General features: G+C 63.0%; 50 protein-coding genes and 3 pseudogenes. 26 read left to right on the top strand and 27 right to left on the bottom strand.

What is annotated here, in order from left to right; genetic code table 11:
* Window positions 1–783: 783 nt before the first annotated feature.
* From EAX62_RS16130 to EAX62_RS16780, 4 genes are all read right to left on the bottom strand, one after another.
* Window positions 784–1,572: a hypothetical protein gene (locus EAX62_RS16130; RefSeq protein WP_147454153.1), complete on the bottom strand. Its 789-nt coding sequence runs from the start codon at window positions 1,570–1,572 to the stop codon at window positions 784–786.
* On the bottom strand, window positions 1,556–2,446 hold the full coding sequence (locus EAX62_RS16125) for a hypothetical protein (protein WP_121902760.1): 891 nt from the start codon (window positions 2,444–2,446) through the stop codon (window positions 1,556–1,558). The genes EAX62_RS16130 and EAX62_RS16125 overlap by 17 nt, the downstream gene beginning before the upstream one ends.
* Window positions 2,443–2,829 carry a hypothetical protein gene (locus EAX62_RS16120; protein ID WP_121902759.1) on the bottom strand — a complete coding sequence of 129 codons (387 nt, stop codon included), beginning with the start codon at window positions 2,827–2,829 and terminating at the stop codon, window positions 2,443–2,445. Before EAX62_RS16120 ends, EAX62_RS16125 begins: the two co-directional genes overlap by 4 nt.
* 414 nt (window positions 2,830–3,243) lie before the next feature.
* Window positions 3,244–3,945: a DNA-processing protein DprA gene (locus tag EAX62_RS16780; RefSeq protein ID WP_158600713.1), complete on the bottom strand. Its 702-nt coding sequence runs from the start codon at window positions 3,943–3,945 to the stop codon at window positions 3,244–3,246.
* A gap of 1,180 nt (window positions 3,946–5,125) precedes the next feature.
* Between EAX62_RS16780 and EAX62_RS16110 the strand changes: the two genes are divergently transcribed.
* From EAX62_RS16110 to EAX62_RS16100, 3 genes are all read left to right on the top strand, one after another.
* A complete protein-coding gene (locus EAX62_RS16110; RefSeq protein ID WP_121902757.1) occupies window positions 5,126–5,656 on the top strand; it encodes a TetR/AcrR family transcriptional regulator in 531 nt (176 codons plus the stop codon).
* Window positions 5,657–5,751: 95 nt separating this feature from the next.
* Window positions 5,752–7,335, top strand: a complete 1,584-nt coding sequence (locus EAX62_RS16105) for an MFS transporter (RefSeq protein ID WP_121902756.1) — start codon at window positions 5,752–5,754, stop codon at window positions 7,333–7,335.
* Window positions 7,336–7,666: 331 nt separating this feature from the next.
* Entirely contained in the window at window positions 7,667–7,915 is a 249-nt protein-coding gene (locus EAX62_RS16100; protein ID WP_147454151.1) for a hypothetical protein, read from the top strand.
* Between the two features lie 45 nt (window positions 7,916–7,960).
* On the opposite strand, the gene EAX62_RS16095 is transcribed toward EAX62_RS16100, so the two are convergent.
* The 3 genes from EAX62_RS16095 to EAX62_RS16085 all read right to left on the bottom strand — a co-directional run bounded on the left by EAX62_RS16095 (window position 7,961) and on the right by EAX62_RS16085 (window position 8,906).
* A complete protein-coding gene (locus EAX62_RS16095) occupies window positions 7,961–8,227 on the bottom strand; it encodes a Txe/YoeB family addiction module toxin (RefSeq protein WP_199711352.1) in 267 nt (88 codons plus the stop codon).
* A complete protein-coding gene (locus EAX62_RS16090) occupies window positions 8,224–8,466 on the bottom strand; it encodes a type II toxin-antitoxin system Phd/YefM family antitoxin (RefSeq protein WP_121902772.1) in 243 nt (80 codons plus the stop codon). Before EAX62_RS16090 ends, EAX62_RS16095 begins: the two co-directional genes overlap by 4 nt.
* 158 nt (window positions 8,467–8,624) lie before the next feature.
* Window positions 8,625–8,906, bottom strand: coding sequence for a HigA family addiction module antitoxin (locus EAX62_RS16085; RefSeq protein WP_199711351.1), 282 nt, complete (start codon window positions 8,904–8,906; stop codon window positions 8,625–8,627).
* 307 nt (window positions 8,907–9,213) lie between these two features.
* Here EAX62_RS16085 and EAX62_RS16075 point away from each other — a divergent pair, with 307 nt between their 5' ends.
* From EAX62_RS16075 to EAX62_RS16040, 8 genes and pseudogenes are all read left to right on the top strand, one after another.
* Window positions 9,214–10,950 (top strand): ABC transporter substrate-binding protein, encoded by a 1,737-nt coding sequence (locus tag EAX62_RS16075; RefSeq protein WP_121902753.1) that lies wholly within the window; start codon window positions 9,214–9,216, stop codon window positions 10,948–10,950.
* A gap of 80 nt (window positions 10,951–11,030) precedes the next feature.
* Window positions 11,031–11,855, top strand: a complete 825-nt coding sequence (locus EAX62_RS16070; RefSeq protein ID WP_121902752.1) for an ABC transporter ATP-binding protein — start codon at window positions 11,031–11,033, stop codon at window positions 11,853–11,855.
* Window positions 11,852–12,679, top strand: coding sequence for an ABC transporter ATP-binding protein (locus tag EAX62_RS16065; protein ID WP_121902751.1), 828 nt, complete (start codon window positions 11,852–11,854; stop codon window positions 12,677–12,679). Before EAX62_RS16070 ends, EAX62_RS16065 begins: the two co-directional genes overlap by 4 nt.
* 77 nt (window positions 12,680–12,756) lie before the next feature.
* Window positions 12,757–13,785 (top strand): ABC transporter permease, encoded by a 1,029-nt coding sequence (locus EAX62_RS16060; protein WP_121902750.1) that lies wholly within the window; start codon window positions 12,757–12,759, stop codon window positions 13,783–13,785.
* A gap of 3 nt (window positions 13,786–13,788) precedes the next feature.
* Window positions 13,789–14,802 carry an ABC transporter permease gene (locus EAX62_RS16055; protein ID WP_121902749.1) on the top strand — a complete coding sequence of 338 codons (1,014 nt, stop codon included), beginning with the start codon at window positions 13,789–13,791 and terminating at the stop codon, window positions 14,800–14,802.
* A gap of 83 nt (window positions 14,803–14,885) precedes the next feature.
* Window positions 14,886–17,123: a glycoside hydrolase family 3 N-terminal domain-containing protein gene (locus tag EAX62_RS16050; RefSeq protein ID WP_121902748.1), complete on the top strand. Its 2,238-nt coding sequence runs from the start codon at window positions 14,886–14,888 to the stop codon at window positions 17,121–17,123.
* 465 nt (window positions 17,124–17,588) lie between these two features.
* On the top strand, window positions 17,589–18,221 hold the full coding sequence (locus EAX62_RS16045; RefSeq protein ID WP_121902770.1) for a TetR/AcrR family transcriptional regulator: 633 nt from the start codon (window positions 17,589–17,591) through the stop codon (window positions 18,219–18,221).
* A 108-nt stretch (window positions 18,222–18,329) separates the two neighbouring features.
* Window positions 18,330–18,479, top strand: a pseudogene (locus EAX62_RS16040) (transposase); the annotation flags it as partial.
* A 279-nt stretch (window positions 18,480–18,758) separates the two neighbouring features.
* Here the strand turns inward: EAX62_RS16040 and EAX62_RS16035 are convergent.
* Window positions 18,759–19,115, bottom strand: a complete 357-nt coding sequence (locus tag EAX62_RS16035) for a MarR family winged helix-turn-helix transcriptional regulator (protein ID WP_158600712.1) — start codon at window positions 19,113–19,115, stop codon at window positions 18,759–18,761.
* A gap of 136 nt (window positions 19,116–19,251) precedes the next feature.
* Here EAX62_RS16035 and EAX62_RS16030 point away from each other — a divergent pair, with 136 nt between their 5' ends.
* From EAX62_RS16030 to EAX62_RS16015, 3 genes are all read left to right on the top strand, one after another.
* Complete coding sequence (locus tag EAX62_RS16030) at window positions 19,252–20,109, top strand: NmrA family NAD(P)-binding protein (protein WP_199711350.1); 858 nt, start codon at window positions 19,252–19,254, stop codon at window positions 20,107–20,109.
* Between the two features lie 266 nt (window positions 20,110–20,375).
* Window positions 20,376–21,434 carry a leucine-rich repeat domain-containing protein gene (locus EAX62_RS16025; protein ID WP_121902746.1) on the top strand — a complete coding sequence of 353 codons (1,059 nt, stop codon included), beginning with the start codon at window positions 20,376–20,378 and terminating at the stop codon, window positions 21,432–21,434.
* A 1,077-nt stretch (window positions 21,435–22,511) separates the two neighbouring features.
* Entirely contained in the window at window positions 22,512–22,835 is a 324-nt protein-coding gene (locus EAX62_RS16015; RefSeq protein WP_121902744.1) for a hypothetical protein, read from the top strand.
* A gap of 450 nt (window positions 22,836–23,285) precedes the next feature.
* Here EAX62_RS16015 and EAX62_RS16010 read toward each other — a convergent pair whose 3' ends face one another.
* The 12 genes from EAX62_RS16010 to EAX62_RS15955 form a co-directional block, all read right to left on the bottom strand.
* Window positions 23,286–23,855, bottom strand: coding sequence for a hypothetical protein (locus EAX62_RS16010; protein WP_147454150.1), 570 nt, complete (start codon window positions 23,853–23,855; stop codon window positions 23,286–23,288).
* Window positions 23,852–25,309, bottom strand: a complete 1,458-nt coding sequence (locus EAX62_RS16005) for a type IV secretory system conjugative DNA transfer family protein (protein ID WP_121902742.1) — start codon at window positions 25,307–25,309, stop codon at window positions 23,852–23,854. Before EAX62_RS16005 ends, EAX62_RS16010 begins: the two co-directional genes overlap by 4 nt.
* Entirely contained in the window at window positions 25,306–25,746 is a 441-nt protein-coding gene (locus EAX62_RS16000) for a hypothetical protein (RefSeq protein ID WP_121902741.1), read from the bottom strand. Before EAX62_RS16000 ends, EAX62_RS16005 begins: the two co-directional genes overlap by 4 nt.
* A 123-nt stretch (window positions 25,747–25,869) precedes the next feature.
* Window positions 25,870–27,348, bottom strand: a complete 1,479-nt coding sequence (locus tag EAX62_RS16985) for a M23 family metallopeptidase (RefSeq protein ID WP_199711349.1) — start codon at window positions 27,346–27,348, stop codon at window positions 25,870–25,872.
* Window positions 27,345–28,652 carry an ATP-binding protein gene (locus EAX62_RS15990; RefSeq protein WP_233558021.1) on the bottom strand — a complete coding sequence of 436 codons (1,308 nt, stop codon included), beginning with the start codon at window positions 28,650–28,652 and terminating at the stop codon, window positions 27,345–27,347. The genes EAX62_RS16985 and EAX62_RS15990 overlap by 4 nt, the downstream gene beginning before the upstream one ends.
* Before the next feature lie 176 nt (window positions 28,653–28,828).
* Window positions 28,829–30,337 carry an SCO6880 family protein gene (locus EAX62_RS15985; RefSeq protein ID WP_121902739.1) on the bottom strand — a complete coding sequence of 503 codons (1,509 nt, stop codon included), beginning with the start codon at window positions 30,335–30,337 and terminating at the stop codon, window positions 28,829–28,831.
* Window positions 30,318–31,790: a type IV secretion system protein gene (locus EAX62_RS15980; RefSeq protein ID WP_158600711.1), complete on the bottom strand. Its 1,473-nt coding sequence runs from the start codon at window positions 31,788–31,790 to the stop codon at window positions 30,318–30,320. The genes EAX62_RS15985 and EAX62_RS15980 overlap by 20 nt, the downstream gene beginning before the upstream one ends.
* Window positions 31,791–31,819: 29 nt before the next feature.
* Window positions 31,820–32,605, bottom strand: a complete 786-nt coding sequence (locus EAX62_RS15975) for a hypothetical protein (RefSeq protein WP_147454149.1) — start codon at window positions 32,603–32,605, stop codon at window positions 31,820–31,822.
* Between the two features lie 17 nt (window positions 32,606–32,622).
* Window positions 32,623–32,997 carry a hypothetical protein gene (locus EAX62_RS15970; RefSeq protein ID WP_121902736.1) on the bottom strand — a complete coding sequence of 125 codons (375 nt, stop codon included), beginning with the start codon at window positions 32,995–32,997 and terminating at the stop codon, window positions 32,623–32,625.
* Window positions 32,994–33,728, bottom strand: a complete 735-nt coding sequence (locus tag EAX62_RS15965) for a hypothetical protein (RefSeq protein WP_121902735.1) — start codon at window positions 33,726–33,728, stop codon at window positions 32,994–32,996. The genes EAX62_RS15970 and EAX62_RS15965 overlap by 4 nt, the downstream gene beginning before the upstream one ends.
* Window positions 33,725–33,898, bottom strand: coding sequence for a hypothetical protein (locus EAX62_RS16775; protein ID WP_158600710.1), 174 nt, complete (start codon window positions 33,896–33,898; stop codon window positions 33,725–33,727). Before EAX62_RS16775 ends, EAX62_RS15965 begins: the two co-directional genes overlap by 4 nt.
* A 59-nt stretch (window positions 33,899–33,957) precedes the next feature.
* Window positions 33,958–34,731, bottom strand: coding sequence for a hypothetical protein (locus EAX62_RS15955; protein WP_121902733.1), 774 nt, complete (start codon window positions 34,729–34,731; stop codon window positions 33,958–33,960).
* A 948-nt stretch (window positions 34,732–35,679) separates the two neighbouring features.
* Here EAX62_RS15955 and EAX62_RS15950 point away from each other — a divergent pair.
* The 3 genes from EAX62_RS15950 to EAX62_RS17255 are packed head-to-tail and all read left to right on the top strand — an operon-like array spanning window position 35,680 to window position 40,846.
* Window positions 35,680–38,148, top strand: a complete 2,469-nt coding sequence (locus EAX62_RS15950) for an AAA family ATPase (RefSeq protein ID WP_121902732.1) — start codon at window positions 35,680–35,682, stop codon at window positions 38,146–38,148.
* Window positions 38,145–38,489, top strand: coding sequence for a hypothetical protein (locus EAX62_RS15945; RefSeq protein ID WP_121902731.1), 345 nt, complete (start codon window positions 38,145–38,147; stop codon window positions 38,487–38,489). Before EAX62_RS15950 ends, EAX62_RS15945 begins: the two co-directional genes overlap by 4 nt.
* The gene (locus EAX62_RS17255; RefSeq protein ID WP_233558020.1) at window positions 38,486–40,846 is read left to right on the top strand and encodes a hypothetical protein; all 2,361 of its coding nucleotides are present in this window, start codon (window positions 38,486–38,488) and stop codon (window positions 40,844–40,846) included. Before EAX62_RS15945 ends, EAX62_RS17255 begins: the two co-directional genes overlap by 4 nt.
* Window positions 40,847–41,051: 205 nt before the next feature.
* Here the strand turns inward: EAX62_RS17255 and EAX62_RS17250 are convergent, their stop codons facing one another.
* Window positions 41,052–41,405 (bottom strand): hypothetical protein, encoded by a 354-nt coding sequence (locus EAX62_RS17250; RefSeq protein WP_233558019.1) that lies wholly within the window; start codon window positions 41,403–41,405, stop codon window positions 41,052–41,054.
* On the opposite strand from EAX62_RS17250, the pseudogene EAX62_RS17585 reads away from it, so the two are divergent.
* Both EAX62_RS17585 and EAX62_RS17245 read left to right on the top strand, forming a co-directional pair.
* Window positions 41,367–41,444, top strand: a pseudogene (locus tag EAX62_RS17585) (hypothetical protein); the annotation flags it as partial. The gene EAX62_RS17250 and the pseudogene EAX62_RS17585 sit on opposite strands and share 39 nt — an antisense overlap.
* Window positions 41,445–41,519: 75 nt before the next feature.
* Window positions 41,520–41,714 (top strand): hypothetical protein, encoded by a 195-nt coding sequence (locus EAX62_RS17245; protein WP_233558018.1) that lies wholly within the window; start codon window positions 41,520–41,522, stop codon window positions 41,712–41,714.
* 95 nt (window positions 41,715–41,809) lie between these two features.
* Here the strand turns inward: EAX62_RS17245 and EAX62_RS15930 are convergent, their stop codons facing one another.
* From EAX62_RS15930 to EAX62_RS17240, 5 genes and pseudogenes are all read right to left on the bottom strand, one after another.
* Entirely contained in the window at window positions 41,810–43,672 is a 1,863-nt protein-coding gene (locus EAX62_RS15930; RefSeq protein WP_147454148.1) for a hypothetical protein, read from the bottom strand.
* Window positions 43,669–43,989: a hypothetical protein gene (locus tag EAX62_RS15925; RefSeq protein WP_121902728.1), complete on the bottom strand. Its 321-nt coding sequence runs from the start codon at window positions 43,987–43,989 to the stop codon at window positions 43,669–43,671. The genes EAX62_RS15930 and EAX62_RS15925 overlap by 4 nt, the downstream gene beginning before the upstream one ends.
* A 763-nt stretch (window positions 43,990–44,752) precedes the next feature.
* Window positions 44,753–45,103, bottom strand: a complete 351-nt coding sequence (locus EAX62_RS16980) for an exonuclease/endonuclease/phosphatase family protein (protein WP_199711348.1) — start codon at window positions 45,101–45,103, stop codon at window positions 44,753–44,755.
* 111 nt (window positions 45,104–45,214) lie between these two features.
* A complete protein-coding gene (locus tag EAX62_RS16975) occupies window positions 45,215–45,703 on the bottom strand; it encodes an exonuclease/endonuclease/phosphatase family protein (RefSeq protein WP_199711347.1) in 489 nt (162 codons plus the stop codon).
* Window positions 45,704–46,847: 1,144 nt separating this feature from the next.
* A pseudogene (locus EAX62_RS17240) lies at window positions 46,848–47,165 on the bottom strand (IS630 family transposase); the annotation flags it as partial.
* 404 nt (window positions 47,166–47,569) lie between these two features.
* Between EAX62_RS17240 and EAX62_RS15910 the strand changes: the two are divergent.
* The 7 genes from EAX62_RS15910 (at window position 47,570) to EAX62_RS15880 (ending at window position 55,638) form a co-directional block, all read left to right on the top strand.
* A complete protein-coding gene (locus tag EAX62_RS15910; RefSeq protein ID WP_121902727.1) occupies window positions 47,570–48,577 on the top strand; it encodes a substrate-binding domain-containing protein in 1,008 nt (335 codons plus the stop codon).
* A 77-nt stretch (window positions 48,578–48,654) separates the two neighbouring features.
* Window positions 48,655–50,019, top strand: coding sequence for an extracellular solute-binding protein (locus EAX62_RS15905; protein WP_121902726.1), 1,365 nt, complete (start codon window positions 48,655–48,657; stop codon window positions 50,017–50,019).
* Entirely contained in the window at window positions 50,016–50,900 is an 885-nt protein-coding gene (locus tag EAX62_RS15900; protein ID WP_121902725.1) for a carbohydrate ABC transporter permease, read from the top strand. The genes EAX62_RS15905 and EAX62_RS15900 overlap by 4 nt, the downstream gene beginning before the upstream one ends.
* A complete protein-coding gene (locus tag EAX62_RS15895) occupies window positions 50,897–51,712 on the top strand; it encodes a carbohydrate ABC transporter permease (RefSeq protein WP_121902724.1) in 816 nt (271 codons plus the stop codon). The genes EAX62_RS15900 and EAX62_RS15895 overlap by 4 nt, the downstream gene beginning before the upstream one ends.
* A 2-nt stretch (window positions 51,713–51,714) precedes the next feature.
* Window positions 51,715–52,995, top strand: a complete 1,281-nt coding sequence (locus EAX62_RS15890; protein WP_121902723.1) for a sulfatase family protein — start codon at window positions 51,715–51,717, stop codon at window positions 52,993–52,995.
* Window positions 52,992–54,512: a PHP domain-containing protein gene (locus EAX62_RS15885; protein WP_121902722.1), complete on the top strand. Its 1,521-nt coding sequence runs from the start codon at window positions 52,992–52,994 to the stop codon at window positions 54,510–54,512. The genes EAX62_RS15890 and EAX62_RS15885 overlap by 4 nt, the downstream gene beginning before the upstream one ends.
* A gap of 271 nt (window positions 54,513–54,783) precedes the next feature.
* Window positions 54,784–55,638 carry an ROK family protein gene (locus EAX62_RS15880; protein WP_158600708.1) on the top strand — a complete coding sequence of 285 codons (855 nt, stop codon included), beginning with the start codon at window positions 54,784–54,786 and terminating at the stop codon, window positions 55,636–55,638.
* A 310-nt stretch (window positions 55,639–55,948) separates the two neighbouring features.
* Here the strand turns inward: EAX62_RS15880 and EAX62_RS15875 are convergent, their stop codons facing one another.
* Window positions 55,949–57,163 (bottom strand): tyrosine-type recombinase/integrase, encoded by a 1,215-nt coding sequence (locus EAX62_RS15875; protein WP_121902720.1) that lies wholly within the window; start codon window positions 57,161–57,163, stop codon window positions 55,949–55,951.
* Between the last annotated feature and the right edge of the window lie 508 nt (window positions 57,164–57,671).

Genomic DNA, 57,671 nt, shown 5'->3' with positions numbered 1-57,671 from the left:
TGCCGGTGCTGGTGAGTGCCCGACTTTTGTTTTGCCCTTCTGGGCGATGAGGAATCTGACCGGCCTGAGCGGTCGGGGCACCACCCGGTAACTCCCTGGGGCCGGAGCAAAGTTTTTCGGCGTGCCGAAAACCCGGCAGGGGCGCGTAGCGCAGTGTGTGAGGACCGGTAAGGGACACGAGCGCAGCGAGTGGGGTGGTGCCCCGGACGCGGCCGGTCATGATGGAACCGCCAGAAGGGAGAACCTTCAATGGGATGTGCGGCCCGTCAGGGTCGCTCCGTCCACCACGAAGGTGGTGGACGCCGGCGGGCCGGCACCAAGTCGGCGGCGCCCGCGGGCGTCTCCGCTGGTTCCTCGATCCGGAGTTGTCGCAGCCTTGCCGGGGGTGTGGCCGATTCCCCGCGGCGCGTATGCAGTGTGGCTAGCGGGGTTAGCTAGGGGGTGGCGTGTTGGCTCCCTGACCACCTGTGGACAGCACGAGCAATATTCCTTCGGGCTCGTCCAGCCCACAGGGGGACAGCGAAAACCGTGCGCCTAGCGCAGGTAGTGCGATGGGAATGGAGGTAGGGTCCGGACCGCGTGGTCGATCGGGGCCCTACCTTCTCCAAGAAACCGCTCCGGTATCCAACGAGGGAGGGAAGCGCAGCCCAAAGGGCGCGCGAGCGTTCCCTAGTGTGTCTTGTTGGTTGAGAGAAAATGATCTGATCGTCATATCGACTGACCATCAAGAGCTGGTGGGGGCAGTGTGTCGATCTGGTGAGTGCGCCCCGCGTGTGGAGTCTTTTAGGCTGGCTCTTTGTACCATTTCGCGTAGAAGTCGATGCCGTCTTTGCCTGGGTTCTCGAGCGTGACGAAGACGCGGTCGAGATCGGGAACGATCGGGACGATGGCGATGGACCCTGGCCCATGTAGTGCCTCAGTGGTCACGGTTACCTTCAGTGGGGTGACCAGCGGTGGGCGAAGGATTCGATAGCGTGCTTGGCACGTCTCGGTTCCGACGGTGAGCCCGGAGATTTCACCAGCCCTGAGGGGTTCGAGGACTTCACGTACACCACCGAGAGGGCCCTGCAACGGGATCTCACTGCGCCGATTCAGCACAATCTGAAACACTCCGGCCAAAGCCGCGGACTCACCGGAAACCGGCCGGAACCAGTTCGTTGGCCAAGTGATTGTTCCGGTGACGGCCGCTTTCGATTGTAAAACAGTCAGCACCACTTGATAGGAGAACCGGCTCAAGGTTGAGTCACCCGCCAGGGCGGCGTCGACCAACAAAAACAGTTCACCGTTCTCGATCTCGAGAACGGCTTGGTCAGTGCCAAAGGCGAAGTTGGTGTCGTCGTTGCCGATACTGGCAAGCCCCACCGCCACACTCCATTGCTCAAGGCCCTCTGACGCGTGACGTAGGCGCAGCCGGATCTGTTCCCGTCGCACGTTCTCATCGCGACTCTTCCACTCAGGGCACGCGATCCCCGAAAGTACTTGCAGGGAACGGTCTTGAACGGCAAGGTTTGAAACGATCACACTGTGACCAGAGACCTGGGCCATGTCGGCAACATCAAGATTGATTGCCATCAGCGGCTCCTGCACTGTGAGAAGGCCCTGTCTCGGGACCCAGCAGGGCTTCAAAACTAGTTACTGCTGTGCCGTGACGGTTATTTGAGCCCTCCAAAAGGCTGGCCTTCAGCGTGTCCAGCACGACGTCGTCGATCGCGATCGGCGTCGAGGCGCGTTCCTCGTAGTTGAAGACGATGACGTCGAGGAAGACCGGTCTAGCGAGGTGGCGTGCACTCAGTAAGGTCAACAGGGCCTGAGAAATGGCAGGGTACGGCGTCTCCGGATCACCCAGCCAGTCCTCCAAATCCGAGGCAGCGACACTGTGGTCAACACCAACGGTGGCCAGCGACATGATCATCTGGGCTGGTGTTCCGACTGGTAGGCCCGTGGCGGGGGTGGGCGGCTCGTAGCAAAGGATCCAACTACTAATTTGGGCGTGACGAGTGCCGAACTGATTGTCCGACTTCGATGCCCACTCGACCGTGATTTGGACTCGCCCGCTGGGTTCAATTAGCAACTCTGGGCTTATTCGGTCGACCGCAATCACGAAATTGTCTCCCGCGTCCTCGAATGGTTTCTGCGTATGCGAAATCTGCATCATCGAGATGGTGGCGGTGCTGGAGTGTTGCAGTTGCTGTTGCGCTGGGTTCTCGCGGTCGTAGTTTCTCAGGTAGAGCGGTGTGGAAAACGTGCCCGTGTGCCGGTGCAGCTTGTCGTCGGAGTGGGTGTACTCCTCGATCCACGCCAGCGTGCGGACGAAGGCAAGAGTGTTGAACGGTGCTGGACCTAGTATCGGAATACGCACGACAGTTGATTCAGGTGGCCATTTGTTGAACTGATAAGGCATTACGGAATAGCACTCGTCAGGGGTTGGGATGGCATACACGCTCATGCTGGCACCACTTCCACGACGACTTCGAACAAGAACCGGTGCAGGAACGACGGCTCGCCCATCACCGCGAGCCAAAGCCCCAAGTACAATTCACCATTTCTCACACTTACAACGGCACGGTCGGTGCAGAACACCCAGGCGCTGTCACCGTTGCTGATACTGGCAAGCCCGACGTACGCGGCAGACGAACGAAGGACACCCACTGCCTGCCCCAGTCGGACATCTACGGCGATCTCCGCGTTCGTTGTTGAATCAACTGTCTGCTCCACCACGCCCGTGCCCGACACCACGATCAACTCAAGCCCGCGCGCGTCCAACGGGGTACGCAAGGCGGCGTGGCCGACCACCTGCCGGTCGTTGCGAACATCCAGCGACACGCTCACCACACTCACCTCCCGCTCAGCTGGGAACCAGGGGACAGGACCCGGACAACGAATCGAATATTGGGACTTATTATTTTGGTGTCTACTCCCCACTACTGCTCTCTGTCAATAGCTTCAGCGAGCACTGCAAGGAGACGCAGACGACATCCACACACACCATCACCGATGACGGAAAGTTTTAGTGAAAGGAAATAGGGCCCCGGTCGCCGAAGCGCCGGGGCCCTGACCTTCTCCAGGAAACCGCTCCGGTAACCAGCCGGTGCGGGGAACCGCGCTGCCTGTGAGGGCGCGCGACCGTTTCTAAGTGTGGCGTGGATCTCTGACACTGTGCTACCAGGGCCGGCCTTTTGGGGTGGGGGACCGGGGTGCCGGTGGTGGCCCTAGTCCGTTGGACGGGGCCACCGCCGGCGCCGATCAGTTGCCGTATTCCTCCATGATGTCGGCGGCGGAGGTGATCAGGGCGGCGCGGCCGTCGCGGATCAGCTCGTGGGGGTAGTGGCTCACGCTGCTGGTGACCGGGCCGGGGACCGCGAACACGGGTGCCCCAATGGCTTCGGCGGCGTGCACGGTTGCCTTGCTGCCGGTCCGCTGGGCTGCCTCGACCATGACAACTCCGCCGGTGAGGACACCGAGCAACTGGCTGCGGCGCTGGTGGGCTGCCTTGACCGGGCGGGCATCGGGGTCATATTCCGAGACGATGAGGCCACCAGCTGCCAGCACACCGGCATACAGGTTGGCGTGGGCGGTGGGGTGGATGATGTTGAGTCCGCAGGGGGCCACGATCACGGTGGGGGCGTTGCGGGCGCTGAGTGCTCCACGGGTGGCGGCGGCGTCGATGCCGAAGCTGCCTCCGATTGCCACGGTCCATCCCTCCTCAGCCAGATCGTGGGCAATCTGTGTGGTGACGTGGTTGCCGTAGCTGGTGGAAGCTCTGGCACCGCAGATGGTGATGCTGGTGGTCAGGACGTCGTGGAGGTTCGCAGTTCCGGTGACCCACAGCTGCGTCACGGGCGGCTCCAACTGGTCCAACTGGTCGGGCCATTCCGGGTCGCCGGGGACGATACGGCGTGCGTCGTAGAGGGCGGCGCTCACGCTGGTGATCTGGCTGGTGGTCATGGTGTTTCCTCCTGGGAAGGGTGGGGTGCCTGCGAAACGCGACCCCGTGGTCTGCCGGTGCTGGTGAGTGCCCGACTTTGTTCTTGTCCTTCTGGGCGATGAGGAATCTGATCGGCCTGAGCGGTTGGGGTGGCCACCCCCGGAACCCCGTGGACCGCAAGAGAATCCGGTGGCGGAATTAGCGCAGCGCGTCGCCGGATTGTCGAGGACCGGTAAGGGCGGAGCGCAGCGACGGGGGGTTGCACCACGGCCGCGGCCGATCATGATGGAACCGCCAGAAGGGAAAACCCTCAACCAGGGTGTGCGACCCGTCAGGGACGCTCGACTCCCACCACCGATGTGGTGGACGCCGGCGGCCGCCGGCACCAGGACGTTGACGCATCGCGGTGGGTTCGCGACGGTGATCCCATCGACGAGATCGACGTGAGTCACAGGAATGCTGCCCGAGTCAGCCGAAGGGCTGAGATACAGACGGCGCCCAAGGAACACGAATCACTAGGATTCTTGGAAAGAAAAACACAAGAGGAGAGACGAAGTTCAATCCATGAGTAGCGAGGGCCAGGTGTTTGATTCGGTGCTCGACATCGTCCGTACCGAACTCGATGACGACTACGTCGGACTGTGGACGCTCCCCGTGCACATCCGGCGAGCGAATCCGAGTGCCGACGATGCCAATGTTCGCAGACTGGCCGCTGCTATTCTGCGCGCTCTACTGAAGGATGGAGCCCGGCTCGGACGTCTCGACCGATGGACTGGCCAATTCCGACCTTGGCCAGCCGACGGATCCGTTGACTTTGTTATGACGCTTTGGCGAACATGGGGACGTGACCCAAATCTCAACGATGACATCTGGATAGACGCAATGGAAAGCCCGGCCCCGCCCCGTTGATGGCTACCGGAAGCAAGGACGTGTGAGCTGCTGCTTCAGGAAGGCTGTGGTCTAGAGGTTGGTGGCCACGGCTGCGGCGGCGTGAAGGCACGCGCGTCGGATGTTGCGGTCAGCAGGGTCCCGACCCGCTCTCGCCTGCTCGGGACGGCCGACGGGGGTGGTCATCCGACTTCTCGACCAATTCGTCGGGTGGCGGGGGAGGGGTGGCGCGAGCGCGAGCAGTTGGTGAAGCGTGCGCCGACAAAATCACCGGCGATTGCCAACCGTCCAGACGGACTGTACCCTCGGTTGATGCTCTCCGACGCTCGCTCTTCGATCCTGCAGGCGGCCTACGATCTCACTGTTGGTCGGCACGCTGTGCCGTCACTCGACGCCGTGGTGCGTGCCTCCGGTGTGTCCAAAGGTGGCCTGCTCCACCATTTCCCGACGCGGGTCGCGCTCCTGCAGGGGCTGGTCCGGTGGCTGAGTACCAAGTCGATCTCCTCATTCGACGAACTCTGTGAGAAGGGCTCAGCCGTCGACGCGTGGTTGAGGGCCTCAACGCCAGAGTCGGAGGAAATGAATGAGGTGTTCGTGCTCCTGACTGCGTTGCAGGCGTTGCGGGCAGCGGATGCGCTAGAGGACTGCGGACATGAGGAGTTCATCGCCCATGTCGACCGCAGACTCGCGGCTGAACTCGAAGGCCCCGATGCCAAGCAGCGGGCATTGCTGATTCGCGTGGTGGGAGACGGATTGTTCGTCAGTGCGCTACTTGGAGGCGGTCTTTCGCCATCGTCACGAGCGGATCTGCTTGCCACCCTGACCAGGGTGCAGCTCAGCTAGCCTCAGCACCCCCCACCACCTGTCTCTTCCCGCCGACCCATCCCGCAGCCACGGCCCCGCTTGACCCCCTGCTTCATCCACGAAGGACTATTTGCATGTCATTTTTCACCCAGCACACCTCCGCTGCGGAGATGTCGCACCGGCGGCAGTGGGCTGCACTAGCCGTCCTGATGCTGCCGGTGCTGCTGATCTCGGTGGACAACACTGTGCTGAGTTTTGCGCTGCCACTGATCACCGAAGACCTGGGTCCGAGCGCCTCAACACAGCTGTGGATCATGGACATCTACGCGCTCGTCCTGGCAGCACTGCTCATCACCATGGGCAGTCTGAGCGACCGCTTCGGCCGACGCCGTCTGCTGATCATCGGTGCCGTCGGTTTCGCTCTGGTGTCGGTTGCGGCGGCGTTCGCGTCGACTCCGGGACAGCTCGTGGCTGCTCGCGCCGCCCTGGGAGGTTTCGGGGCCATGTTGATGCCCTCCACCCTTTCCCTGTTGCGCAACATCTTCATCGACCCCATGCGCCGCCGCAAGGCGATCGCGATCTGGGCGACCGGCTTCGCGGCTGGCTCCAGCCTCGGTCCCATCCTCGGTGGCGTGCTGCTGGAGCATTTCCATTGGGGAGCGGTGTTCTTGATCTCGGTTCCCATTTTGTTTCCACTGTTGCTGCTGTACCGTTTCCTGCTGCCCGAGTCCAAGGACCCCAGCCCAGGACCCGTGGACCTGCTCAGCGTGGCGCTGTCCTTCGCAGGCATGTTCCTGGTGGTGTGGTCCATCAAGACCCTCGCCCACGAGGCCACCACAATCTGGCCCGTCGTCGCCGCCATGGCTGGCGCATTCTTCATTGCATGGTTCATCCGGAGACAGCTGCGCGCCACCACCCCTCTGCTCGACGTACGACTCTTCACGTACCTACCCTTCACCGCGTCGGTACTGGCCAACTTCCTCTCCGTCGTCAGTTTGATCTCGTTCATCTTCTTCATCTCCCAGCACCTGCAGCTCGTGCTCGAGTTGAGCCCCCTCAAGGCAGGACTGGTACTGCTGCCCGGCGCCATCCTTTCCGTGATAGCCGGCATCGGGGTAGTGGGGTTGAGCAAGCGCTGGGCTCCGAAATGGCTCATGGCCGTGGGACTGGTACTCATCGCGATCGGCTACGCCTCCGTCGTGGTGTTCCGTGGCGACTTCACCGTCGCAGCAATCCTCCTCGCGTTCGGTCTCATCGAGATCGGCATCGGCATGTCTCAAACACTCTCCAGCGACACCATCATCGGCTCCGTCCCCCCCGAGAAAGCAGGCTCAGCATCGGCCATTTCCGAGACCGCCTACGAACTCGGCGCCGTGGTGGGAACCGCAACGCTCGGCACCATGATCACCGCTTTCTACCGCGCCAACATCTCATTGCCGGCCGGGCTGACGGCTCAGCAGATGTCCGCGGCGGCTGAAACCCTCGGCGGCGCTGCGGCCGTGGCTGATGAGGTATCAGCAAGCACCGCCGACGCCCTGATGACATCTGCCCGCCTGGCCTTCGACTCAGGCGTGGGCTGGTTAGGTGTTCTGGGAACCCTGCTCTCACTGAGCGCCGCCGCCATCGTGCTGATCGGGTTCAAAGAACGCCGGCTCGCGGACGAGCCAACCGAGCAACCAACTCGCGAACAGCGACACAATGCCGTGACGGTCACATGAGGAAGTTCGATCACCAGTCAGCGGCTTATGGGGCCTGTATCACTAGAAGTACCTCCCCGGTGATGAGGTAGCGGAACCCATTGAAATCAGCGGGCGTCCCTATGGGAGGCTCGGGTGTAGCAGCGGCTGGTGGGTCAGGTCACACTGTCACCTGATCGTGCAGCAGACCCACCACGATGCAGGTGGGTCCCGGTTAGATTGCCCGTGACACCCGAAACTGCTGAAGTGGGTCCCGCTTAAACTGCCCTGGTGGGTCCAACCGACGCTGCCATAGTCATACGCCGTACCGCCGGTGCAACAAAGTGACGGAACCACGCTCGGGGTAGGCGGCATGCGTGACCCGGCGAAAGAGAACCCCGATCTGTGGGCCGGTCGTCAACCTGTGGACGGGTACATGCTGGCTCCCGGGACCGATGTCTTCCTCACCCTGGCTCTGTCGAGGGACGCGGCCGAAACTGGCCGAGTCCGCAGCCAGGTCATCACGTATCGGGTCGACGGAGAACTCTCCGACCGTCAAGCGACGTCCCGGCTGAGAATCATCCTCACACAGGACTGTCAAACCCTCAACGAAGACGCGTAGCCTCATCCCCACCCGATGCGGCAGAAGTGCGTGTTCGGTATGTGACTACTCGTAGTGGGTCCACATCCGAAGGATGTGGACGACGTGGCGATCAGGGAGCACTTCATAGACAAGTCGGTGTTGGATGTTGATGCGCCGTGAGTAGCAGCCGGCAAGGTCTCCGACCAACTTCTCGTACTTCGGTGGCGTGGTGAACGGGTCTTGGGCCAGAACCTCCAGAAGGTGCTGCGCCTTCGTCTTCAGCCCTGAGGAAGCCAGCTTCTTAGCGTCCTTCTGCGCCTGACGCGAGTACACCAGCATCCAAGGACTCACCAGTCCAGCTCAGTCGAGCCAGCGTCGACGCCCTCCGCGCGGGCGTGACGGATCGACTCGGCCAACCCCGGTACCGACTCAAGGAACAGCGTCTCCTGGATGGCCAACCAGTCCTCCTCGCCGACGAGCACGGCGTTGCCCCGCTGACTGGTGATGGTCAACGGTTCGGATTCCACGTTGACTTGGTCTATCAACCGGTACAGGTTCGCCCGGGCTGACGTTGCGCTCACAGCGGTCATGGATCCCACCTCCACCACGAGCGTACGTTAAGACGTACGCCCGCACAAACAATACTGGAGGCTCATGCCTGGGCCTCTACCATCGACGCGATTCAATACGGCCATCAATAGCCGACCAGATCACCCGCGAACGTCACAGAAGCGGCAGATGCGGATGCTCAGGCGGCGTCGTCCAGGCGACGGACCGTTGGCCGTCCAGCAGCACGTTCGGCAGCTAGGTCGTAGGCCGTCTGCATGGCCAACCACGCCCGGGCGCTTCCCACGCCGGCCTCCTCCAAACGAACCGCGAGGTTCGGACTGACCCGGGCATGCCCGTGCAGCACCCGACTCAACGCCACCCGAGAAATCCCCAACCGGGACGCGGCATCACCCACACCCAAGCCCAGCTCAGCGAGCACGTCCACCCGCAGAATCTCCCCGGGATGCACCGGTGTCTTCATCACCATCACCCTCACCTCCCTCAGTGGTAGTCCTGATAGTCGACCAACTCGACGTCTGCATCGATGAACCGGAACGTGACACGCCAGTTCCCATTCACCCAAATAAGCGAAACCAGAACACCGCCACTTACCGCAGACACTCGCACCGTGAAGCAACGCGATCGCCTCGGGGCCTGCCAGGACTCTGACCATCGTCAACAACCGTGATCAAATCGTTACACAGGATCACGAGTAGCTTACCAACTGATCGGTAAGCTAATCGTGTCATGGCCCCCATGGCAACCGGCGTTTACATAGGAGTAGGCCCATGAAGCTAACCCTCGTCCCTGTTGGGTGGAAGTCAAAGAAGATTTCCGTGTTCGCGGCTGCGGTCGCGGCCAGCGCACTGCTGATGTCCGGATGCTCGGGCGGCAACGACCCGGCCACTGACCCCTCTAGTACGGCTGGTTCGACCCAGTCCGGGGGAACCGTCCAGGGCACGGCCGCACTGACCATCGCGAAACCGGACGGCGCGATCACGACGCAGTCCAACAACCCCTACCTCGGCGACTCGTCCGCGTCGACGTACAGCTACCGCATGGTGATCTTTGAGCCCCTCGCCCTGGTGAACCCCACTGGCGCCCTGGAAACCACCCCGTGGCTCGCCGAATCTGTGGAGTGGAGCGATGACTTCACCTCTCTCACGGTGGTCCCCCGTTCGGGCGTCACGTGGAGTGATGGTGAGCCGTTTACCGGTGACGACATCGTCTACACCTTCGGCCAGTACCTCGACGGTCGCCTCACCGACACCTCCGGTCTCAATTACACCGGCGCGGACGTCGACGGCGACAAGATCACGTTGAACTTCAAAGACTCCATGTTTGTTCGCCAGGCGGCAGTGCTCCACACCCCCATCGTGCCCAAACACATCTGGGAGAAAATCGAGGACCCCGGCACGGACCCGCTCACGGGTGAAGGCCAAGTCGTCGGCACCGGCCCCTACGTCTTGTCCAACTGGTCGACCGAGTCCGTGACGCTGACGGCGCGCGACGACTGGTGGGGCGGCGCGTTGGCAGTGCCCACGTTGAACTACATCTCCTACGGCGACAATGCGGCTCTCACCACAGCCCTGGTCTCCGGGGATGCCGACTGGGCGCAGGCATTCCTGCCGCAAATCGAGGCCAGTTTCCTGGCCGCTGATGCTGAGCACAACAAGTACTTCGTTGCTCCCACCTCCGGCGCAGCGACCCTCTTCATGAACCTGCAACAACCACCGTTCAACGACAAGGCCTTCCGTGAGGCGATGGCGTACACAATTGACCGCCAAGCCTACGTAGATATCGCTCGCGAGGGTGCGAGCGAGGCGATCTGGAATAAAACGGGCCTGTCTGAACTACTGGCATCGGAGATCCTTCCCGAATTCGCCAGCGAGAAGTATTCGGTCGACAAGGACAAGGCTCGCCAAATCCTCACGGATGCTGGCTACTCGTGGAACGGTGACGACGAGCTCGTCAATCCTGGGGGTGACGTCGTCAGTTTCAAGCTTTCCGTCCCCGCCGGCTGGAGCGATTGGAACACCGAGCAACAGCTGATCTCCGAAGAGGTGAACGACATCCTCGGTGTCGAAGTCAAGATCGACCAGCCCGACTGGGGTGGCTGGGATGAGGCCCGAACGAAGGGCACGTTCGATGCCATCATCCACTGGCTCGAAGCCACGAACAACGCCTACGGTCTCTACACCTCAACGATGGACACGCGCTGGATCGGCGAGGACGGCAACGCCGGGTTCAACTTCGGTCGCTATGACAATCCCAAGGTCACCGAAGCGCTGAACGCCTACGCCTCATCCTCCACAGAGGAAGAGCGCACCACGGCGCTGGGGGTCATGCAGACTGCCTTCGTCGAAGACATTCCAGCTATCCCGCTGGGTGCGCACCCATTGCTCGGCGAGTACAACACTCGGAACTACGTGGGCTGGCCCGACGCCGACAACCCCTATGCCTCCGGTGATCCGACGCAGCCGACCATTGTTCAGATTCTGCAAAAGCTGAAGCCAGCGAACTGACGTATGTGTCCCGAGGGGGGTGGTGGCTGCGCCTCCACCCCCCCACTCAACGCTTCGACGACGAAAGCCGAGACATACCGATGAGCAACACACTTCTTTCCGTACGAGACTTCTCAGTGGTCTACGACGTGGACCCGCCGGTGCGAGCTGTCACAGAGGTCAGCCTGGATTTGCAGCGCGGCGAGATATTTGGCCTCGCTGGGGAGAGCGGTTGCGGGAAAACCACACTCGCCTACGGCATCCAGAGGCTACTCAAGCCCCCCGCCGTCATCACCGGCGGTGAAGTGATCCTGCACGACGTATCGGGCACCGACATCGATATCAACAGCCTCGACGCCGCGCAGATGCAGAGCTTTCGGTGGGACAAGATCTCCATGGTGTTCCAGGGTGCGATGAACGCCCTGAACCCTGTCGCACCCATCGGTAGACAGTTGGAAGATGTGTTCATCGTCCACCGCCCCGATTTGTCAAAGAAGGAGCGCCGCACCGAGGTTTCCGAGCTCCTTGAAATAGTCAAGGTGGGTGCGGAGCGTGCGCGGTCCTTCCCCCATGAACTCTCCGGCGGCATGCGTCAGCGTGTCATGATCGCGATGGCTCTCGCCCTGCGTCCCCAGTTGATGATCATGGATGAGCCCACCACCGCTCTCGATGTTCTGGTGCAGCGCGAGATCCTCAAACAGATTTCAACGCTGCGTCACGAGTTCGGTTTCACAGTGGTCTTCATCACACACGATCTACCACTCCTGCTGGAAATCTCAGACCGCATAGCGATCATGAAGGGAGGTGAGATCGTCGAAATGGGTACGTCCGAGCAGCTGTGGAGAAACCCCCAGAACGACTACACCAAGACGCTCCTGGCGTCGTTTCCTCGACTCACGGGTGCGAAGGGAGTGGTGTCCCGATGACCACGCTGGAGTTCAAGCACGTCACCAAAATTTATAATGTTCGCGGCGCAGGCCAGATCAAGGCTTTGGACAACGTGAGCTTCACGCTCGCGTCGCACCAGACGATCGGGCTTGTTGGGCAGTCCGGCAGCGGCAAGTCCACGATCGCCAAGATTCTCACGCAGCTCGAAACGCACACCTCCGGCGAAGTCCTTCTCGATGGTGCGCCCATACCAATCCGAGGCAAGGGCCTCCGGAAGTACCGTCAGCAGTTGCGCATGGTGTTCCAGGATCCGTTCGCCTCGCTGAATCCTTACCACACGATCCGTCACCACATTGAGCGCCCGCTGCTCCTCGACAACGTGGTTCCGAGAGCGGAAGTGGATGGTGAAGTTCGACGGCTTCTCGAGCGCGTACGACTCGTGCCAGGCGAAACCATCGACCGGCGGCCGCACGAGCTCTCCGGGGGACAGAGACAGCGCGTTGCCATAGCCCGAGCACTCGCATCGCGTCCGTCGTTACTCATCGCCGACGAACCGGTGTCCATGTTGGACGTGTCCATCCGGTTGGGGGTGCTGAACCTGCTTGCCGATCTTCAAAAGGAAGAAGGTCTGGGAGTCCTCTACATCACCCATGACCTCGCCACCGCGCGTCACTTCAGCGACGACATCATGGTGCTGAATCAAGGAAGGGTTGTCGAACACGGCAGCGCCGACTCCGTCATCCTCCACCCCCAAGACCCATACACGAAGAGCCTCCGCGACGCATCCCCGGACCCGGACAAGCACTTCGCTCAACTTCAGACCTTCACCCCATTTCAACCCAGTGTGGGAGGTGCACAGTGAACTCCGATGTGGCAGGCGCACCAACGGGTGTAGGCACAGTTGGCCCAGTCAGCCCCGAACCGTCAGACCCTCTGGAAATGGGGACGACGGCGACGAAAATCCACAACAAGAGGGCTCGTATTCCATGGCGCTTCCTCGGTAAGAGGGCATTGTTCTACACGTTCACCTTGTGGGCGGCACTGACCATCAACTTTTTCCTTCCCCGCATGATGAAAGGTGACGCCGTCAGCGCCTACCTTGCGCGGAACCAGAACATCAGCCAGGAAGCGGCAGACGCGCTGCGCGCACTGCTGGGTCTCGATACAGACAAGACCCTGTGGCAGCAGTACATGGACTACTGGGCACTCCTGCTGCGGGGCGACCTCGGAATCTCCATCTCCCACGGTCTTCGCCCTGTGATCGAGGTGATTTCTGGGGCGCTTCCCTGGACCATTGGGCTCGTGGGGGTCGCGACGGTCATCGCTTTCACCGTCGGCACGCTCGGTGGGGCTTTCATTGGTTGGAGGCGTGGCAGCCGTTTGGACCTGTTCATCCCGCTGACCACGTTCCTCAGCACCATCCCGTACTTCTGGCTCGGGCTCCTCGCGATCACGGTGTTTTCCGTGAACCTCCGGTTGCTTCCTATCGGCAAGGCGTTTGGAGTGGGATTGTCGCCCACATGGTCGTGGGACTTCATCTCCTCCGTGATTGAGCACGGCGTTCTGCCTGCAAGCACCATCGTCCTTGCATCGCTGGGAGGCTGGATGCTCGGTATGCGCAACATGATGCTGACGGTGCTTGACGAGGACTACATCACCGTCGCCCAGGCCAAGGGCATGCCCAATCGTCGCGTGTTGTGGCGCTACGCCGCGCGCAATGCCGTTTTGCCGCAAATCCAGAGCTTCGCGTTGTCACTGGGATTCATCGTCGGCGGCACGATCGTCATGGAGATGGTGTTCAGCTACCCGGGCGTTGGAAAAATGCTGCTCGACGCCACCAACGCGAAGGACTACGCCCTGATGCAAGGAGTGTTCCTCATCATCACCCTGTCTGTCCTGGTTGCCAACATCGCCGCCGATGTGGCCTACGCCTTTCTCGACCCACGTACCCGCCAAACGGAGTCCTGAGCAATGAGCACACAACAGGTTATCGACGCAAGTACCGCCATCCCAACCGATCCGCCCCCACCGCCGGTCTCGGTATCCAGCAGGCTTGGATCCGCCTTTGCAATGTTTCGCAATAAGAAATCCATTGCGGGACTCGTCATCCTAGGATTTTTCCTGCTGGTAGCAATTTTTGCGCCGTGGCTCGCCCCGTACCCGGCTACCCAAATCAACGCCAAGGCGAGGCTGCAACCTCCATCGACACTCAACTGGCTGGGCACCACGCATCTGGGCGAAGACGTGTTCAGCCAGATCATCTGGGGAACACGCGGTGTCATGGTCGTCGGCATTCTCGCCACCGTGATCGCCATCACCATCGCCGTGGTCGTCGGCGTGGTCTCCGGATACACGACTGGGTGGAAAAGCGAGTCATTGTCAGCGCTGGCCAACGTGTTCCTCGTCATCCCCGGCCTGCCGCTGATCATCATCGTTGCGTCGCTCTTCGAGGATCCCCCGCTCTGGGTCATTGCCACCGTTCTCGGCCTGACTGGTTGGGCTTGGGGCGCACGCGTGCTCCGGGCACAAACAATGTCACTGCGGAACAGGGATTTTGTTCTCGCCGCCAAGGCCAACGGTGAGCCGCTACACCGAATCATTGCGGTCGAGATGCTGCCCAACCTGTTGGGCCTCATCGCCGCGAGCGTCGTCGGTACCATGACTGCGGCGGTGATCGGCTTGACGACCCTGTCCTTCATCGGTGTCATCCCCGTCAGCAACTACAACTGGGGAACCATCCTTAACTGGGCGTCGGCGCAAGGCGCGTTCAGACAGAATCAATGGTGGTGGTACGTCCCGCCAGGCCTATGCATCGCCGCCATCGGCGTGGCCCTTTCGCTACTCAACTTCGGAATCGACGAGTACATCAACCCTCGTTTGCGCTCGGCGGGGGAGCGCGCCCGAGCGTTGAAGAAGCGCGGCATGGACGTCAACGATCCCCTCACCCAGGTCCGCAGCATCACACCCAGCGGGAAGAGTGATTGATCCCTGACTCCCATCCCTGCCCTGCAGATCCTTCCCCTGGCGTTCGTGGCCAACTGCGCCGCGCGATTCGTAAAGGTTTCACCATGTCTTCCAACCCGACACTTCCCTACCTTGACCCCGAGCTGTCCGTCCACGACAGGGTTCTGGACCTCCTTGGGCGTATGACGGTGCCCGAAAAGATTGGGCAGATGATGCAAGTAGATGCGCGAGGGGACCTCGATGCGTTGGTTCGGGAGCGCACTGTCGGATCAATCCTGCACACGTCGCCGCAGCGCATTACGCAGGCGTATGAACTCACTCAGCAAACCCGGTTACGTATTCCGCTGCTCGTGGGTGAGGACTGCATCCATGGCCACTCGTTCTGGCCCGGCGCGACGATCTTCCCCACACAGCTGGGCATGGCCGCATCCTTCAACCCGGAGCTGGTGCGGCAGGTCGCGCGCGCGACTGCCATCGAGGTGGCGGCCACGGGTACACATTGGACGTTTAGCCCGGTGCTATGCGTCGCCCGCGATCTTCGATGGGGGCGGGTCAATGAGACCTTCGGGGAAGACCTGCACCTCATTGCCGAGCTCGCCGTGGCCATGGTGGAGGGCTACCAGGGCGCTGGCCTGGATGACCCCACGGCGATTCTGGCCACCGCCAAACACTTTGCTGGGTACAGCGAGACGCAGGGAGGACGCGACGCCTCAGAGGCCGACATCTCACACCGCAAAATGCGTTCGTGGTTTTTGCCCCCGTTCGAGGCGGTGGCGCGGGCCGGCTGCGCCACTTTCATGCTCGGCTACCAAAGCACTGACGGTGTGCCCGTGACCTTAAACGAGTGGCTGCTGTCAGAGGTGCTGCGCGGCGAGTGGGGCTATACGGGGACATTGATCACAGACTGGGACAACGTTGGCCGGATGGTGTGGGAGCAGCAGATACAGCCAGACATTGCCCACGCGGCGGCCGCCGCCACCAAAGCCGGCAACGACATGATCATGACCACACCCTCGTTCTTCGAGGGTGCGCAGAAGGCCCTGGAGCTAGGGCTTCTCGAGCCTGACGCCTTTGACCGCGCTGTCGCCCGCATCCTCACGCTGAAGTTCGAGTTCGGGCTCTTCGAGAACCCCCGGCTTCCCTGTGAGGAACGGATCTCCACGGTGGTTGGAACGCATCAGGACCTGAATCTGCAGGTGGCACGTGAGTCGCTTGTCCTGCTGGAGAACGACGGAACCCTTCCCCTCTCGGCGCCGTTGAAGGTCGCCGTCGTCGGCCCTGTGGCCGATGACGTGGATTGCCTCCTTGGCGACTGGGCGGGGGCCTCCGGTCAAGCCGACATGCCCAACGGGCAGCCGCGTGACATGTCGATAACGCCGCTGGAGGGCATCCGCGCAATCGTCGCCGAACTGGGTGGCGCAGTCACGTACGCGCGCGGCGCCGACATTGTCAACGTCGAGCCGCACCCCGACGGCCCCCACCACCCCGACGGTCAGCCACGCATGCCGGTCATCACGTCGTCACCGCTCGACCAGTCGCAACTCGACGACGCGGTCACGATCGCCGAGGAAGCCGACGTCGTCGTCGCTGTCGTGGGCGACAACATCTACCTGGTGGGCGAGGGACGCTCCACGGCAACGTTGAACCTCATGGGCGGACAAAACGCTCTGCTCGACGCCATGGTGGCCTCCGGCAAGCCCGTGGTGATTGTGCTGCTCGCGTCGAAGCCGTTGGTGCTGCCGGCCTCAGCAGAAAAGGCTGCTGCCATCATCTGGGCTGCCAACCCGGGCATGCGGGGAGGCCAGGCTCTCGCAGAGCTGCTCTTCGGCAGGATCGAACCGGTGGGCCGGCTCCCGATCTCGTTTGCGCGCCACGTTGGCCAGCAGCCGACCTACTATGCCCAGATTCGCGGTCAGCATGGTGACCGATACGCCGACCTCTCCCAGGATCCGGCGTGGGTCTTCGGTGAGGGCAAGTCGTACACCACCATCACCTACAGCAACTTGACGCTCGACTCCAGCGCCCCGGGACGAGAGGACTCGGTCGTGGGCCGGGTGAGGTTGACGAACACCGGATCGCGGCCAAGCCGCGAAACCGTGCAGGCATATATTCGCGACAAGATGACGAGCGCCAGCTGGGCGGACAGGGAACTCAAAGCGTTCACGCATGCGTGGGTGCAGCCGGGCGAGTCGATCGACGTGGAAGTGCGCGTACCCGTCGCCGAGTGCACAATCGTTGACGCTGCGGGCAACCGCATCGTCGAGCCGGGCGAGTTCAGCCTGCTCGTCGGACCCACCTCCAGACCCACGGATCTACTGGAAGCGCCCTTCGCCGTCGAGTAGGCCTTCCAGCTCTTCCCGACCGCCTCACGGGCTATGTCGTGGCCAGGAATCCACACAGCTCATCACTGGACGGCACAGCTGCATAGCCCGAGCGGTGCGGTACCAGGTCCATCGACCGAAAGCTGGCTAACGCAACTCGCCACTGGGTTCGATCACGTATAGGACGACGGGTGGTGGCCCGCACAAGGCCAGAGGAGTTCCAAGGTGATCGACCAAGAGCGGATCAGACGTCTCCCCACGACGCGTCCAGAGACCCACGCGAAACGTATCGTCCATCGTGCAGGGCGGATCGGCGGCAAGTTAGGATGGAGTTACTTCACACTCAGCAAGGCTGTAAGAAAATGATGACCACGTGGTTACGGGGGAAAGGTGCCGTGTGGCAGGAAGAGCTGGCCGGCAACCTCTTCTGGTCCTGCCGCTCCCAAGTGAAGAACAACCGACTATTGAAAAGAAGTGATTGCAACCATGAGCGTCACGAAACGCACGCCGCGCATGCGTCCTGAGACGCTGAGACGTCGACGGGACATACTCCGCGCGGCCACCCAGGTGTTCGGCAGTAAGGGCTACACCAACGGCACCCTCGGTGACATAGCCGACCTCGTAGGAATGACGAACGCCGGAATCCTTCACCACTTCGGAACGAAAGATCATCTCCTGCTGGAGGTTCTGACGTACCGCGACGAGACTGACGTGGAGGATCTGGCAGAGCAGCACATCCCCGGTGGAAGCGAGTTCTTCCGACACCTCATACGGACGGCCTTCGCCAACGCGCAGCGCGCGGGAATCGTACAAACCTTCGCTGTGCTCTCCGGCGAGTCGGTCACGGATGGCCACCCAGCCGCCCAGTACTTCGCCGACCGCTACGCCACGCTGCGTGGCGAAGCCCAAAAAGCCTTTCACGTCATGTGCGCCGAGAGTGGCATCACCGAACCGGACACCCTCGAGCATGCATCAGCGGCCATTCTGGCCGTCATGGACGGCCTGCAGGTGCAATGGCTCCACAATCCCACCGACGTCCGCCTGGCCGAGGCCACCGAGTTCGCCATCGAGGCAATCGTCTCCAGCGTGCTCAAACCGCAAGAATCACTGCTGCGGTGAGGTAGATACCTCTTCGGCGCCAGGCTATCCCTTGTTCCTTGAACGAGATCTGGTCGGGGAACGCCCGAGGGAAAGATGACGCTCAATGAAGATGAATGATCGACCCCTCGCCGGGTTCATGATCTCGTTGAGGCGATGGGAGCCGAAGCCGGGATCAGCAAGTCTGAGATCTCTCGGATCTGCGCTGGCCTGGATGAATCGGTGGGTGCGTTTCGGACCCGCAGTCTGGAGCGCATCACCTTCCCCTGCATCTATCTGAAAGTCGAAAAGCCTTGTGACGTTAGGCCTCCATCACCACCGCAACAACGCCTGATCAATCCTCGGCGGGCCTCCAGGATGGTGGGAAGAAGGCGCCCTTACGAAGCACCGCTTCATGTCAGCCCGCCTCGGCACCGACCCTCAAACCCCACCACTCCCCGGGACTCTCACGCCCAAAATGGGACTTCCCAAAGCGCGCTGACCGCGGATGGCTTCCATGCCCCCACTCTGCTTTGCGAAGAGCCCCTTTCTGCCTAGAACCCAGGCGGCGCCACGGGGTCAGTATTCACTCGGCAATCGACACTTTGGCTGGGTGGCTTGTGTGGCAAAGCGGGTGAGGGCGTTGGCGAAGATGTCCATGTCGGCGGCGTCCCACGTGGTGAGGATGGCGGCCAAATGGCGCAGCCGGTGCTCAGCGGCACGCTTGGGAAAGGCCACACCATCGGGCGTGGGCGCCACCAGCGTGTGTCGAGCGTCGTGCCAGGCAGGGGTGCGGGTCACCATGCCAGCCTCGGCGGCGCGGGTGACGAAGCGACTGGCAGTGGAGGCAGCCACGTCCAGTCGTTCGGCGATGTCTTGAACGCTCTCACCCTGAGGGTCAAGGCCGTCGAGAACAAGCAGGGTTGATAACTCCACGCGATGACCGTGCTGCCCCACCATCGGTGGGGCAGCCACGAAACGCCGCAAATCAATCAAGGCACGGTCAATCGCTACAAGACTTGGACCATTCTCATCCATAGATGTACGGTACACGTAACTGGTGGGGGTGGCTGTGATTCTGGTGACGGGTGCCAACGGCACGGTGGGGGCTGCGGTAGTTGTCGAGCTGCGATTGGCTGGTGTGGCATTTCGATCGGCGGTACGAACACCTGCCCCGGAGGTCGCGCAGGAAGTGCTCTTCGATTTCACTGACCCCTCCACGTGGGACCAGGCGTTTCAAGGAGTCACTTCGCTGTTTTTGGTACGGCCGCCGGCCATTGGCAACGTCAAACGTGACCTCTTGCCAGCCGTCGCGGCCGCCCGCGCGGCAGGGGTGACGCATGTGGTGTTCCTCTCTCTCCAGGGGGCCGAGCGCAACAAGATGGTTCCACATGCAGCGGTGGAGGAGTGGCTGCAGGATTCTGGCATGGCATTCACTTTCGTTCGGGCGTCGTTCTTCCACCAGAATCTTTCAACGACCCACGTCAGTGACATTCGAGACCGTGACGAGATCCTTGTGCCGGCGGGTGCCGGAGCAACCGCGTTTGTCGACGCCTGTGATGTTGGAGCGGTGGCTGCGGCTGCACTGGTCAATCCCCATGACCACGCCAACCGGGCATGGACGGTGACTGGCCCTCGCGCCTTGACCTACCAGCAGGTCGCCGAGGTCCTCTCTGCCGAACTGGATCGCCCCATCCGGTATCGACGCCCCGGCGCTTTGCGGTACGTGCGACACGCCCGCCAACAACTCGCGATGCCCTGGGCCATGGTGGCGGTCACCACCGCCATCTACACCCTGGCACGCCTGGGGAAGGCGGCCGGGCTCAGCACTGATGTCAATACCGTGCTGGGTCGCCCGCCCCTAGATTTTGCCGAATTTGCTCATCGAGAGCGACTCGCCTGGATTCCTACACAACAGCCACCACAGTAAGAATCGCGACACCGTGAAGAGCGTTTCGCTGCCGCTCACCTGTCAGCCATCTTGCGTGACGGACTACACGATCGCACTTTTCTCGACTTACCTGGGAGTCTGGCAGTGTCGGATCGTGAACACCCCCAGGCGGCCATTGATGACGGATATTTACTCCGATCTTTGAGTGCACCCCATTGACATTATTTATCAGGCGATTGCTATGGTCTTCGGACCTGACTGGGGGCCATGGTGGCCACCCGGCGGGTTTCAGCGCAAGGAGCGCCATGAAGCGTAAAGTCGCATTGGTTCTGGCAGCAGTGGTGGTGGCCGCCTCCACCCTGGCAGGAGGAACCCTCCCAGCCCGGGCTGAGGTGAACGTTTACACCACCGAGGGCATCCACAACGTCAACGGGCGTGAGTGGAAGACCACCTGCGAGCCCTACTCACAGACCAAGCGGTGCCGCACCGAAATCAAGGCCACCCAGATCTCCCAGATCAACGGCCGGTTCGTGGCCAAGACCGACTGGGCGTTTAACAACCTGACCTACCTGCCCTCCGCGCGTTCCCTGTGGAAGACCAACCCGCTGGGCAACCCCGGCAACTGGAGCGCCACGGATGGGCGCCGGTGGTACACCGAGTGCGACAACGCCACCACTGGCAACAACGGCTGCCGCTCCTACGCCGAGGCCAAGTTCATCGAGTCCTACCAGGACAACGGGAAGTGGAACTACCGCTGGGTCACCAAGTTCGTGTTCAACAACATTGTCATGTTCACCACCCCCACGCCGCCGGTCAAGCCGACACCACCTGCCGCCATCACGATGCCGGATGTGAACCTGCGTGAGTGCATCAACGATGAACTCGGCCGGGCAGCCACCGCGGCCATCACCAAAGCCGATGCCGCTAAGGTCACCGAACTCGCCTGCGACGCCTACGGTGTGGGCAATCTGGCCGGGCTGGAGAACTTCACCAACCTCGAGGTTCTGTGGATCGATGAGAACAACGTGAAAAGCCTGGCCCCGCTGAAGGGGTTGAAGAAGCTTGAAGAGTTCACCGCCTACGACAACAACATCACCGACCTCACCCCGCTGGCATCGCTCACATCGTTGCTGGTTGTGGATGTGGCCGGCAACGCCGTCGTCGACGTCGCCCCGCTGAGCAAGCTCACCCGCCTGCTCTACCTGGACCTCACCAACAACAACGTCGCCAAGGCCGCACCGCTGGCGAGCCTGCCCAATCTCGAAGTCCTCGGGCTGTTTGAGAACCCGGTCACTGACAAGGCCTCTCTCCAGCCCCTGCTGGATCGTGGCTGCGAGATCTTCTTCGACGCCCCCATCAGCTAACACCCCCAACCACACCACCCATAGGGGGCGCCACGATCCTGCACCCCTGACCCAACAGGTCAGGGGTGCAGGATCGTGGTGTTTCCCACAGGTTTGATGACCTGGGGTCCGGATCCGGTCAATTCACCACGAACCATTGCAAGCACAATGGGGCTTCACGAAACGGGGTGGAAGTGTTGACCTCCGTGCGCTGGTGGGTATCAGGATGAAAGGTGGTTGTGCCCCAACTTTCAGATCGTCGTGCAGGGGGGCGCGACTCGTCTCTGCGGGAGCAGGATCAGCGCTACGATTCGGCCGGAAGGCGTGAAGCCGACGACGGGGCGACCCAGACCGCCAGCATCCCTGAGCGGGAGAAAGGATGGTGGGTTCGATATGAGGGATGTTCTACGGTTTGCGTTCGCGTCTCCGCGTTCAAAGAATCTACTGTCGCCGGCCGTATGTCATGTTGTCGCGCTGGGGCTGTGCCTGTGGATAATTCCGAAGCTGGGTATCGAAACCGCCATGGGTGTCGCTGCTCCGTTGATGGTTCTCGGATGGTCGATGGTGTTGAACGTGCGAACGCCTGTGTCACGTGGCGCCAAAGTTGCGTACTGCGCGGTGAGTTTCGCGACGTCGACATCTGTAGTTATCTGGCGAGCGGTATCTGCCAGCGACGCGACCTTAAAATACTCGGTGGCATGGGCTGGCGGTTTGTTCGCCTTCGGCCTCATCATGGCCTTCCTCGGGCGTGAGCAAGAGCTCGTCAGCAGGTCACACAAGCAAGCCGCGCAAGGGTCCAAATCCGCCGCCACCGAGAAGTAAAGCAGGCGGGGCAGTCGGCCAGGACCTGGAAGCCGAGACCAATGCCGCGGAGGGTGTTCGATGCGGCCGCTGATGGTTTTCTGGCTCGTCACAAAGCAGAGTGGGTGACCTATGGGGCTCTGATCTGGACCCGACATGCATTGGGGGCCGCGCGCTTGTCGAAGGAAGGGGCACCGGGATCCGCTAGATCTGGGCTGTTTGTGAAGGCGGTGATAGGGGTGGCGGGAGAATCTGTGCACGTGAGGGACTGGTGCTGGCTGTGCCATGATCTGCTCCATGCACAACACAGTGGTCGGGGCTGCCCCTTCGAAGCTCAAGGACCGAGTGTGGCTCCTGAGCGTGATCGTTATGGTGATTCTCTCAGTCCCGCTGTACCTCGTACGGTTCCTAGGCGGACTCGAGGTGGGTGCATTGTCCGCAGCGCTCTGGTTTTCCTCAATCGCCTATGGTGCATTCGCCCTCGTCGGCTTCGTCATTTTGTATCTCACTCGCCCCGATCCATCCCGGGGTTTGGCGGGTCTCCTGCCCCATCTGCTGCTAGCCATCGTGTTGGCGCTGGCGATTATTGCCCTGAGTTTCCTTTCAGGAGGCGGCTTATAGCTCCCCGAGCGAGCCGATGGTGGTTTACCAACCACCACCAACGCGGGTATCCCGCAGCGAGAGGCGGCTCCTGAACAAGTTCCAAAGTTCAGTTTATTACATCGGATTATCGATGGAATCCGACGTAATAAGTTTGTCGGTTCATGGCTCTGGGTCCGCGTCAGGGTCCGGGCGGCCGCAGCGACGTACCGGTCTGGCGGACGATGTGTCTTGCGGGTGACTTTCTGGGGTTCTATCTGGAGGGGCGGGCGACTTGTGGTCATCGCGTCGACGGGCTGAATGTGTGCAGCCATCGGTACCGCCGGCTCTTCCGGGATGTGGACGGGATGGGATCTCGAGCGGTCTCCCCATCTTTGCTGGTGTGCTTTGCCACTGAGCGCGGCGGTCAGTTCGTCGAGCATGTGAGCGTTGGCTCGGGTCACGTCGCGACGATCGCGAAGCCTGGGTCGATCAGGATGAATGGAGTCGTCGTAGGTTCGTGACTGAGTGGGGGAGGGTGGCGATGTCGGCGTCGATGATGCTGTGTCGTCGGGTGGTGTTGGTCTCGGTGATGTGTCGTGTGTGGGCGGGTTTGCCGGGCCAGGGGACGTGGTCGTTGTCGCATCCTTGGCGTGCTGTGCGGGTGCGCTCGAGGAAGTTGGGGATGGTGTAGCGGTGCCATTCGTCGAGGGCGGTGCTTGTGGGGGCTTCGCCGGCGGTGCGGCGTTGGTCGGCGAGGGTGGCGATGTCGCGGACGAGGTGGGGATGTTGCGGCCAGCATGGTGGAATTTGGTCGTGGGAGTACCAGGTCTGCTGGGTGTTGAACCAGTACACGAATGATTCGAGCCATTTCCAGGTTTCGGATCGCAGTTGGGGGTCGTGGATGGATGTGATGTCCCAGAGCCGGGGGATGATTTCGCCGTCGCCGTGAACTTCATCGGCGGAGTGGCCGCCGATGGCCAGCTTGTGGAGCTGCTCGTACACCTTGGCCATGCGAGGTGTGACGTCGGGGAACTCCGTCATGTGTGAGGGGGCACTCATCCGGATCGGACCTCGTGTGTAGGCGGTGTGGTGAGGCCGAGCTCATGGGAGGTCGCAACGGCGGCTGCGGTGCGCCGGTGAATATTGCCTGCCGGTGCATGGTCTGGGCCGGTGGGCAGCTGTTGCCGAAGGTGGGCTTGCTGGGCTAGGAGTTGGCGTCCGGGTTTGCCGTTGATGGCGCGCTGCAGTGTGGCGATGATGGGTTTGCCGTTCTCGGCGATGACCAAGGCTGTACTGGTGGGGAGTTGTCGGATGTGTTCGGGGCGGATGACGGGGGTGTCTTCGCCGTGGCTGGAGTGGCTGGGGGTGTGGCCGTTTTGGTGGTTGTGGCGGGTGATGCGGCGGGTGCCGAGGAGGTCGGAGAGTTCTTTGTTGAATGCCTGGTCTTTGGAGCCGCCGAAGATGATGAGGGTGTTGGTGAGGCCGAGGATGGAGCGGGCTTGGTGGGGGCCGTAGATCTGGTCGAGTTGGGCACGGGTTTGGGAGGCCCACACGATGCTGATCCCGAGCGCTCGTTCGTTGGCCATTCGGGTCGCCAGCGTCGGTAGCGGTGCGGTGGAGGGGAGTTCGTCGAGGCAGGCCAGCAGTGGTGGGCAGAGTTTGCCCCAGGGGCTGTGGTGGGCCAGGTGGAGGGCGGTGTCGAGGATGTCTTCGGCGACTGCGGTCATGAGGGGGGAGGCGGAGACGTAGGGGTCTTCTCGGCCGAGGAGGTAGATGGTGCCGCCGCGGGTGATGACGTCGGCGATGTCGGTGGCTGGCTGGCCGGGTGTGGGGATGCAGCGTTGCCGGCGTTGTTGGGTGGTGAAGAGTGCGAGGGCTTGTTCGACGGTGGTTTTGGTGTTGCCTGAGGTGCGGTCGTCGGGGTTGTGGATGGCGCCGGTGAGGAGGCCGTGCCAGTTGGGCTCTGCGTCGGGGTGGTTGAGAAGGGCTTCGGTGGGAAGGGTGGCATTTCTTGGGTTGGCGACCCAGTGGAGGATGTCGTTGAGGGTGGAGCCGGTGAGGGCGGCGGCGTGGAGGTAGCACTGGATGACTTTGGCGGCTTCGGCGGCGTAGAACTGGGCGGCCCCGGTGTTGCTGTGGGCGGTGGTGAGGGTGCCGGCGCAGAAGGCTTTCGCGCGGCGCTCGGCGATGTGGGCGTCGATGCAGCCGGCGATGGGGTCCCATACCAGCGGTGTGAGGTCGGGGGCGGTGCCGAAGGGGTCGAGGACGTGGCAGGGCCGGCCCCGGGCGGTGCGGGCGGTCCAGGTCAGGAGGAGGTCGTCGGGTTTGGTCATGGTGACCAGGGCTGCTCCGGGTGCCTGGAGGAGGGCGGGGGTGAGGATGTCGAGGGTTTTGCCGGATCCTTGGGGGCCGATGACGCCGGCGGTGCGGTCCCATGGCTGCCACAGGTCAACACCGCGGGGTGTGTGGCTGTGGCCGATTCTCCATCCCACGTCTGTAGGGTCGAATGTCATCGTCGTGCCTTGGGGTACAGGTCGGGTCGGATGATGCGACGGGTGCGGCGGAGCCGTCGGAGGCCGAGGAGATGCCGGGCCTGGTCGGTGGAGGCCATTCCCTTGACCGCCCTACCGCGGAGGCGCCACACGGCCCAACCGGTTGCACCACACATGACGGCTGCGGCCAGGGCAGCCATGGTCCACACCAACCACATGGGTGCCAAGGTCTCCACATAGCTGGGGAGACCCGCGGTGGTGTCGCCGCCGATAATCCCCCCGATGCTGGTGACCACGTGCCGACTGGTAGGCCACAGCAGTCCGGCTCCGCTGATCAGGAGGGCTGTGGTGCGTCCGATCTGCATAGCCAGGACCGCGATGATGAGTAGCAGGATCGCCGTGAGGGCTGCGGGTTCCCACGTCCAGGGGTAGCCGTCCTGGTGCTGGGTGTCATTCATCAATGTGACTCCCTGTGGATTCGTATGGTGTGTAGGGGATAAGCCCGCCCGTGGGCTGCTGTGGCGTGATCAACCGACAGAAGAATCGGGATCCAACGCGTCGGTATAGGGGCGGGGTGATGGTCATGGGTCGAGGCCTCGGGTGCGGAGCCAGGTGCGGGGGTCGACGGGTCGGCCGTTGATGCGGACTTCGAGGTGGAGGTGTTTGCCGGTGACGTTGCCGGTGGCCCCGACGGCTCCGATGGTCTGCCCTGCGGTCACTGTTTGGCCTGCGCGGACGCCGATGTGGCTTTGGTGGGCGTACCAGATCGCGGTGCCGTCGGGGCTGAGGATTTTGGTGAGGTTGCCGTAGGCGCCGCCGCTGGGCTGGGCGTAGGTCACGGTGCCGGGGGTGACGGCACGGATGGCGGTGCCCTCGGGGGCGGCGAAGTCGAGGCCGGTGTGGATGGTGGACCAGCGGGTGCCGACCTGCCCGAACCCGGCCGTCAACCGGTACATGCCCTTGGCTACCGGCAACACGACCGCAGCGCCGCTGCTGCCTGGGGTGGGTACGGTTCCGGTTGTGCCGTTGACGGAGATGTGGACGTGGTTGAGATGCGCCGCGGAGGGATCGGGGCCGCTGTAGCAGGACCCTTCGGAGCAGTTGCGCCATCCCTCATTGGTGCGGGCGGCGCTCCAGATGCGGCGCTGCCAGATGACGTAGGTGACCCCCAAACGGGCAGCGTTGGTGCGGGCCCATTCAGCGATCTCCTGCCCGACGGCGGCCCCGGTCGGGGTGCTCCAGCTAGGGATCATGACGTCGACGGCGCGGCCGGTGCCGTGGTCTTTGGAGTCGCCGTGGCGCAGCCCGCCGATGGTGCGGATCTGAGGCCACCCTGCGGCGACGCAGCGCATCACCTGGACCGCATCCGGTGCCAGACCCCGCTCATCCCCGACAGCAGTAGGGGTGGCCGGGCACTCAAGGGTCGCATCACTGGTTTCGCATCCCTCGTCTCCTGTTGGTCGGTTGTGGAGGAGGGTGGCGACGACTGCCCGGGCGGTGGTCTCCTGTTTCGCGTAGGCGTTGGGGAACGCTGAAACCTGAACTTTCTGTGCGGTCTGGGTGATGGTGAGGTGTTGCCAGTGGGGGATGTCGGCCAGTCCGGGGATGTGCCAGCCGCCGAGGGTGGTGTGGCCGATGAAGAACACCCGCGCCTGGTAGCGGTCATCGAGCAGAATGCTGATGTTCTGGGCGATGGTGATGCCGTCGGCATGCCACCCGATCAGGGTGCGCATCTGAAACAGACCAATGTCCCCGTCAGCATTGGGTGTGCCGGTGGTGGGGTCGGCTCCGAGGTCGGACTCCTGCAGGGCTGTCGTGATCCCCACCACCGCACCCTGCACCCCGACGCCGGTCTCCACAGCCACCGCATAAATCACGGCAGCCCGCTCCAGCTGTGGCCCGGTGAGGCCAGGCACACCGACCGGTGCGCCTGGTGAAGTGGTGCAGCCGACAGGGTCGACGGTTGCAGCGCCGGCGAGGAGGGGCACCAGCAGTGCGAGTGCGATGACGGGTCCGACCACCAGGGCCGTGAGGGTGGTGAGGAGGGCGGTGGTTTTCATGTCTGGAGGTTGTGGTTGGTGTGGGTGAGGGGGAGTTCCAGGTCGGGGTGGAGTGTGAGGTGGACTTTGTGGGTGGTGGGGCCGACGCAGATCAGGGCGCGGCCGGTGCGGTGCATGGCCCAGCCGGTAATCGCCGCGCGTGCGATGGGGCGGAGGTCGAGGAGGTGGTCGAGGTCGTCGGCGACGTCGGCGTCCTGGCCGTAGAGGACTTTGATATCGGCCAGGTGGAGAAGGTCTTTGGCGATCTGTTGGGCCTGGGTGCCGGCATGCCCGGCGCTGAGGTAGTCCGAGGGTTTGTGGGAGACAGCGATTTCGATGTCGCCGTGCGCCCGGCTGAGGCGCAGGTCTTGGTCGAAGGAGGCGACGGCGTCGGGGCCAAGTCTGAGTTGTTTCCAGGCTTCGTCGCGGATGTTGATCCGATGCCCGCCACCCTCCCGCATGGCCGATCCCCACGATGAGAGACAGGCCAGGGCCATGCCGGTGGCCTGGTCACCCAGCCCGGCCAGCCTGGACAGTGACATCGACTGGATCGGCGCGGTCCAGTCAATGGTGATGGAAGTGGGTGCATCAAAAATCCCGGCCAGGGCCCCGGTGGTGAGCTGGGCCACAGCGTCGCGTAGCAGCCGGGTGTCCTCCAGAAACCGCCACCGATCGGGGAACCGCGTCTGCTCGATAAGCCCCGATGATGGGTTATCCAAGGCAGCCCACAGCTGGGGCAACACGATGGGCCGCAGCTCTCTGGAGTCGGTGGTGTGGCGGGTCAGGTCTTCCAGCACTGCTTTGAGGATCTGTTCCTCGGTGGGGCCCACGGGCACCCGGTGGTCGCCGATGGTTTGGCAGCCGATGAGGCTGCGCAGCAACACCAGCCACCGGCCGAAGATCAGGCCCGACCGGCGGTCCCGCTCGGCACGGGTGAGCCGGTCCCAGCCGGCTGCCAGGGGTCCGGGGTCCAGGGGGTTGAGACGGGCAGGCATGCCGGGGCCGATCGCGAACGGCTCGACTCCGAAGTGGCGGCACAGCAGCTCGTACTCATCCTTCGGGTCCCCCATGATGAGGGCTTGGTAGCCGAAGGCGAACATGCGGTTGCAGAACGCTTTGACCCATGCGGATTTCCCTCGGCCGGGTTTACCGAAGATGAAGATGTTGGGGTTGGTGACGGGCACGTGGTCGTCTTGGACCCAGCCGTGGGGGTCGACGTAGAAGGTGGACCCGTTGAGGACATCGACACCCATGGGCGCCCCGGTCGGCGCAGTGGGTGTGGCGGTGGTGAAGGGCCAGTACAGCCCAACCTGATCGGAAGTCATCCGATACTGCCGCACCGGTGGGCGGGATGCAACCCATCCGCCACCTACCCGCCGCCGTCCCCGCCACGATGCCGATTCCGTGAACGGCCCCCGCACGGTCTTGGGGGTTGTTGGTGTGGGGTGGTGGGGGAGGTCGTGGCCGAAGTCGGCCAACAGATCCTTGATGCCACGGGCCATCACAGCAGCCCCTTCCGTGACAGGGAGATGCCGAGGGGGATGTTGGCGGTGACGAAGGCGCAGTCCTGGGACATGTCGAGGCGTTGCGGGGCGAACCCGGCTTGCCGGATGGCGGCATCCAGGCGGCGCCCGAACTCATTGATCGGTGCGGATTGGGGGACCGTGGTGGAACACACCACATACGGGTGGGTCAGGGTTGCACCCAGGGCGAGCTGTGTTTCGACCTGGTCGATCTTGTCCTTGTTCCGCCGGTCTTTGATTCCGGTGCGGACGCCGAGCCGGTCGCGGAGTTCCTGGCCGAGGCTGGTGGTGAACTCGGCCTGGGAGGCTTTCCGGTCCGCGCTCGATTGTCTCTCGATGGGGAACACCACCGTGACGCTGCGCCGCTCCATCGCCTGCGAGGGCACCAGCACTGAGCCCAGCGCTCCCATGGTGGTGCCTTTTTCGGGGAGTTTGAGGGTGGTGGTGATGGTGTGCCAGGCGTCGTGGGTGTAGTGCCGCACAGCAGATGTGGTGTGGGTGGGCCCGGCCAGTGCCCACGGCACATCCGTCACCACCGTGTTATCGAGTTGGTGTTGGTGGTGGGCGTGGATGAGGCCGGCGCGATCACCAGGGGCAAACCCGGTCCGTACTACGGCGGCGAGTTCGGGGGAGGTGAGCCAGGCCACGTCGGTGGCACCCATCGCCCCGGTGAGGACGGTGCCGATCTCGGTGGCGACAGTGATCAGGGTGTTCATCCGGCCAGCCAGGTGGCCGCCAAGGTGTTTGGCTTCGCGAGCCAGCCGGGCCTCGGGGACCACGATCGTGAGGAAGCTCTCCGTTCGGGTTCCGGCTTGGCCCCAGCGCAGGAGCTCAATGTTGGTGGCCGCGGCGGTGTCCGGTGCAGTATCGGTGATGTGGTTACGGAGCCACAGTTCCCGCTCGGCGCAGTCGTCGGGGGTGGCCCGCACCATCAGGTGGATCTCCTCCACCATTTCCCCTTGAGCGGCGACGTCGACCAGGTCGGTGAGGGCGGAGGCGTAGCGGGCCAGCTCTGACTCATCAGCCATGGCTGTGCCGAAGTGTTGGATGCGGGCGGTGATCGCCCAGGTGCGGGCGGCGGTGTTCTTGATGACAGCCATCCGTCGCTGTTCCACACCCGCAGGTGGGCCCTCCACTATCTCGATGGGGGCCAGGACCCCGGGCATGTCGAGGTCATCCAGGTCACGAAGCCGGCCACGCTCAGCCCTGGAAGTGAACACCGACCACCCGCTCAACGAGGCAATCGCGAAGGCTGCGGCGGCGATCATCCAGCCGGTGCTGGAGCGACCCCCCAACGGCACCACCGTCAGCACCACCACCAGCCCCCAGATCAGGGTGAAGATCCCCACCGCCGCCCACCGCTGGTTGCTCAACGAGATCCAGATGGGGAAGGAGGCTGCGATCACGATCGCGAGTTGGGTTGGTCCCAGCCCGAACAGCCACCCCGTTTCGGGGTGGGTGAAGTTCCTAAACATCGTCGCTGGCATTGTCATCCTCCTGGATCACCGCAACCGGCACCCTGTTGTTGGTTGGTCCCGTGCGGCCCGAAGCTGGTCGGCGGGTGTCTCCGGTGGGGTCGTAGGGATACGACGGGTCGCCTGATCCCATGCCGCTGGCCGAATCGGCCACCACACCTGTGGCCAGTGCACCCGCCTGCTTGAACCCCACCACCAACGCCGCAGCACCAGCCAGTGCACCCACCGCGACCACCCCCGCCACACCCCCGACAGCACCCGCCGACGCGCCACCACCGGCAGCCGCTCCCTCGGCACTGGCACCGGCCGCTGCAGTACCCCCTGCACCAGCACCATCCCCGACGCCCGCACCTGCACCTGCGCCGGCGGCGGCTGCGGTGGAGGTTCCGGCTTCCGCCCCGCCAGCTGCAGCTTCGGTGGTGAGAGAGCTGGTGTGTGCTGCTGTTGTGCGGGCGGTGGTGCCGCTTTCTGCGGTACTGGCCTGCGTGGTGTCGCTGCTGGGGGATTGGTCGGCAAGGTGCTGCGTTAGTTTGTTCTGCAGCCGGTTGAGGCCCTGGCTGGTGGTGTCGGCGGGATTCAGGGAGGCGCGGAAGTTCGCGCCGGAAGTGGTGCCGGGATCGATGAACGCCAGAAATCTGAACAGGGCCAGCGGGCTCCACGAGGCGACGAGGATCATCACGACCGCGGGGATGGCCATCGCCGCCGCTTTCTGGGTGTCGTCCTCCAACCCGAGAGTGACACCGTTGGCGACCTGGACGCCGATGCCCAGCATCAGGGTCATCAACAGTGGTGCGAAGGCGGCGGCGTGGAACCACCGGAAGCTTTTCCAGAACCACACCTTGAACGGCTCGTACAGCAGCCCGGCAGCGGCGATCGGGGCGGTGGCGGTCAACACCACCAAAGCAACAGAGCGCCCCAGCAGCACCACCACATGGCTCAGCGCCGCGACCCACAGCACCAACCCCAGCACCAGCAGCACGGTGGCCACCATCCCGGAGACGACGTCCTCGGTGACGTCGAAGGCTGGCACCCGAAAATCTTGTATCGACTTCACACCGAGGAGTTCACGTGTCAGGGCCTGGTTGATGCCCCCGACCGCGGCCACGACAGCGGCGGCGTAGCTGAACATCAACGTCGAGGCCAGCAAAAACTGTGCCGCACCCAGGAGCAGCATCCCCAGAGATTGGCCGTCGCGGCGGATGACGGCCGATGTCAGCTGCACGACGCTGAGGATCAGCGCCAACATCAGCGCCAACCACAGTGTGATGCCGTAGGTGTGGGTCAGGGAGTTCGCGGACCCATCCGGATTGGTACCCGACAGCGACGGGGTCATCAACCATTCCCCAATTTGCAACACGATCCGAAACACCCACAACCCGGCACCCCACACCGCCATACAGATCGTGATCCAGATATCCGTCACGATCCGGCCACCGGCCGCAGCCAGGTCTTCGAAGATCCCCACTACCGAATCCCATGGAGTCATCGCGCGCCTCAGCCTTCCTGTACCCAGGTGCGCCAGCCGGCCTTGGCTGCCAGGTCAGTGCCGGGCCATGTTGAGGGTGCAGGTGGTGGATGCGACCCCGGCGCGATCAGCCACCGCCCATCCGCGCCACCTTCCCAGGCCATGCGTTCGCAATGCCCATACGCCAGGCGTGCTGTGGAGGTACTGGTGTAGGTGACATCCAGCAGCACGCACGCCACCACCCAGTCCGGCCCGTCGACCCCTTTGATCTGGGCCGCCACCGGTGTCACCGTCATCAACGCATCCGCCTCGAGCCCCAAAGGCATTCCCGCCTGCTTCAGGAATCCCTGGATGAGCAACATCACCGGCCACACCTGCCCCTGGTTCGACTTCTGAAACCAGGACTGCCTGATCTCTTGCGCCCATGCCAGATCCATGGGCTGCAGGGTGGCGACCAATATTTCGCCCAGCTGTGCGGCGGCACCGTTGGGGGTATGGGGGAATCCGGAGGCCACACCCAACGCACCAATGCTGGTGGAGGCAGGCTCCACCAGGGTGGGGGGCGGTGTCAGTGCCGGGGTTCCGCTGGTGGCATCAGCAGCAGTGGTGGTCATCATCGGCGCATCAGCGATGGCATCACGCACGCTCACCGACGTTGACGTCCTATCGGGTGCGTGGCCGTCGGTGCTGGCGGTGGTGGGGGTGGTGTCGGCGATGGCGAAGTGGATGGCGAACCCGAGACCTGTGATCAGGAGGGCCGCCATGGACCCCACCGCGATGAGGAGTTTTATTGCTGCTGTGCGTGTGGAGGTCATGGCCGGTGGCGTCCGTGTTAGCGGGTGACGCAGCCGTCGCCGAGGAAGCCGGCGAGTATTCCGGGGACTACCAGGTATAGGAGGGCGGCGCCGAGGACGACGAAGATGCCGATCAGGCCGCCTTTGCCGACGTGGGGCATGGAGAACAGTTTCCCGATCAGGATCGCCCCGATGGCGGCGAGGATGCTGGCTGGGAACCCGATCCACACCAGAAACCAGGCGAACCAGCCCAGGAACTGATCCACCAACGGTTGCGCCCCTGCCGGTGCCACAGGGCATACAGCACCCCTGCCCGGTGGTGTCTCCGCCGCCACGAACCGTGCCGCCGTGTCGGCGGTGTGCCACACATCCAGTAGCAGTATCTGGAGGTGGGTGGTGAGTAGCGCAATCATGGGAGGACGTCCTTCAGTTGGTGGGCAACGGTTGTGGCGGCGCCCAGCAATGCTTTGGGCAGTGGGTTGCCGGTGATCCCGGCCCGCCGCAGCGACGAACACGCAGGAACGATCACCAGGCGACCGTTGAGGATCAGGGCTTCCACCTCGGGGCCTCCAGCACTGGCCATACCCCGGGTTAAGGGCTTTCTGGGGGAGGCGCCGGTGAGAACTGCAAAGATGTGACCGCCGGTGGCCGACAGGCTCAACAAATTGCTGAGTCGCCGCAGACCCGGGACGGTGCACGGCGCCACCACCACAAGCGCCCCCGCATGCTCCGCAAACTGCAGGGTGGTGCCGTCCCAGGTACCGCCATCAATCACGACCCGGCCTGGCACATCCCGCACCGCGGCGGTGTCGGAGTCGCGGCGTTCGATGAGCAGATTCCCGCGCTTGCCGAGGCGCCATCCCTGGTCATGCCCGAGCTCAGCGGTGGTGGCTTCCACCAGCCCGGAGAGCCAAGACGGGCACAACTCGATCAATCGGTCAGCCCCGATGGCTTCGGCGATCGCCAACGCCACGATGGTGGCCCCGACGCCGCCACTTACCCCCACCACCCCAACAGCGGCCGGAGCCGACAGATCCAGCCCCGCAGCAACACCGTGGAATGTGGACGGGTGGGTGAAGGTGCCGGCGTCGAGTTCCCGCAGGGCCGCCCGTAATTCTGAGAGCGGGTAGGTGGTGGCGGTCATGGCCGCCGCCTCATGGCATCCAGCACCATCGTGGGGGGTAGCCCGGCCAGTTGTCTGCGGGCCTCGTAGGCGGCCAGCAGCCGCCCGGCCCAGTAGCTGATCTGGCGGGCGGCCTCCACATCCTGCCTGGCGGCTACCAGCAGGAGTTCCACCTCACACTCAGGCATCATGATCTTTTCGCATGTGAGGAGAAGGCCCGCCAACCCTCATCCATAGCGCACATCATTTTTCATGGGGAAACAGTGGTGGTGTGGGCACGTAGCGTCCCGAGTGCTTGGCGGGCCCGGTACTGGACCTGGTTGACGGTCAATCCTCGATCGGCTGCGACCTGGCCGCAGGCGATGCGGGACGTCAGTCCGGCCTTGCTGCGGGTGGAGACGCCCTCCTCGCCGGCTATCACCGCCAGCTGCAGCAGCAGGTCCAGGTCGGCAGCTCCCAGAAGTTCGTGCGAGATCGCCCACCAATACACCGTGCTGGCCTGCACGGGCTGGTCGCTGTGATATCTGGTGACCATCCGATCCAAGGTGTCGGAGCCCATATAGGTCCGGGAACGCCATGCCCCCTCGCCGCGGTCACCCCACCCGAACTCCCGGTCCACCGCCCGCCCCACCGTCCGCAGAAGCGCTGCCGGGATCCACGCATCGGTGGGGGCATCCCATGGATAGGCAAGAATTGTTGTCCACACATACCCGGCCACCACGGACTCCACCTCGGCCCTGGCCGCATCGCCGCGACAGCGCCGCGCTGTCAAAGCCTCAATACCCGGGACCAACAGCTGCACCATCACCGCCGCAGCCCGATGCCTGTCCTCGGATGCGGTGAGGCGACCCAGCCCCTGAAAGAACTCCTCGATCTCTTCATGCGAGGCCCTCTCGCGCCAGTCCTCCACCTCAGACACCGACCGAAATCTCGCCACAACGGACTCCGGGGCTGTCCACTGGGACCAGGTGGCGTCTGCCTCCTCCACCAACTCCGCGATGCCCAACCTTTGTTGAATACACATGACAGGTCTCCCTCCACGACGAGATAGTTCGTGGCAGAAACCTCGCTGACCTACCTCTCCCTTTCCCTACCCCCAGCCACCTACCCCCACCCAAAAACCGTCCTCGAAATGACCGCTGACAACGGGAAACACCACCTACCCCCGAAAGTTCACAACGGGTCGCCTCGGGAGGGCTGGGCCACGGTGATGCGGCGCTGTGGAGACCAAATTTTCCAAGGGGGTAGGTATGGGGGTAGGCCCCCTCCGGCTGGGCGGAAGGTCCCCGGAGGCCCCAATGGCCACAGAACTTCTTCGAAGCACACAACATCGAGGGCTGGACACCGTAGCGCGGCCTCACACGCAACAACCTGCCCCAAGAAACAAGGCCTCTACGTGGTCGTGGGTAACACCGGGCGCCCCGGCTTCCTCACCAACAGCGTCGACGGGCCCCATGAGGGCTCTAGCGCTCACTGCGGATGTCGAAGCGCTCAACGCCGCCTGGACCGGCAGCGAGGCCCTCTACTGAGGGGAAATCAGACGGCCCCGCAGGTTTAGGCGACCAGGGCTGGGCATGAAGAACCACCGGCGAGCATGATGTCGGTGATGTGAAAGAGGCTCTTCTCGGACTCTTTGTAGAAGAGTTCCATCAAAGCGGCGGGAATGGCGGAGAACGTCAGGACGACTTGGTAATCGTCAGCGTCCCGCCCGACTCAACGATCTCTCCGTCGTCAACGAGTTGATCGATGGCGTCGTTAATACGGCGCTCGACGATCGCGCCGGTTCGTGCCCAGCCGAAGATCGGTTAGGGCCATTGTCCGCTCGGCCGGCGCGCGGACCTCGACCGCCAGGCAGATCAACTAGTGGTCAGCCCAGCAGAGCGGAGTCCTGTAGGGCGACAGTCGAACCCAGAGGAACGACGATCAGGGTGGAACCATCATCAATGTCGGGCCCAGACGGTAAGTTCGAAGCGTGTCCCAGAACCTCACCGATTGGGTAGACGAACAACTCCGCGAGACGGACCTTGCTGACGAGGCCGTGCTACTTGTCCTAGCTGCCCTCGAGGGCGACGAGACGCTGGATGCCTACGTCAACGATGGTCAGTCTGTGAAGCGACCTGAGCCATCCGCGGCCGACGCGAGGGGCGAAGCGAGTGGCGTCGTGTTGACGTCGATAACTGTCGAAGGCTTCCGCGGGATCGGGCAGGAGTCGGAACTGAAGATCGCACCGAAACCTGGACTCACTGTGGTGGCTGGGCGCAATGGGTCGGGGAAATCCAGCTTCTCAGAAGCTCTCGAACTCGTGCTCACCGGCGGAACCTACCGGTGGGCCAACAAGAGTGCCGAGTGGCGCGATCAATGGCGCAACCTCCACCACCCTTCCGCGAAGGTCTCGATTGGCCTCGTCGAGGAAGGTGTCGGCCCGATCGCGGTGTCTGCGACCTGGGCTGCGAACGAAAAATCCGTCGAATCACGCACCGTGAAGGCACAGGTCGCAGGCAAGCCCCAAGTCGACGGCATCGACCATCTGGGCTGGAGGAAAGCACTGGAGCAGTTCCGACCGATCCTGTCCTATGACGAACTCGGCGGAATGCTTGAAGGCAAGCAGTCTGGGTTGTATGACGCGTTGGCCAGCATCCTGGGTGTGGAGCAGCTCGGAGACGCCGTCAAGCGACTCAAGGCCAGGTCGGATGCCCGGAAGGGCCCAGGGACCACCGCCGGGGCCAAACGTCGCGAACTCCAAGACCGGGCCGCTCAATCGACCGACGAGCGTGCCGTCGAGGCAGCGAAGCTGCTGCGCAAGACGGACCCCGACACCGCCGCGCTGCGTACGATCGCGACCGGCGGACATCAGGTGGACCGCGGTCCGCTTCCCGCGCTTCGCGTGCTCGCGATGCTTTCCGCACCAGAGAAGCTCGCCACAGCCGCAGCGGTGCAGAGGCTCCGGGATGCGAAAAACGGGCTGGCTGACGCTGGCGCGAAGGTCTCACAACGCAATCACGACCGATTGAAGCTGATGGAACAAGGTCTCCTCCTGCACGCGACCCACGGCGACCAGACCTGCCCTGTGTGCCGCGTCGGGAACCTGGATGGAGGCTGGGCTGAGGCGAGCAGAGAGCTCGCTGAGCACTCACGGAGGCAATTCGAGGATGTGGAACTGGCGCACCAGACGTTCGATCATGCCTTCGATGCGCTCCGCAGGTTGCTCCAGCCTCCTCCTGCGGTGCTGCGGGCCGCTCCTATTGGGTCGATCACCGCGCCAGTTCAGGAGGCACACAACGCTTGGAACGCTTGGAGCAGTGTTCCGGTCTCAAGGGACGCTGACGGCGCTGACGCACTCGCAACCCACGTCGAATCCGCACTCCCTGCCCTCACCGCCGCGGTTACAGCGCTCGCCGATGCTGCGATGGCGGAAGTCTCCGCGCTCGACGATCAGTGGCAGCCGCTCGCTAGCGCGATCGCGGGCTGGTGCGAAGAGTGGGAGTCGTGGAAGCAGACCGAGCCAATCGTTAAGCACCTTCAGGCGGCAGAGAAGTGGTTGAAAGAGAACGACCTGCGCCTGAAGAATGAGCGGCTTGCACCGATCGCAAATCAGGCTCGCGAGGCATGGCAGCGGCTGCGTCAGGAGAGCAATGTCGAACTCGGGGGCCTTCAACTCACCGGCACCAACACCTCACGCCGCCTCCGAGTCAGCGGCGCGATCGATGGCGAGCCCGTGGACTCGTTTGCGGTCTTCAGCCAAGGCGAACTCCACGCCCTCACCCTGGCGCTATTCCTGCCCCGGGCAACGCTTGCGGACTCACCCTTCCGGTTCGTCGTCCTTGACGACCCGGTGCAGGCTATGGACCCGGCAAAGGTTGACGGCCTCGTCGACCTCCTAGGGGAACTGGGCAGGACTCGACAGGTGATCGTGTTCTCACACGACGACCGCTTACCTGCCGCCCTGCGACGCTCGTCGTACGACGCGACGATCCTTGAGGTCAACCGTGGCGCAAACTCACAGGTGACGGTCACGACGTCGCAAGACCCCACCATTCGCTACCTTGCGGATGCGCATGGACTCATCAAGGAGTGGGAGAACGGGAACCTCTCAGAGGACGACCTCCGTCGCACCCTCCCTGGCCTCTATCGGTTCGCGATCGAGTCCGCAGCAAAGGATCGGTATTTTGCCACACAGTTGCGGCAGGGCGTCAGCATTCACGACCTCGAGAAGGTCTGGACTGAGACCCATGCCACCAAGCGGCGAGTGAACCTCGCTGTCTTCGGCACTCAGCCAGCAGAGCACCTGGCCCAGGCGTGGTCCAGCCCCGAGCACAGGAAGGCTGCACTGGGCATGGCTGCTTCCGGGTTCCACAAGGGGCTCAGCGGTTGGGTCGACCCTGACGACGCGCACTACAAGGCGAAACGACTGGTGGACGACATTCGGAACGGTGCCAAGTGAGCGCGCTGCTGGCGAAGGCGGAAGCGCAACTCGAGCTGAACACGGCGCTCGCGGTACGACGCGCGTGCTGGCTGGCTCGAACCGCGCTTGAGTCGCTGGTCCTCGACCTGCTCCGAGCGAAGGGCATCAGCGCGGAATCATCCTCGGAGAGAAGCAAGCTTTCGTGCCTTGAGAGCGCGTACGCCGACGAACGAGACCTGACATTCAAGGCTGAGTTCGCGTGGAACCGACTTAGCGAGGCCTGCCACCAACACGCGTACCAGCTCGCGCCGACCTACTCAGAGGCGAAGCATCTCATCGATCTCGTAGCCGAGTTGACCCAGCGTCGGGAGTCAGCATGAAAGGATCGGACGACCTCGAGTCGCGGTACTTCGATCGGGACAACGATAGCCTCTTCGACGCGGAGACACGCGACCTCATCGACCGGATTGCCCAAGACCCTCGATTCACTCGCGGGCACGAAGGCAGAGAAGTCGCAGACGACCTAGCGTCCCATCTGCCTGAGGAGCGGCGGAGGAGGATCGAGAACGCTGCAGGGGAGGTCTTCAGTTCGACGGTTGGGAAGGATCTCGAACGAGAGGCGTCGAGAATCGTCCAACGCGCACTCGCTGATCCTGACTTCGACGCCCTCCCCGAGTGGGGTGGCGAGGATCCGGCCGATGACTACCTCACCACGCAGGTCGCCGGACTCGACCCACGCCTGCGGTCCGAGATTGAACAGCACCTGTGGTCCTCAGCGACGTACCGAGAGCGTCAAGAGCAGGCACGCAATGACGCCGATAAGGTGGCCCACGAAATCCTTCTCGACCTCCCCCGCGACGTAATGGACCGGTTGGTCCTATGCAGTCGGAACGCCGATCGAGAGATGCTTCTCGCCGACTGGATCGGCGCCATGTCCTCCCGCAGGCGTGGCTGGATCGCCTACTTCGCACACCGAACGGCCAAGGAAACCGAGGAGGAGAGGGTGCTGGACAGGTATGCTTCGGCCGCCAAGATCCTTGTCTCAAGGGGCGAGCCTAAGAAGGCCGCAGCCGAAGCGCTCGCCGTTTCTCCCAGATGGATTGAGAAGTTCCTGGGGCGGAGCACCGGCGTCGACCTTGAGGACGACGACCCCCTTTGTGTACTGGCCCCGGAACTGATCGGTGCAGGATCCGCGTGGCGCGAGGCCCCGCCGCCGACCCCACGCACTCGGCCGAAGTCCTTCTCAAGCATGACGGTGGCAGAGCGCGAGGGGCTTGCGGCTGAAACGGAAGACCGAGAGCTTCAGATGCGGCTGGCCAAGCTGGGCTCGCGTCGGATCTCCGAAACCCTGATCGACCGATTCGCTCGAGCGGGCGACCTGAGCGAAGACGTTCTCCGAGCAGCTCTGGCTAAGTTCCCGGCGCCTTGGATGCGTCGAGAGATGGTGAGTGCCCACCGCATCCGGCCGCTCCCGCCCGACTTGGCGCTGGAGCTGGCCGACGGAGACCCAGAGATCCTGATGGATTGCGACGATGAAACCGCAATGAGAGCTGCGGCCGCTGGCCGGGAAGAGTTCGAATCCGTGCTGGCGCTTCGCAACGCCGACGAGGCAGTGATCGTCCGCGTGCTGGACGCAGACCCCGCCAGCAACAAGTGGCGCACGCTCGTCGACCTGCTGGTCGAGCATCCCCTCGGGAATGATTTGAGAAGTTCCGCTTCCGTCAGCGAAGCGATTCTCCGCGCCGCGCGCAGCGCTGCCAACGACGAGTACGCCGACCAGCTCCTACTGATCGCTTGCCAGAACCAAACCGTGCTCGAGGACATGATTCAGGCGAGTACCTCAAGTAACCCGGCCATATCACCCGAAGCGATCGTCGCTGCCGCGCTCGGCTCGTACCACCTCTCAGGAACAGAGACGAGGGCCGGCGTACTGCATGGCGCCCAGAAGTTGTGGTCTGGCGCCGACCTCACCGGCGAGCACGCGTCCGCGCGTGCTGCCATCGCCGAACGAGGCTCAGCGTCAACAGCTCTCGAAACAGCGGAGAACCTCTTCGTCGCGGATGGTCGCGCGATTCGATGCTTCAGCAAGTCGGACGCACCGACGTACACCTACGTCCATCTCCATCTTGCAGCTGCAGTTGAGCACCACTACTTCCGGGGTCCGTTGTCGCTCCCAGCACTTGGCTACCAACGAGAGAGGGCGGTGCACCCGTCCGATCCCTACGGGCCTGAGGTGACGGTCATCGTGTGGCCTCTCCCCTTCCAACCGGCTATCTATTCGCTAGGCGTAAGCCTCGGCCAGTCGATCGGATACTTCGCGGTGAGCGATGGGCAGACAGCACTCATTGAGAGCGAGACAGATGGCCTTGACGTGGGCGCCGAGGACTGGGAGGTCGACGTAACCACGGATGTCGAACTGCGAGCAACGACGGAATCCGGTGACATTATCGACAATCCGTCCGAGGACGCCCTGTTCATGATGTTGGAGGAGATCGAATCAGGCGAGGGCTCGTATCTCATTGTCGAGTTCCTCGCCGACCGCAGCGGTCAGACCTATGCGCAGACCTCGCGAAGCAGCGACGGCAGCTACGTCGTCGAGTACCGGGATGGAAGTGCCGAGCGGCACTACGGCACGACGGTCGAGGACATGCGCGCCTCCCACGCCCTGATCACAGCATGGACCTTCCAGATCCCCGGCTGGCGAGACTCCGCGACCTGGGAGCAGATTCTGTTCTGAGAACAACCAACGATGGATCGAGGCCCCGGGCCTCTGGCCGGGGGCATCATCAGCCCCGGGCGGCACCATGACGTCAGTCCGCAAAAAGTCCGCAGGATTCTCGTTCGAGGTCCGTGACAGCCAACGACTCACGACAGGCCAAGGACGTTTCCGCAGGTCAAGCCGATTCGAAGGGTGAACCCGACCTGCTGCAACTCCTCGAGGATCAGCTGCTGCCTCCCGAACGGCGCTCGCGGCCGTCCTCGTCAATCCGGCTCTTCGTACTTGAGCGTGTGGTGAGCGTGGATCCGACGGTGGGCGTGTCGGCGGGGTGCGAGAGGTCGAGGCCCTCAAGAATCGGGGTTACCACACCAGCTGATTCCCAAGGACCTTGACGATGCCCGATCCTATTTCCTGCTGCTGTCTCACCGGCGGCGGCTGCCAGCGCTGCGACCTTCTGGTGGGCCTGCTCCGGCTCCACGTGATCGGCGTCCAGCGTGACGACGTGGGGCTCCGGGTCGAGTCGCAGGTGCCGGCGGTGATGGGATGCCCCGCCTGCGGGGTCGTCGCGCATGCTCATGGGCGGCAGAGGGTCGAGTTGATCGACGCGCCGTGTTTCGCGGCGCCGGTCAGGTTGTGGTGGCGGAAACGACGATGGCTGTGTCCCGAACCGATGTGTCCGGTGACCTCGTTCATGGAGCAAGACCCCGATGTCGCTGCGCGCAGGGCGCTGCTGACCACCCGGGCGACCGGGTGGGCGATCGGGCAGATGCGTCGGCAGAACGCCTCGGTCCAGCCTGGCCCGGCAGCTCGGCTGCACCTGGAGGACGCTGTGGCAGCCGTCAAACCGGTGCTGGAAGCCGCTGCCGCGGACGAGGCCCGCGGCTAGCGGATCATCCCACCAGAGGCGCGCTAACACCTCCAGGCTGGCTCTGATACCGAAGGGGGCTGCCAAACGCCGCTCGCTCCGGTGGGCGCCGGTGTTCAGCGGTGGGGGCTGGTGTCGGGTCTTGGTTGGGTGTGCTCGGGGCGCTGCCAGGGTTTGCGCTCCACCACCACAGCTGGGATGGACAGGGAGGTGCGAAGTGCGGCTATGGCTTCACGGTAGCGCCTGCCCATAGTGCTGGTGGAACTGTCGTGTTCTTGTGCGATCTCCGCGAAAGTCTTGGGTGAGTCACCGTTCAGGCCGTGGTACTCCAGAACGGTGGCAAGGAGGTCCGGCCGGATCGTGTCGGCTTCGAGTGTGCGGATCTGGTGCAGCAGGTGCTGCTGTTCGGCCTGCTCGAGGTGGAGCAGCAGTGCCTGCTCGGGCCCGGGGGCGGCCTCCTGCAGGGGCCTGCCCAAGGTTTCTGTGGTGAACTCGACAGGGACGGGCCGGATGTCGAGCTCTTTCCTCGAGTCGGTGGATGCCCACCACGACGTGTTCCAGGCAAAGGTGAGCCACCTCGCACCCTTGCGGGGGTCCCACCTGGCCGCCGCCGATGCGATGTCGATGGCGGCGTTTTGCAGGGCGTCGGGGCGTTCAGTCCGGGGGATCCACCGGTTCGTTGACTCCATGGCAGGGATCATCGAGGCAATGAGTTGAGCTACAGCTGCCCGGCCGCCAGTGGCGAGGCGCTGTAGCTCATCATCTGACACATCACGGGTGAGGGTGCGGGCGGCTGGGTCCCCATCGAGGGCTGCCTGAGCGATGATGCCAGCGTCCCGTCTTTGGGCAAGCTCTACCTCGTCTTCCCGTGACAGCCATTTCACTGGTGCATCAGGAGCCGTCTTTCCCGACGATCGAGGAACACCCACAGGCGGATCCTCTGGCAGGCTCGCCAGCGCTTGTGACGCTGCGGGTGATGTGCCGGAAGCTGGGAGTGGGGCTGCGGCGGTGGTCGTTGGAGAGGGTGATGGGGGTGGTGTGCGGTTTTGGAAGGGTGGGCCGGATCGCTGATCTGTGAAGTGGTCGGCGACCCGTTCAAGGCGGGCAGCTGCTGCAAGTACCGTCGAGTTGCCTGTTCGGGATGCGTTGGTGGCGATGAGGCCAGCGATCACGTTGCCGCCGAAATCACTGCGAACGAGCGCCGCCAACTGGAGGCTGGGCGACGACTGATGGGTGAGGGTGCTGGCCAGGTCCGTGGCCGCAAGCGAGAGCAACCGAACGGGGGAGCGGTCCGCATCATGCGGAAGCGCAGCCACGCTCGCGGCGTACCAACGCTCAGCGGTACTCGACCACGCAGCAAGGCTGGTCTCGATGCCCTCCACCAGCCGGCCCACACTCCCTGGAACATCCGGATTGACCTCGACGTGAGCGAGGAGGTCGCGGCTCCGGCGCAGCAGAGCCCTTTGGGTGACAGCAATTCCGACCGCCACATGGACAGAAAGATCCGTGGCGCCCCGCCCAACCGCAGCCGTGGCCGCACGCCAGTTCTCCAACGCCGCACCCAACGACGCCACCGCCGGATCGGGAGGACAAGCCATCAAGTCACGCTCCACACCCGCGAGGAGCATCAACGGAAGCCCACGAGTATTCAGCGTCGCTGCGTGGGTAGCGAACCGCAAAGCCGTCCGCCCTTCAACACGAGCAGCATCACGATCATTTGCGGCCACGTCGGCGGTGGCAGCTGCCGTGAACGCCTCCACGACCGGACAGTGGCCCAGTGTCGTGGCTGGTCGTGATCGGATCAAGCCACCCAGAGCAGCAGCCGAACGCACGGACGGGTCGTCGATGCCAAGAGCGGCAAACGATCGGGAACACTGCACGGCTGCCTCCGCCCACTGGTCATGGGACAGGCCATCGGTGTTGAGGCTGCCGATCGAGGCAGCGATCGCCGCGGCGAACGGTGTGTCGGCCACAGTCATCGCCGTTGGCCCAGGACGTGCTTGAGGTCCGCGAGATCGATGATGAAATCCACAGCCTCGGGCGGAAGCGTGGCAAGGTCCCACTGGCATGTCTGGGCGGCTGCCTCCTCAAGGCAACCCGCGATGGTTTCCGGGTACACGCGGTCGGGGATCTGGATGAGCTCCTGTACGAGAGTCAGGCAGCGAAGCTGCAACGCGCTGACGGCTATGTGGAAGCCGACCTGGAGATCGTCACCCTGGGGACCCAACGTCAATTGGGCTGCCCGCAGCAGCGTCAAATACGTCTGCCCGACGGCGGTGGTGCTTGTCGTTGTCATGGTTGTTCCTTTTCAGTGATGGAGCATTTCTGTCTTCCTGATGCACTTTGTGTCGTGTCTCCAGCAACTCCTCGCTTACTCACAGCCACTGCTGGTGGGGACTTTCGCCCTTGGACAGTTGGCAGGGCCGTAGCGGACTCCTCGATGAGCGGTACACGGCCACGCCCGTGTCACACGAGATCCGCGTGCCGGGTGCGACCGCCGACGACCCTTCAGCTGGGTAATTGTTCCGGGCGCCATCGATCTTGGGTCTTCGCTGTGGCGGAGAGTCCTTTCGGTGATCTTCAAGAACATGCCCTCCAACGTCGAGGGATTCGCGTCTCCTGATCGGGTTCTCTCGGCATCGGTCGTCCGTTCTCTCAACCCAAGAGCGGAACGCTCTGGTACCCGAAGTAGGCCCGTCGAATTGTGGGCATAGCGCGAAGGGACCGCACCGACAGATTGGCCCGCAGCAACATGCCGCCATCCGACAGAGTGTGAGGGACGTGATCACACGCCAGCGGCGAACCCACCCCACCCTCGCGCCATCGAGCAAAAGGCACTCCCAGGCCGCGGCGACAATCAAGAGGTCAAGCGCAACGACGGTGACCTTGTCACCCCTGCGCTGGCCTGCGTGGTTCGGTTTGCTCACGCCGTCCTCGCAGTGGCCGACCATCACGGAGCCGAGAAGCCCTACGCGGCCTTTTGGACTGATCTCTTGGGCACCGGGTCTCTTGTGCGTCCTTGCTGAAGTGTGAGTACGCGCGGGTCTGTGTTGTGCTCCTCAGGCGGAAATCGTGAACTCGACCCACAGTGGGTAATGGTCCGAGATCCGCCACGACAAACTGCTGCGGGTCATGCCAGCGAAGACGTGCGTCACGAAATCGAAGGAGCCGGCCCGGCCGGTGTAGCTAAGCGAGGCCATCACCTCCGTGAGCGGGTGGTCGTCGTTGAGGGTCTTGAACCAGGCGATCTGGTCGTAGAAGTGCTCGCTCTTGTCGTTGTCGAAGATTGTCCGAGGCACAGTGTTCAACTCGGTCGGCGGCCACAGCCCGGTGGACACGAACGCCTCGTATAACGGGTTCCGGAGACGATCAAGGTTGAAGTCCCCCAGCACGAGGAGGTTGTGTTCCAATCTCCGCGCCGGTCGGCCCAGGCGCGCATCCAGTTCGCGAACGCAGTGATCTCCGGCAGCCGCTCAGCGGCGCTTGCGCCCCACGGCACGTGAACCGTTGTCAGGATGAACTCAACGCCACCACGGGAGAAGCTCGCCGCATACGGCGTCCGGGCGAACTGCTTCACCGGGTTCCCCGCCGAGGCAGGCACCACGATCTCTCGACCAGCCCGGATGGCTGGACCCGGGTGGTGTCGAACACGAACCCGAGCCGCTCACCATTGCGCCCTCATCACCCTCGGTGACATCCGAGGTGATGAACCTCCACGACCGGCCCAGCTGCTCGAGCAGGAACCGCAACGCGGCCGTGTCGCGCCTCACTTCCTGAATGGCCACCACATCGAAGTGGGAAATGAGCTCGGCGATCAACGCGACAGCGCGCCAGTCCCGCTTCGGCGAAGCCTCTGGGGAGGCATCCCAGCTCGCAGTCAGCCCGCCCAGAGCCCGGATATTCCAGCTCGCGACCAACAGATTCGTCGCAGTCTTCGGCGGCACGACGGCAGCAACGGCCGCACCCATCAGCTTGATCTCGGCCGCGACACCGGCCGACATACTCGCCATGACCACATCAAAACATGATTCACCGTCCCCGGAACCGGGACACACCAGAGTCTCCATCCAACCCAGGGCGGTTCATCTGCTTTCCGAATCCGATTACAGCGGTTCGTTTGGGCCCAGAATTTCGGATGACAAGGATGAGTATGTGGAACAGCCGTTCGGAGAAAGCCACGATATTCTCACGAGCCCAGAACCCGGCTGGTGGGGTAGGCCAGCCTGTCAGTAGGTCCGAGTCTGCCTTCGGGCCTGTCACGTGGATAGCCCCGGTGGGCGGCCCCATGGGTAGGTGTCAGCACGTCCAGAGGTCACCCACGCAACACGACTGTTCCCGAGTTCGAGATGACGACCAGGCTGACCGCTTCGAGAACCATTGATGTGGTGAATGTTCCGCAGCTTTTCTCTGCTCAACCGTTTGCAATCGCTTCGTGCTAAGGAGACGGCCCGCGCCTCTTTTGTTGGCTCGCACTGCGGCCATAATGGTCCTTGCCAGTTTGACATCATGGGGAAGTCGCAACTTGTCGGCCGACCTGCGACGCTTGGCTCCATGAGCAGGAACTCGCGAATCGCTGTTGCCCTCGACTCCGGGGTGGACGCTGACACGTTCGAGCGTTGCGCTGTAGCGCTCATGACGAATCACTTTGAGAACGTGGTACCTGTCGAGGGCGGCAGTGACGGGGGCCGCGATGCGACATTTACGAACCGATCGTGGGTGATAAAGAGTCCCGAGGCCGGATTCTCGTGACGACGGGCGACCTGCTGGACAACTTGAGAAGCAGCCACACGACGTGGCAGGGGTTTGGAAGACGGGAGAGCCTTTGAGAGTCGACCAGCTGGTGATGGTGACTTCGAGGCGCCTGTCCGACGCCAAGCGTCGCAACATTCTGAAGTACTGCCGCGAACACGAACTGCCGGTACCGACCTTCTACACACGACAGAGGCTAGTGGAGGCGCTCAGGCAGGACCCTGAATTGCGCACGGACCTAACAGGGTCAGAGGACGCCTCGAGTCCGTAACGACGCACCCGAGCGGAGCCTGGGAGGGTCAGGAACTCGTCGGGAGGGCGGGGGACGTTGAGCGTCTCCGCACAGCTGTGGCGCTTGCTAAGGACGTCTGCCTCATTGGGCTCCCAAGGGTTGGCAAGAGCCGAGTCGTGGCTGCGTTGCTCGTTGTGGCCGGGCTGCATCGGCAACACCTTCTGGGTGCGATTCAGCGACTGGATCTGGGACTTCTCATCGACGCGGAGCACGACAGCGTTCTCCGGCGGGTTCAGGTACAGGCCGAAGACGTCGGTGACATTGGCCACCAGTTCCGGGTCGGCGGAGAACTTGAACGTCTCCGCCTTCCACGGCGTGACCCCGTACTTCTTCCACGCCTTGGTAATCGTGGAATGATGCACCCCCAACCGGGGCGCCAAGAGCCGGCTCGACCAGTGCCTGACACCCAAACTCTTCGGCGGCGGCGTCATGCACCACACCGGCGAGTTTGCTGCCCCGGCAGTCTCCAGAGTCCACCCCAACATGATTTCGGACGGAACTCTGCTATCGACACGCACTCTCATCTGTGGAAAGCCCTGTAAGTACCGAGCTGTTTTTGGAACGCATTCTGCTGCATCGCTCACTCATCAAGGGCCAACTAGGGATCGGGATCCTGGACGCGGTCCTGCGGCTCTCCAGGACCCGGCTGCCTTCTTGGCATCGGATTGAGTCATGTTCAAACGTGAGCTACGGCATGCGAAGAACCGTACATTTGGGTGCTCGATTTCGGCGTCGGAAGGCGTAGCGATTGAGTTGGCTGGTCGAAGCTCAAGGCCCGAAGAAGAAGGCGGGTTGTGGTGCACATCGAACCGGGCGGGACCGCTAGTGTGAACTTATGCCCTCTCGTGATCCGTTCCGTAGTCCGGTTCGCATGATCGACGTAGCTCGTGAGGCGGGTGTCTCCAGAGCCACGGTTTCCCTCGTCATGCGGGAGAATCATCTGGCAGCGCCGCGCACACGGGAGCACGTTTTGGCTGTGGCCAAGCGTCTCGGCTATGTCTACGACCGCCGGGCAGCACAGCTGCGCTCAGGCCGTTCCAACGTCGTCGGCCTCATCATCACAGACAGTCGCAACCCCTTCTTCATGGAGTTCACCGATGCTCTCGAGGCCCAACTGGCCGCGTCCGAGAAGGTGCTGCTCGTCTCCTTCACACACGATGATTTGGACATCCAGAAGCGCATTATTCAACGCTTCATTGAAGACCGGGTGTCCGACGTCATCCTCGTGCCCGCGATCGGAACGACCCCAGAAGCGGTCAGCAAGCTGTGCGTCGGGGCCAACGTGGTCTTGGCCACACGTCGTCTGATCGGCGTGGACCTGCCTTACGTCGGTAGTGATGCCCAGTATGGCTCCCGAGCCGCGGCTGATCACCTCCTCTGGCACGGGTGTCGCCGGTTAGCCTATTTTGGTGGGCTCGGGGCATCGCCCACCAGGGCGGACCGATCAGTCGGATTCGCCAGTGCCGTAGCTGAGGCCGGGGGAGAACTTGTGGCCCCATGGAGCGTGGCAAGTGAACCTGACGCGGAACGTGTCTTCGAGCAGACGACCCGGCTTGTCCGCAGCGGAGACCTTCCGGACGGCATCGCCTGCAACAGTGATGCGATCGCCTTCGGTGTGATGCGCGCCCTGGCCGATCACGGCGTCGAGATCGGCAAGGAGGTGCGTGTCATCGGTTTCGATGATCTTGTCTATTCGAAACTCTGGCGTCCCTCGCTCACATCGATCCGTGTGGAACCCGACGCGTTGGGTGAGCTCGCGGCGGCGGCGATCTTGCGGGGTGAGCGTGAAGGAATTCTGCACCGCCCCGTGCTGATTTCGCGCGAGTCCTGCGGCTGCGGCTAACAATTCTTGGTTACCCCTTGACGAGACAGCTCTCTGAGCTTACGATTTAGATCGATCTAATTTTCTGAAAGGAAGTCATGGGCATTCAAAGAAGAAGCCTTTTCAAGGCCGGAGCGCTGGGGTTTGGTGGCCTCGCCACCGGAGCAGTCCTGAGCGGATGCGGCAACAACGAGGGATCCCTTGGAGACGACTCTCAACCCACCGCCACAGGCGCCAATGGTGCGGTGACGGCCATCACCGTCGCGACGGCCACCACCCCCTGGCTCGACGGTTACAAGGCCATCATTGCCGAGTACGAGAAGGCAACCGGGGTCAAAGTGACACTGCGTGACTTCCCGTTCGACGGCCTCCAGACCCAACAAGTCAACGCCATCCAGCAGCAGTCCAACGCGTTCGACGTGTTCCAGGTCAACGAGGGCTGGGTGGGCCAATTCTACAGCCAAGGATGGCTCAGACCACTCAAAGAGATCGACCCTGATTTCGCCTGGGACGACGGCATCGCCGACTTCGATGGCCTCTCACGCTGGGACGAGGAACGCCAAAGCACCAGTCCTGACGGCGAGGTCGTCGCGCTTCCATTGAACGGCAACATCCATGTCCTCGCCTACCGCAAGGACATCTACGACGAGCTGGGCCTGACCCCTCCCACCACATGGGACGAAGCCATCACCAACGGCAAGGCGGCCATGGAGGCCGGTCTCAGCAAGTACGGCTACGTCACCCGTGGGCAGGGCGCACCCGGTGGCAACTCCGTCACCTTTGACTTCTCCTGCGTCCTGCACAGCTACGGCGCCGAGTGGATCAACGACCCGGGCACTGACTGGACCTCCAGCATCGCCACGCCCGAAGGCGAAGCGGCCATGGCCAAGTACCTCGAACTCCTCGAGATCGGCCCCGCCAACCCACAAACCATCGACCAGGCGGCGGTGATCGCGGCCATACAGTCCGGCGATGCGCTGCAGGGCCACATGGTCGTCGCCGTGGCGCCCCAGTTCGAAGACCCCGACAAGTCCAATGTCGTGGGAAAGATAGGCTACGCCGAAGTCCCCGGCGGTCCGAAGGGGCCCCGTCCCATCAGTGGTGCATGGACCTTCGGTGTCCCCACCGGCCTTCCCGACGACCGTTCCAAGGCGGCATTGCACTTCATGCAGTGGATCACCAGCAAAGAGGCCCAGACTTCCTGGGCACAAAAGGGCGGCGTGATTACACGCGCCGACGTGCTTGATGCGATCGGTGACGACCAGCCCCAGCTTGCAGCGATGCGCGACTCGCTGCCGGACGTCCACCAAGGCATCCGGTACCCGTTCGGCCAAGCCGTGCTCCAGTCCACCGAGGTCAACCTCAACAAGATCGTGGCAGGGCAGTCCGGGATCACAGATGGGCTGAAGGCCATCTCCGATGACATCGACGCCGCCGTCTCCAAGGCTGGTCTCGGCAAGTGAGCGCGATCCGTCGACTGGGCGGATTCCGGTTCTGGTCCCTGATCCCCTTCGTGGTGGTCGCGGCTGTGTTCGGAATTTACCCATTCCTGCGTGTCGTCCAGATGGCGTTCGGGCACGTGAGCGTTCGTGGTGGAGGCATGACCTTCGAGTGGCGCGGACTGGAGAACTTCCATCGTGCGCTCGAGGATGATCTGTTTCACCACAGCCTCGCCATTAGCGGCATCTTCGTAGTAGCGACAACGGTGATCAGCCTCGTTCTCGGCACCGCCCTCGCGATCCTCACTGACCGTGCCACGAAGATGCAGAACGTGGCCCGTAACGTTCTCGTGTGGCCCGCCATCATCGCACCCGTCGTCGTCAGTGTCGTGTGGGTCCTCATCCTCAACCCGCAGATCGGTGTGCTCAACCAAGCGCTCTCGACTCTCGGACTGCCGGAACAGGGCTGGCTGGGCGACGGCGTCGGTGCGATGGCCGCGATCATCGCCGTAGACGTGTGGCACTGGACACCGATTGTCTACCTGCTGATCTATTCGGCTTTGAAAGGGATCGATTCCGAGGTACTTGAGGCCGCATCGGTCGACGGGGCCAACCGCTCACAGACCACCCGCCACGTGGTGATCCCCATGCTGCTCCCGGCCATTGCCGCTGCGGCTGTTCTACGAGTTGTGATGGGGGTGAAGGCCTTCGATGAGATGTACCTCCTCACTCGAGGTGGTCCCGGCGATTCCACCACCATTATCAGCTTGCTGATCCGAGGCATCGTCTTCGACGAGGTCGACCTGGGCTACGGCTCGGCGGTCAGCCTGGTCACCATCGGCATCGTCTTGGTCATGGCCGTGCTGATCTTTGCAGTCCGTCCCATCCTGAGGAGGCGGGCATGAAACGCACTTCCTGGTCCAGCGAGACTCTCCTTGTGATCAGTATGATCATCATCGCCGTCCCCGTGATCTGGCTTGTCATCACCTCGTTCAACGCACCGCGTGAAATCATCTCCCGCGGGTTCGAGTTCTCCATGAGCAACTACGTGCGCCTCTTCGAGGGGGACTCGGCGATCGGCGCCCAGATCGGCAACAGCCTGATCATCGCCGTCTCCACCACCGTGTTCACCATGGCCATCGCGGCACTCGCCGGCTACTCCCTGAGCAGCCTTGGCTGGTCGCGCACCACCACAGGCATCCTCCTCGGCATCAGCGCGCTCATCCAGCTGATCCCACCGATGACGCTGGTCCCTGGCCTCTACGTTGTTTTGCAGCAATTCGGAATCCTCAACTCCCTGCCAGGTTTGATCATCCTCAATGTGTTGTTCAACCTGCCGTTCGCCACCCTGATGTTGAAGGTGTACTTCGACGCCCTTCCCGACTCCATCCGGGAAGCGGGCCTCGTCGACGGCGCCTCCGAGCAGCGGGTCTTCTGGTCACTGGTGCTACCGCTGGTCAAGCCGGGGCTGGCAGCCGTCGGGATCTACGTGCTGATCATGGCGTGGAACGAGTTTCTGATGGGCCTCACCATGACCACGGGCGGAGACCAAGCGCCGATCACTGTGGGAATTGCCTCCCTTGTACAGCCACAGGCGATCACCTACGGACCCATGGCGGCGCTTGGTTCACTAACTGTGGTTCCGATCATCATCCTCGCCATCATCGCCAACAAGCAGATCGTCGCCGGCCTCACCGGCGGCGCAGTGAAGGGGTAAGCGTGACAACAACAGATCCGCGTCCGAACATAGTGCTGATCCACGGCCACGACATCGGTCGCTGGTTGTCCTGCTACGGCCTGCCCAACATCCCGACACCCAACCTAGACAAGTTCTCCCGGAAGTCCGTCGTCTTCGAGTCAGCCTTCGCCACTGCACCGCTGTGCACGCCCTCGCGAGGGTCGATGCTCACCGGCAGGCTCCCGCACGCCAACGGACTGAACGGTCTCGCCCATGACTCATGGCTGTACTTCGACGACGTGCGCACGCTGCCGGAGTATCTCCGGGAAATGGGTTACCACACCGCGCTCATCGGATTGCAGCACGAGCACCCGGACCCGTTGGTGCTTGGCTACGACCATGTCGGTGGCCTCGGCTTCCTGCCACGGACTGAGCCCGTGGTCGACGCCGCAATTGAATGGCTTTCATCGCGGGACGGCGATGGTCCGTACTTCTGCAACGTCGGCGTCTGGGAGGCCCACCGGCCATGGCCGGCCACGGACTACGCACCCGTCGACCCGGCAAGCGTTCACGTGCCGGCCTACTTGCCCGACAACGAGTACACCCGCGCCGACATTTCAGCGATGTATGGCTCGCTCTCGCAGTTCGACGATGGCATCGGCCGCCTACTCGAAACCATCGACGACGAGACCCTGGTGGTCATCACCACTGACCACGGCGTCCCCTTCCCCCGCGCCAAGAGCACCCTCTACGACTCGGGTGTCGGGGTGGCGCTCATCATCCGACCTCCGGCGAGCTGGGACATTAAACCCAGACGCGAGGACTCCGTCGTCAGTCACCTGGACTTCGTGCCGACGCTGGTCGAAATAGCAGGTGGGCAACCAGACGACGAGTGGGATGGCCAATCCCTCCTCAGCCTGCTGCGCGATGGTTCCATGGCCGGGGACCGCGAGCTGGTCCTGGAGAAGACCTACCACGACATCTACGACCCGATCCGCGCCATCCGCACGGGGAACCGCAAGTACATTCGCAACTTCATCGCCGGCCCGAAGTTGCCGTTGGCCAAGGATCTGGAGGATAGCCAGACGAGGCAGGGGATGGGTGATGCACATCTCGAACCCCGACCGGAGGAAGAACTCTACGATCTCTCAAACGATCCGGACGAGTTGACGAACCTAGTGGGTGAGTCTGAATGGAGCGGTGAAGTGGAGCGTTTTCGCTCAACCCTCCTGAATCGGATGCGTGAAAGCGGTGACGAGCTGCTGGATAACCCGATCGAGGCGATGCCGACGCCGTCGCGCCCCACGAGGAAGCGTCGATGACTCGCAAGTCTTCACTGCCCGGCTACTCCGGACTCGGGGCCTTCGTCGGAGACCTGCACAACCACTGCGGGATCAGTTACGGCCACGGTTCACTGGAGGACGCCCTGACCAACGCGAGGCTTCAACTCGACTTCGCCTCTGTCACCGGCCACGCGGCCTGGCCCGACATCCCCGACGAGGAGCGGCTCGCGGGCCTTCGCCAATACCACCTCGAGGGTTTCGCCAGGCTGCGCGGACAGTGGGAGACCGTCCTTGAGCGGACCGAGGCCGCCAACGTCGAGGGAAAGTTCGTCACATTCCCCTCGTTCGAGTGGCACTCGATGGAGTACGGCGACCACTGCATCTACGCCGAGGGCGGAAGTCTCCCGCTCCTGGACTCGCCGACGCTCGTCGCGCTCCGAGCCGACGTGAGGGCGCTAGTCGCACCTGGGCGTCGAATGATGATGGTGCCGCACCACGTGGGCTACCGGCGCGGCTTCCGTGGCGCCAACTGGGAGGCTTTCGATTCCGAGCTGACACCGATCGTCGAAATGGTCTCCATGCACGGCGCCGCCGAGACCGACGATGGACCTCGCCCCTACCTTCACACCATGGGCCCAGTCGACGGCGACTCCACGGTCTGGCGGGCATGGGAGCAGGGTCTGCGGTTCGGCGTCATCGGATCCACGGACCACCACAGCGCCCATCCGGGAAGCCACGGCTATGGCAGGGCGATGGTCTGGGCGTCGGGGCTGAGCCGGAGTGCGTTGTGGGACGGCATTGCTGCGCGCCAGACGTATGCGGTCACGGGGGACCCGATGGTCGTGGCAACCACCGTAGGGGGAGCCCCGATGGGTGGGGAAGCACGCGTGGAGGGCCCAGTTCCGATCACCTACGAGGTACGCGGACTGGACCGGCTCACTTCGGTCGAGGTACTTCGGAACAACGTCGTGATCCACCGCAGTTTCCCAGTGGAAGTATCCGCAGGCACTTGGTTGACGGGGGTCTCCTTCGGGTGGGGTGAGTCCGGTGTCCCAACAGATTGGACGGTCCGGGTCTCGATTGAGGGCGGATGTTTGGAGGCTGTCGAGCCCCGACTGCACGGACACGACATCGTCGATCCGACTGCTGCCTTGCCCGAGCGCTACGCCTTCTCTGCTTGGCGGCACGTCGATGACCACACTGTCGAACTGACGACGCGGACGCAGGGCAATCCCACGGTTCGCACGGATGCCACCCAGGGCATGAGCCTTCGTGTAACTGGAGACGAACGCACGGTGGTGGAGATCTCCGCGAACGGTCGAATTTTCCGGGCACCGCTTGGCCGGCTGAAGGAGGGCTCGGTCACCGGATATTTGGACGGCTTCGTCAGCGGAGCGGTCAAATTGCACCGGGCTGTGCGGGAGTCAGCGACGGTTTTGGTGGAGTCGATCGTCGACGACACTCCCCGCGAGAAGACCAGTTGGTACAGCGTGCGGGCCTCGCAGATCAACGACCAACATGCCTGGAGCAGCCCTACCTGGGTAGTCGCTGTGTGATGCCTGGCCGGACCAGCGCTGTTGGCGCGCAAGACAAGGAGCCCAGCCCTCGCTAGGGAGTCCCGCCCATCTTCTTCTGCATCCGTGTATTTGGCCTCCAAGCAATGGGACGAAGGAGACACCGTTGGTCATGGCCGGGAAGAAACGCATCGTCATTCGTGACCTCGCACAACATTTCAGTCTTCGAATTTTCAATTGCTGCGGTATCTGATGCTCGGTTCCCGACGACATGCGGCGCTCAATTAATTCATTTCCTTGGAAGGTGGCATCTGTGCAGCAGTTGACTGGTAGTTGCTTCATCGGTATCGATGTCGGCGGAACGAAGGTGCGAGCGATTGGACTCAACAGCTGCGGAGTAGCAATTGGTGACCTAACGGAGCCGACCCAGAAAGACATCTTGTCCCAGGTCAGCCGCATCGTCAACGAGCTGGGTCGGGGCGTGGTCGCAGGAATCGGGATCGGTGTGCCAGGGGCGGTGAACCCCACCACTGGTGTGGTCACCAAAGTACCGAACGTCCCTTCATTGGAAGGGGTTGCTCTCCGTGACGTTCTGAGCGTACGTTTTGGCGTGCCAGTGGTTGTAGAAAATGACGTGATCACGGCAGCCTTGGCAGAGCAGAGAATGGGCCAGCACGAAGCCGAAATGATCGCAGTCATCGCCGCGGGCACCGGTATCGGTCTGGGAATCGTCTATCGAGGTGAGCTCTTGCGCGGGGCACATGGCGCGGCCGGGGAGATTGCTGAACTTCCAATGGAGGGGGGAGGCGTGTTGGAAGATCGCGTCTCCATCGCGGGCCTGATGGCCAGCTACCGTGCTGCCGGAGGCCAACAACAACTATCCCCATTAGAACTCCTGCAGCAGGCACAGGTTGGCGTCCCAGCCGCAAAGATCGCGACTGACCGGTACACGTACTGGCTCGCACACGGAATCCGAACCGTGATTGCAACTATCGACCCAGGACGGGTGGTCCTTACAGGTGGACTCGGCAGCGCACCGGCTGTTCACACGGCCCTTCACAATCATCTCGATCACCTAGCCGACCTGGTGACGGTGAGTGTGCTCGGAGCCGACTCGCCGGCCCACGGTGCCACGTTGCTTGCCCAACACACCGGGGAATTTCAGTGATGCGCCTGCTGCATGAAGGGGTCACAACTGAGCTGCCCAACTGGTTGGGTGAAACCGCTGGTACGGGTACGTAGATACCGAGATGTTCACGCGCCTCGCAGGTCGCTCGCCTCCATATAGGCTGAGGGTTCAGTTCGGGGTGTACTTTCCATTGGGCGCTGAGTCGAGGAAAAGTAGTTGCACCCACAGTGGTTCGCTGATCGGGTTGGGTACAGCAGGCCCGGCGCAACTCAGACGAAGGTGGCTTCCCGCCGGCTGGATCACCCGGTGCCATTGTCTGGTGAGGGGGAAGCATCGCTCCTCGCTCGAGCTAGCCACCTGCCATATCGGAGAGCTTTCGAGCCAGCTCGGCGTCCCTATCAGCGGTCGCGTGTTGGTAGATCAACGCGGCACGCACGTCGGAATGCCCGAGGCGGTTCATCAGTTCAGCCAAGGTGGCGCCGGCTTGGGCTGCCATGGTGGCACCGGTGTGGCGAAGGTCGTGCCAGCGTAGGTCCGGCCTGCCCGCCACGGCCCGCGCCCGTCCAAACACCTTGTAGAGCGCGCCGTGTTTCATGTGTCCACCAGACTTGACTGCGGGAAAGAGCAGCCCGCTGGGGCCGTCAGCGGCCCACGTGTTCAGGTGGGCGTCAAGGATCGGCAATACGTGCGGAGGGACCGCCACATCGCGAACTCCGGCTTCACTCTTGGGTTCCTTCACCACCGACGTATCGGCGTTGGTCCAAACCACAGCCCGGGTGATGTGCAGCACTCCGGATATTGGTACGTTGTCGTCGCGGACGATGACGACGTCCTTGCGTCGAAGTTCCGTCAGCTCCCCGAAACGGGGTTGGCACCAGGCCGCCAGCAGCACCATTGCCTTATACCGGTCAGGCATGGCTGCTGCGATAGCGCTCAACTCGGCCAGCGTTGCGGGTTTAATCCTCGCCCGAGATGTTGTCGTGTCGGCACGTAGTGTCTTGGCCGTGAGTCGAGCCGGATTCACAGTCAGTAGTGGGGGAGCCTCGGTGTCTTCATCAGGCTTTGTGGCTGTGTCCAGAATTGCATGGAGTAGGTCGTAGGCCCGTCGTCGCGCCGTTGGGTATTTCGGGCCCTGAGCCTGCCACCACGCCTTGATGATCGACGGCGTGATCTGGTCCAGGTTCAACTCTGCGAATCGGGCAAGCCGGCCGTCAAGCATTTTCTGATACTCGGAGCGTGTCCGGGGTCCGACCTCTCGGTTAGAGAGCCACTCCGCCGCATAGTCGGGAAACCTCAGTTTTCCGGGTACAGGTGGGGGAGCGGGTCTCCAACGATGCTCCGTGATCGCGGCTTGTTGCATGGACAACCATGTTGTCGCGTCGCCCTTGGTTTCGAACGTCACCGGCGCGCGGTGCTCGGTAGCATCGGGACCGGTGTAGCGTGCTTGGAACCGGCCCGAGGGTAGTTGACGGACGCTCCCAAAGCCTCGCTTCGTTCCCCGGAAGTTGCCGCCCCCGCGCTTCGGTACTGGAAGGCGATCATCGAGGCTGACAGTGTTGCGCATGTTTCTCCTCCCCGTGCCAGATTCGTGCCAGATCCAGTGTACGCGCTGGTCCGATCCAGTCACGTCGGGTCTAATGATTGCCTCCTCTCGATAGGGTGAAGCTCCTAGTCAAAAGGCTGTTTGAGCTAGTCAAAGCAGGAATGCCAGTTCAGCCTGTTGACACTTTCAAATCCTGTCAGCCCGACAAGGTATTTTTCCTTGTCAATACCGCATTGTTCTACGTGAAACTGTCTCGTGCATGACTACCGCACAACTCGACTCTTTTTCGCTGTGTTCAGTGGGCTCGCACAATCGGCGTCACTTGGCCGGAGCCCGGCATGTTCGTGCTGCGCCGGGAAGCGCTTCACGATCGATACGTGAACAAAGATCGCATGACCAGACTGAATCGCACTGGGTTTGCTGGAGACCCGGACTATTTGATTCCGGCCAGCTGGTTGCTGGTGGTTTCGTCAGCATAGATCGTGTTCTCGTGCTCGACAGGTGGGACGTCTCCGAGGTAGCCGTGGAG

This window comes from Tessaracoccus antarcticus (assembly GCF_003688855.1).
GTDB lineage: Bacteria > Actinomycetota > Actinomycetes > Propionibacteriales > Propionibacteriaceae > Arachnia > Arachnia antarctica.
Note: the sequence above shows the minus strand (reverse complement) of the source record. Positions and strands in the feature narration are given on the sequence as shown.

What these genes read in the sequence shown, in the direction of transcription:
- EAX62_RS16130 (WP_147454153.1), bottom strand. Translation starts at nt 1,572, where the DNA reads ATGGCAATCAATCTTGATGTTGCCGACATGGCCCAGGTCTCTGGTCAC.
- EAX62_RS16125 (WP_121902760.1), bottom strand. Translation starts at nt 2,446, where the DNA reads ATGAGCGTGTATGCCATCCCAACCCCTGACGAGTGCTATTCCGTAATG.
- EAX62_RS16780 (WP_158600713.1), bottom strand. Translation starts at nt 3,945, where the DNA reads ATGACCACCAGCCAGATCACCAGCGTGAGCGCCGCCCTCTACGACGCA.
- EAX62_RS16110 (WP_121902757.1), top strand. Translation starts at nt 5,126, where the DNA reads ATGCTCTCCGACGCTCGCTCTTCGATCCTGCAGGCGGCCTACGATCTC.
- EAX62_RS16105 (WP_121902756.1), top strand. Translation starts at nt 5,752, where the DNA reads ATGTCATTTTTCACCCAGCACACCTCCGCTGCGGAGATGTCGCACCGG.
- EAX62_RS16100 (WP_147454151.1), top strand. Translation starts at nt 7,667, where the DNA reads ATGCGTGACCCGGCGAAAGAGAACCCCGATCTGTGGGCCGGTCGTCAA.
- EAX62_RS16090 (WP_121902772.1), bottom strand. Translation starts at nt 8,466, where the DNA reads ATGACCGCTGTGAGCGCAACGTCAGCCCGGGCGAACCTGTACCGGTTG.
- EAX62_RS16085 (WP_199711351.1), bottom strand. Translation starts at nt 8,906, where the DNA reads ATGAAGACACCGGTGCATCCCGGGGAGATTCTGCGGGTGGACGTGCTC.
- EAX62_RS16075 (WP_121902753.1), top strand. Translation starts at nt 9,214, where the DNA reads ATGAAGCTAACCCTCGTCCCTGTTGGGTGGAAGTCAAAGAAGATTTCC.
- EAX62_RS16070 (WP_121902752.1), top strand. Translation starts at nt 11,031, where the DNA reads ATGAGCAACACACTTCTTTCCGTACGAGACTTCTCAGTGGTCTACGAC.
- EAX62_RS16065 (WP_121902751.1), top strand. Translation starts at nt 11,852, where the DNA reads ATGACCACGCTGGAGTTCAAGCACGTCACCAAAATTTATAATGTTCGC.
- EAX62_RS16060 (WP_121902750.1), top strand. Translation starts at nt 12,757, where the DNA reads ATGGGGACGACGGCGACGAAAATCCACAACAAGAGGGCTCGTATTCCA.
- EAX62_RS16055 (WP_121902749.1), top strand. Translation starts at nt 13,789, where the DNA reads ATGAGCACACAACAGGTTATCGACGCAAGTACCGCCATCCCAACCGAT.
- EAX62_RS16050 (WP_121902748.1), top strand. Translation starts at nt 14,886, where the DNA reads ATGTCTTCCAACCCGACACTTCCCTACCTTGACCCCGAGCTGTCCGTC.
- EAX62_RS16045 (WP_121902770.1), top strand. Translation starts at nt 17,589, where the DNA reads ATGAGCGTCACGAAACGCACGCCGCGCATGCGTCCTGAGACGCTGAGA.
- EAX62_RS16025 (WP_121902746.1), top strand. Translation starts at nt 20,376, where the DNA reads ATGAAGCGTAAAGTCGCATTGGTTCTGGCAGCAGTGGTGGTGGCCGCC.
- EAX62_RS16015 (WP_121902744.1), top strand. Translation starts at nt 22,512, where the DNA reads ATGCACAACACAGTGGTCGGGGCTGCCCCTTCGAAGCTCAAGGACCGA.
- EAX62_RS16010 (WP_147454150.1), bottom strand. Translation starts at nt 23,855, where the DNA reads ATGAGTGCCCCCTCACACATGACGGAGTTCCCCGACGTCACACCTCGC.
- EAX62_RS16005 (WP_121902742.1), bottom strand. Translation starts at nt 25,309, where the DNA reads ATGACATTCGACCCTACAGACGTGGGATGGAGAATCGGCCACAGCCAC.
- EAX62_RS16000 (WP_121902741.1), bottom strand. Translation starts at nt 25,746, where the DNA reads ATGAATGACACCCAGCACCAGGACGGCTACCCCTGGACGTGGGAACCC.
- EAX62_RS16985 (WP_199711349.1), bottom strand. Translation starts at nt 27,348, where the DNA reads ATGAAAACCACCGCCCTCCTCACCACCCTCACGGCCCTGGTGGTCGGA.
- EAX62_RS15990 (WP_233558021.1), bottom strand. Translation starts at nt 28,652, where the DNA reads ATGACTTCCGATCAGGTTGGGCTGTACTGGCCCTTCACCACCGCCACA.
- EAX62_RS15985 (WP_121902739.1), bottom strand. Translation starts at nt 30,337, where the DNA reads ATGCCAGCGACGATGTTTAGGAACTTCACCCACCCCGAAACGGGGTGG.
- EAX62_RS15975 (WP_147454149.1), bottom strand. Translation starts at nt 32,605, where the DNA reads ATGACCTCCACACGCACAGCAGCAATAAAACTCCTCATCGCGGTGGGG.
- EAX62_RS15970 (WP_121902736.1), bottom strand. Translation starts at nt 32,997, where the DNA reads ATGATTGCGCTACTCACCACCCACCTCCAGATACTGCTACTGGATGTG.
- EAX62_RS15965 (WP_121902735.1), bottom strand. Translation starts at nt 33,728, where the DNA reads ATGACCGCCACCACCTACCCGCTCTCAGAATTACGGGCGGCCCTGCGG.
- EAX62_RS16775 (WP_158600710.1), bottom strand. Translation starts at nt 33,898, where the DNA reads ATGATGCCTGAGTGTGAGGTGGAACTCCTGCTGGTAGCCGCCAGGCAG.
- EAX62_RS15955 (WP_121902733.1), bottom strand. Translation starts at nt 34,731, where the DNA reads ATGTGTATTCAACAAAGGTTGGGCATCGCGGAGTTGGTGGAGGAGGCA.
- EAX62_RS17255 (WP_233558020.1), top strand. Translation starts at nt 38,486, where the DNA reads ATGAAAGGATCGGACGACCTCGAGTCGCGGTACTTCGATCGGGACAAC.
- EAX62_RS17250 (WP_233558019.1), bottom strand. Translation starts at nt 41,405, where the DNA reads ATGAGCATGCGCGACGACCCCGCAGGCGGGGCATCCCATCACCGCCGG.
- EAX62_RS17245 (WP_233558018.1), top strand. Translation starts at nt 41,520, where the DNA reads ATGGAGCAAGACCCCGATGTCGCTGCGCGCAGGGCGCTGCTGACCACC.
- EAX62_RS15930 (WP_147454148.1), bottom strand. Translation starts at nt 43,672, where the DNA reads ATGACTGTGGCCGACACACCGTTCGCCGCGGCGATCGCTGCCTCGATC.
- EAX62_RS15925 (WP_121902728.1), bottom strand. Translation starts at nt 43,989, where the DNA reads ATGACAACGACAAGCACCACCGCCGTCGGGCAGACGTATTTGACGCTG.
- EAX62_RS16975 (WP_199711347.1), bottom strand. Translation starts at nt 45,703, where the DNA reads ATGGCGAGTATGTCGGCCGGTGTCGCGGCCGAGATCAAGCTGATGGGT.
- EAX62_RS15910 (WP_121902727.1), top strand. Translation starts at nt 47,570, where the DNA reads ATGCCCTCTCGTGATCCGTTCCGTAGTCCGGTTCGCATGATCGACGTA.
- EAX62_RS15905 (WP_121902726.1), top strand. Translation starts at nt 48,655, where the DNA reads ATGGGCATTCAAAGAAGAAGCCTTTTCAAGGCCGGAGCGCTGGGGTTT.
- EAX62_RS15895 (WP_121902724.1), top strand. Translation starts at nt 50,897, where the DNA reads ATGAAACGCACTTCCTGGTCCAGCGAGACTCTCCTTGTGATCAGTATG.
- EAX62_RS15885 (WP_121902722.1), top strand. Translation starts at nt 52,992, where the DNA reads ATGACTCGCAAGTCTTCACTGCCCGGCTACTCCGGACTCGGGGCCTTC.
- EAX62_RS15875 (WP_121902720.1), bottom strand. Translation starts at nt 57,163, where the DNA reads ATGCGCAACACTGTCAGCCTCGATGATCGCCTTCCAGTACCGAAGCGC.